43 protein-coding genes (2 of these 43 only partly in view) are annotated in these 57,671 nt (G+C 38.9%); 7 read left to right on the forward strand and 36 right to left on the reverse strand.

The genetic code is table 11. From position 1 onward, the window contains the following. Together FHS59_RS11180 and FHS59_RS11185 are read left to right on the forward strand one after the other, a co-directional pair. Positions 1-1,458: the 3' portion of a glycoside hydrolase family 2 protein gene (locus FHS59_RS11180; RefSeq protein WP_184495227.1), read on the forward strand. It extends 396 nt beyond the left edge of the window; 1,458 of the gene's 1,854 nt are visible here — the last part of the coding sequence; its start codon lies off the left edge, out of view; the stop codon is at positions 1,456-1,458. Between the two features lie 85 nt (positions 1,459-1,543). Further along, positions 1,544-2,665 (forward strand): aldose epimerase family protein, encoded by a 1,122-nt coding sequence (locus FHS59_RS11185; RefSeq protein ID WP_184495228.1) that lies wholly within the window; start codon positions 1,544-1,546, stop codon positions 2,663-2,665. A gap of 210 nt (positions 2,666-2,875) precedes the next feature. Here the strand turns inward: FHS59_RS11185 and FHS59_RS11190 are convergent, their stop codons facing one another. From FHS59_RS11190 to FHS59_RS11240, 11 genes are all read right to left on the reverse strand, one after another. After that, entirely contained in the window at positions 2,876-3,520 is a 645-nt protein-coding gene (locus FHS59_RS11190; RefSeq protein WP_246388411.1) for a YdeI/OmpD-associated family protein, read from the reverse strand. Continuing rightward, complete coding sequence (locus FHS59_RS11195; RefSeq protein WP_184495230.1) at positions 3,501-4,586, reverse strand: serine hydrolase domain-containing protein; 1,086 nt, start codon at positions 4,584-4,586, stop codon at positions 3,501-3,503. Before FHS59_RS11195 ends, FHS59_RS11190 begins: the two co-directional genes overlap by 20 nt. Further along, positions 4,583-5,491 carry a serine hydrolase gene (locus tag FHS59_RS11200; RefSeq protein ID WP_221444489.1) on the reverse strand — a complete coding sequence of 303 codons (909 nt, stop codon included), beginning with the start codon at positions 5,489-5,491 and terminating at the stop codon, positions 4,583-4,585. Before FHS59_RS11200 ends, FHS59_RS11195 begins: the two co-directional genes overlap by 4 nt. Positions 5,492-5,739: 248 nt before the next feature. Continuing rightward, positions 5,740-6,393, reverse strand: coding sequence for a transmembrane-type terpene cyclase (locus tag FHS59_RS11205; RefSeq protein WP_184495231.1), 654 nt, complete (start codon positions 6,391-6,393; stop codon positions 5,740-5,742). Between the two features lie 362 nt (positions 6,394-6,755). Next, on the reverse strand, positions 6,756-7,133 hold the full coding sequence (locus tag FHS59_RS11210) for a DUF3703 domain-containing protein (protein ID WP_184495232.1): 378 nt from the start codon (positions 7,131-7,133) through the stop codon (positions 6,756-6,758). Further along, complete coding sequence (locus FHS59_RS11215; RefSeq protein WP_184495233.1) at positions 7,133-7,816, reverse strand: type 1 glutamine amidotransferase domain-containing protein; 684 nt, start codon at positions 7,814-7,816, stop codon at positions 7,133-7,135. Before FHS59_RS11215 ends, FHS59_RS11210 begins: the two co-directional genes overlap by 1 nt. After that, entirely contained in the window at positions 7,813-8,742 is a 930-nt protein-coding gene (locus FHS59_RS11220; protein ID WP_184495234.1) for an NAD-dependent epimerase/dehydratase family protein, read from the reverse strand. The genes FHS59_RS11215 and FHS59_RS11220 overlap by 4 nt, the downstream gene beginning before the upstream one ends. A gap of 258 nt (positions 8,743-9,000) precedes the next feature. After that, complete coding sequence (locus tag FHS59_RS11225; protein ID WP_184495235.1) at positions 9,001-10,290, reverse strand: APC family permease; 1,290 nt, start codon at positions 10,288-10,290, stop codon at positions 9,001-9,003. Between the two features lie 243 nt (positions 10,291-10,533). Continuing rightward, complete coding sequence (locus FHS59_RS11230; RefSeq protein WP_184495236.1) at positions 10,534-13,044, reverse strand: YbcC family protein; 2,511 nt, start codon at positions 13,042-13,044, stop codon at positions 10,534-10,536. A 29-nt stretch (positions 13,045-13,073) separates the two neighbouring features. Next, a complete protein-coding gene (locus FHS59_RS11235) occupies positions 13,074-14,735 on the reverse strand; it encodes a proton-conducting transporter transmembrane domain-containing protein (RefSeq protein WP_184495237.1) in 1,662 nt (553 codons plus the stop codon). 12 nt (positions 14,736-14,747) lie between these two features. Next, positions 14,748-15,056: a hypothetical protein gene (locus tag FHS59_RS11240; protein ID WP_184495238.1), complete on the reverse strand. Its 309-nt coding sequence runs from the start codon at positions 15,054-15,056 to the stop codon at positions 14,748-14,750. Between the two features lie 89 nt (positions 15,057-15,145). Here FHS59_RS11240 and FHS59_RS11245 point away from each other — a divergent pair, with 89 nt between their 5' ends. Beyond that, positions 15,146-16,039, forward strand: coding sequence for a LysR family transcriptional regulator (locus tag FHS59_RS11245; protein ID WP_184495239.1), 894 nt, complete (start codon positions 15,146-15,148; stop codon positions 16,037-16,039). Between the two features lie 298 nt (positions 16,040-16,337). Continuing rightward, on the forward strand, positions 16,338-16,871 hold the full coding sequence (locus FHS59_RS11250; protein WP_184495240.1) for a PRC-barrel domain-containing protein: 534 nt from the start codon (positions 16,338-16,340) through the stop codon (positions 16,869-16,871). A 100-nt stretch (positions 16,872-16,971) separates the two neighbouring features. Here the strand turns inward: FHS59_RS11250 and FHS59_RS11255 are convergent, their stop codons facing one another. From FHS59_RS11255 to FHS59_RS11295, 10 genes are all read right to left on the reverse strand, one after another. Continuing rightward, entirely contained in the window at positions 16,972-19,155 is a 2,184-nt protein-coding gene (locus FHS59_RS11255) for a xanthine dehydrogenase family protein molybdopterin-binding subunit (protein ID WP_184495241.1), read from the reverse strand. Positions 19,156-19,163: 8 nt separating this feature from the next. After that, on the reverse strand, positions 19,164-19,625 hold the full coding sequence (locus tag FHS59_RS11260; RefSeq protein ID WP_184495242.1) for a (2Fe-2S)-binding protein: 462 nt from the start codon (positions 19,623-19,625) through the stop codon (positions 19,164-19,166). 226 nt (positions 19,626-19,851) lie between these two features. Then, positions 19,852-20,553: an alpha/beta hydrolase gene (locus FHS59_RS11265; protein ID WP_221444490.1), complete on the reverse strand. Its 702-nt coding sequence runs from the start codon at positions 20,551-20,553 to the stop codon at positions 19,852-19,854. 253 nt (positions 20,554-20,806) lie between these two features. Further along, positions 20,807-21,706: a TraB/GumN family protein gene (locus tag FHS59_RS11270; RefSeq protein WP_184495243.1), complete on the reverse strand. Its 900-nt coding sequence runs from the start codon at positions 21,704-21,706 to the stop codon at positions 20,807-20,809. Then, positions 21,691-22,593, reverse strand: coding sequence for a hypothetical protein (locus tag FHS59_RS11275; protein WP_184495244.1), 903 nt, complete (start codon positions 22,591-22,593; stop codon positions 21,691-21,693). The genes FHS59_RS11270 and FHS59_RS11275 overlap by 16 nt, the downstream gene beginning before the upstream one ends. A gap of 149 nt (positions 22,594-22,742) precedes the next feature. After that, positions 22,743-23,255 carry a hypothetical protein gene (locus tag FHS59_RS11280; protein WP_184495245.1) on the reverse strand — a complete coding sequence of 171 codons (513 nt, stop codon included), beginning with the start codon at positions 23,253-23,255 and terminating at the stop codon, positions 22,743-22,745. Between the two features lie 142 nt (positions 23,256-23,397). Next, positions 23,398-23,976: a hypothetical protein gene (locus FHS59_RS11285; protein WP_184495246.1), complete on the reverse strand. Its 579-nt coding sequence runs from the start codon at positions 23,974-23,976 to the stop codon at positions 23,398-23,400. Positions 23,977-24,086: 110 nt separating this feature from the next. Next, positions 24,087-24,347: an abortive infection family protein gene (locus tag FHS59_RS23155; protein WP_221444491.1), complete on the reverse strand. Its 261-nt coding sequence runs from the start codon at positions 24,345-24,347 to the stop codon at positions 24,087-24,089. Positions 24,348-24,356: 9 nt separating this feature from the next. Next, complete coding sequence (locus tag FHS59_RS11290) at positions 24,357-24,995, reverse strand: AbiJ-related protein (protein ID WP_221444492.1); 639 nt, start codon at positions 24,993-24,995, stop codon at positions 24,357-24,359. Beyond that, a complete protein-coding gene (locus FHS59_RS11295; protein WP_184495247.1) occupies positions 24,988-25,458 on the reverse strand; it encodes a hypothetical protein in 471 nt (156 codons plus the stop codon). Before FHS59_RS11295 ends, FHS59_RS11290 begins: the two co-directional genes overlap by 8 nt. A gap of 156 nt (positions 25,459-25,614) precedes the next feature. Between FHS59_RS11295 and FHS59_RS11300 the strand changes: the two genes are divergently transcribed. Beyond that, entirely contained in the window at positions 25,615-25,875 is a 261-nt protein-coding gene (locus FHS59_RS11300; protein WP_184495248.1) for a hypothetical protein, read from the forward strand. 870 nt (positions 25,876-26,745) lie between these two features. On the opposite strand, the gene FHS59_RS11305 is transcribed toward FHS59_RS11300, so the two are convergent. The 10 genes from FHS59_RS11305 to FHS59_RS11350 form a co-directional block, all read right to left on the reverse strand. After that, complete coding sequence (locus tag FHS59_RS11305) at positions 26,746-27,345, reverse strand: hypothetical protein (RefSeq protein ID WP_184495249.1); 600 nt, start codon at positions 27,343-27,345, stop codon at positions 26,746-26,748. Between the two features lie 340 nt (positions 27,346-27,685). Then, a complete protein-coding gene (bamE, locus tag FHS59_RS11310) occupies positions 27,686-28,000 on the reverse strand; it encodes an outer membrane protein assembly factor BamE domain-containing protein (RefSeq protein WP_184495250.1) in 315 nt (104 codons plus the stop codon). A gap of 385 nt (positions 28,001-28,385) precedes the next feature. Further along, positions 28,386-32,015: an amidohydrolase family protein gene (locus FHS59_RS11315; RefSeq protein WP_184495251.1), complete on the reverse strand. Its 3,630-nt coding sequence runs from the start codon at positions 32,013-32,015 to the stop codon at positions 28,386-28,388. A gap of 130 nt (positions 32,016-32,145) precedes the next feature. Next, entirely contained in the window at positions 32,146-33,198 is a 1,053-nt protein-coding gene (locus FHS59_RS11320) for a response regulator (protein WP_184495252.1), read from the reverse strand. Then, on the reverse strand, positions 33,195-33,590 hold the full coding sequence (locus FHS59_RS11325; protein ID WP_184495253.1) for a response regulator: 396 nt from the start codon (positions 33,588-33,590) through the stop codon (positions 33,195-33,197). Before FHS59_RS11325 ends, FHS59_RS11320 begins: the two co-directional genes overlap by 4 nt. A 53-nt stretch (positions 33,591-33,643) precedes the next feature. Further along, entirely contained in the window at positions 33,644-35,023 is a 1,380-nt protein-coding gene (locus FHS59_RS23535; RefSeq protein ID WP_184495254.1) for a sensor histidine kinase, read from the reverse strand. Between the two features lie 60 nt (positions 35,024-35,083). Continuing rightward, positions 35,084-35,212 carry an ATP-binding protein gene (locus FHS59_RS23610; protein WP_394353572.1) on the reverse strand — a complete coding sequence of 43 codons (129 nt, stop codon included), beginning with the start codon at positions 35,210-35,212 and terminating at the stop codon, positions 35,084-35,086. A 128-nt stretch (positions 35,213-35,340) separates the two neighbouring features. Continuing rightward, complete coding sequence (locus FHS59_RS11340) at positions 35,341-36,177, reverse strand: two-component regulator propeller domain-containing protein (RefSeq protein WP_184495256.1); 837 nt, start codon at positions 36,175-36,177, stop codon at positions 35,341-35,343. Positions 36,178-36,582: 405 nt separating this feature from the next. Beyond that, a complete protein-coding gene (locus FHS59_RS11345; RefSeq protein ID WP_184495257.1) occupies positions 36,583-41,868 on the reverse strand; it encodes a protein kinase domain-containing protein in 5,286 nt (1,761 codons plus the stop codon). Between the two features lie 63 nt (positions 41,869-41,931). After that, entirely contained in the window at positions 41,932-44,178 is a 2,247-nt protein-coding gene (locus FHS59_RS11350) for a carotenoid oxygenase family protein (protein ID WP_184495258.1), read from the reverse strand. Between the two features lie 570 nt (positions 44,179-44,748). Here FHS59_RS11350 and FHS59_RS11355 point away from each other — a divergent pair. Together FHS59_RS11355 and FHS59_RS11360 are read left to right on the forward strand one after the other, a co-directional pair. Then, a complete protein-coding gene (locus FHS59_RS11355) occupies positions 44,749-46,695 on the forward strand; it encodes a tetratricopeptide repeat-containing sensor histidine kinase (protein WP_184495259.1) in 1,947 nt (648 codons plus the stop codon). Then, on the forward strand, positions 46,692-47,423 hold the full coding sequence (locus FHS59_RS11360; RefSeq protein ID WP_184495260.1) for a LytR/AlgR family response regulator transcription factor: 732 nt from the start codon (positions 46,692-46,694) through the stop codon (positions 47,421-47,423). Before FHS59_RS11355 ends, FHS59_RS11360 begins: the two co-directional genes overlap by 4 nt. A gap of 184 nt (positions 47,424-47,607) precedes the next feature. On the opposite strand, the gene FHS59_RS23540 is transcribed toward FHS59_RS11360, so the two are convergent. The 5 genes from FHS59_RS23540 to FHS59_RS11385 form a co-directional block, all read right to left on the reverse strand. Next, complete coding sequence (locus FHS59_RS23540; RefSeq protein ID WP_317168185.1) at positions 47,608-48,003, reverse strand: sensor histidine kinase; 396 nt, start codon at positions 48,001-48,003, stop codon at positions 47,608-47,610. Between the two features lie 41 nt (positions 48,004-48,044). Continuing rightward, positions 48,045-48,365 (reverse strand): histidine kinase dimerization/phospho-acceptor domain-containing protein, encoded by a 321-nt coding sequence (locus FHS59_RS23545; protein WP_317168186.1) that lies wholly within the window; start codon positions 48,363-48,365, stop codon positions 48,045-48,047. Positions 48,366-48,454: 89 nt separating this feature from the next. After that, positions 48,455-49,246 (reverse strand): DUF6090 family protein, encoded by a 792-nt coding sequence (locus FHS59_RS11375; protein WP_184495262.1) that lies wholly within the window; start codon positions 49,244-49,246, stop codon positions 48,455-48,457. 4 nt (positions 49,247-49,250) lie between these two features. After that, on the reverse strand, positions 49,251-51,401 hold the full coding sequence (locus FHS59_RS11380) for a tetratricopeptide repeat-containing sensor histidine kinase (RefSeq protein WP_184495263.1): 2,151 nt from the start codon (positions 51,399-51,401) through the stop codon (positions 49,251-49,253). A gap of 209 nt (positions 51,402-51,610) precedes the next feature. Continuing rightward, a protein-coding gene (locus FHS59_RS11385; protein WP_184495264.1) for a S8 family serine peptidase crosses the window boundary here: on the reverse strand, positions 51,611-57,671 show its 3' portion. The gene runs 110 nt beyond the window's last position; 6,061 of the gene's 6,171 nt are visible here — the last part of the coding sequence; its start codon lies beyond the right edge, outside the window; the stop codon is at positions 51,611-51,613.

The following is a 57,671-nucleotide window of genomic DNA, read 5'->3' on the forward strand; positions in this document are numbered from 1 at the left end:
GACTGGGAAACCGAAGTCTTTGTCAATGGTCAGTCTGTGGGAGTTCACAAAGGAGGATATGATCCTTTTGAATTTGATGTCACTTCTGCTTTGAAGTCCGGTAAAAGCCAAACTCTGGAAGTAAGAATCTGGGATCCAAGTGACGAAGGACCTCAGCCAAGAGGAAAGCAAATCAACAATCCTCATGGAATCTGGTACACTCCGGTGACGGGGATTTGGCAAACGGTATGGATGGAAACTGTTCCAGCAAGTTATATTTCCGACATCCGAAATTCTTCAGACATCCAGGCGAAGCAGATCATTGTTAGCCCAGAAGTTAGAGGATCTCAGGAAGGACAGCAGGTAAAAGTTTCAGCTTGGAAAGATGGAACAATGCTGGCTGAGCAAACTATCAGCCCTAGCGGAACAGCGAAATTGACGATTGCCAATGCAGAACTTTGGGAGCCTGGAAATCCTGTTTTGTATGATCTAAAAGTAGAATTGATCAATGGAAAGAAAGTGCTGGATGAAGTAGGAAGCTACGCAGCACTTCGTGAAATTAAGAAGGCTCTGGATGCCAATGGAATCCAGAGAATGATGCTTAATGGAAAGTTTTTATTCCAATATGGTCCTTTGGATCAAGGTTGGTGGCCAGATGGTTTGTACACTGCTCCATCTGAGGAGGCCATGGTTTTTGACATCGCAAAGACTCAGGAAATGGGCTTTAACATGATCAGAAAGCATGTGAAAGTGGAGCCGGCAAGATGGTATTATGCCTGTGATAAAATGGGAATGTTGGTTTGGCAGGATATGCCAAGTGGTGATATGGGCAATGGATGGGAAATGAAGTTGGCAGTGCTGGGAAGCCAAAGTGATCGTGATAGAACGCCAGAGTCGGAGGCGATTTACAGAGAAGAGTGGAAAGAGATTATGGATGATTTTTACAATTTCCCTTCTATCGTAGTTTGGGTTCCATTTAATGAAGCTTGGGGTCAGTTCAAGACCAAGGAAATCACAGAATGGACTGAGAAGCGTGATCCAAGTAGATTGGTCAACTCAGCAAGTGGTGGAAACTTCGAAATGGAAGGCACCAAAATCACTGGAGATATCATCGATTTACACAATTATCCAGATGCAAAAATGCCGGCACCAGGAATTTATGGCAAAGACAATATCTTGGTTTTGGGAGAATTTGGAGGTTTAGGCCTACCGGTTGATGGGCATGTTTGGCAGCAAAAAGACAACTGGGGTTACCAAAGCTTCAAGAACGAAACGGAGCTTTTGGCAAAGTATTCCCAACTGATGAGCAGAATGGAAGAGCTAATCGAAGCTGGACTTTCGGCAGCCGTTTATACCCAAACCACGGACGTGGAGATAGAAACGAATGGATTGATGACCTATGATCGTAAAATCATCAAGATGAAAGCGGCCGAATTAAAACCTTTGCACGATAAACTTTATAAGGTTTCGGTTAAATAAATCAGGTAAATTGAGATCTGTCGGGTAGCAAATGATTTTTCTACCTGGCAGATTTTCTTTGTTTTAGATACTAGCCACCAAATCGATGAAAAATACAATCCAAATATTCTGCCTGAGCTGCTTGATTCTTATGTTTGCATGCGCTCAAAAAAAACAAAACGAAACACCTATAGAAACCATGACCAAGGAAGCAAGCCCTTATCAGATTTTGACTTTGACCAATAGCAATGGCATGAAAATGACCGTAACCAATCTTGGAGCAAGAGTGATGACACTTTTGGTGCCGGATAAGGATGGGAAACTTTTGGATGTCGTTTTAGGATTTGACACTCCTGCGGAATACCTGACTTCACCGGAGCCATTCTTCGGAACTGCCGTAGGTAGATATGGAAATAGAATTGCCAAAGGGAAATTCGAATTGGATGGTCAGTCTTACTCTTTGGCCTTAAACAATGGTGCAAATTCCCTTCATGGTGGGCCAGGTGGGTTTCATAATGTCATCTGGAACGTCGAAGAAGCGGATGATTCTCACATTGTATTTACTTACTTGTCAAAAGACGGAGAGGAAGGTTTCCCGGGAAATCTAAACGTAAAAATGACTTATTTTCTGACTGATGAGAATGAATTTAAGATCACCTATGAAGCAGAAACTGATAAAGCTACTCCGATAAATTTAACGCATCACTCATTCTTCAATCTCAATGGGGAAGGCAGCGGAGATGTTTTAGGTCAGGAGCTTCAGTTGATGGCCGATCAATTCACTCCTGTGGATAGTACTTTAATTCCTTTGGGCGAAAATGTCCCAGTAGCAGGAACGCCATTTGATTTCACCGAATCTAAACCTATCGGAAAAGATATCAATCAGGAAAATGAGCAATTGAAATTCGGTGGTGGTTTTGACCACAACTGGGTTTTGAATAAAAAGGAGCAAGGAGCATTGGAATTAGCAGCTGTTGCCTATTCACCAGCTTCTGGGATCGAGATGGAAGTGTACACCACCGAGCCGGGCATTCAGTTTTATGCAGGTAATTTCCTCGATGGAACAGCGAAAGGAAAAGGTGGAAAAGCGTATGAGTATAGATCTGCATTTTGTCTTGAAACTCAGCATTTCCCAGATTCTCCAAATCAGCCTAATTTCCCATCTACGATTTTAAGACCTGGGGAGAAATATGAACAAACTTGTATTTATAAGTTTGACACGAAGTAATTATTCGCTTAGCTGGAAATTAAAAACCAGTTAAGGTGAAAACTTAATGAAAACAGCCAGCTGAAATTTAAAGATTCGGCTGGCTGTTTTTTTTCTGAAAGCTAAATATCCCGCAGATTCCCGCAGAAAAAGAACGCAGATTCCCGCAGATTGGGTTCAGGGGAAATGTTTCTTTCATCCCTGTTTGTGATGTCCTATTTCATCCCTGTTTTATCGGTCATTCCAACCTTTACCTTCAAAAATCTTTTGCATGGTTTTTTCTATTCTGGAAATCCGGGTGGAGGATTGTTTTGCTTGGGAAAAATAAATGTTATAGCCACGTTGTCGGCCTGGTGTCAAGGCCTCAAAAGCAGCTTTGAAAGACGGATCATCTTCCAGTTTTTGCTGAAGTTCCTCAACCAATTCCAAATCCGTGCTTTTCTTAAACTCCACTTTAAGTCCGGCTTTTTCTACTTCAATGGCCTCGAAAATAGATGCCCTGATATCTTCCTCAAGCTTCAGGATTTCTTTCGCATCAGTAATTTTTATTAATCTGGCAGCTTGCGAATTTTCACCAGGTTTGGTCAGGAATTTTTTTGGGTCTTGAAGCAAAGATCCTTTGAAGAAACTGATGGAACAGTAATTTTTGAAGGCGCTTAAAATCAAAACGTTTGCGCCGTTCAGGGCATAGCAAGGAACTCCCCATTTACATTCCTCTTGCAGTCCTGTTTGAAGGATGATCTTTCTCAATTGAGCAAGTTCATTAGCCCAGGAATGCACTTTACATTCAGTTGTGCCACCCAAAGGACATCTTCCGCAACCTTCCAAAAAGTAATTTTCTACACTGGTATTCATTTTATAATTGCTTGTACTCATTCCAATTCCGCATGATTTCAGGATCAGAAAATACCATATGAATCATTCTATGAACAATGCTAAGGCCATTTTGGCTGTTAGTGAAATAGACGAAACCAGTTTTTTCTGTTGCAGAAAAAATAAAGAATGCTCTAAAAACACCATTGTCTCCCCAATGCCAGAGGTATTTTCCCTGCTCGGTGGTATTTATGCCTAAACCCAAACCCCAGCCTAAACTTGAGTCTTTAGCGTCCATCAAAACTTGTTGTTTTTCCATCTGATCTATCAGGTCTTTTCCAATCAAAGTGGGATTCATCAGCTCGAGAAGGAACTTGGCATAATCTGAAGTTGTGGTATGCATGCTATACGCTGCATTTGCTTGATTAGGTTTTCCTTTGCGGCGAGGTTCAGCTTTGGTGTTATGACCCACAGCATAATTTGCTGAATCAGGGAAAACCAAAAAGCTGTCATTCATTCCCAAAGGCATAAAAACCCGTTCAGAAGCAATAGCACCAAGGTCTTTCCCCTCAATTTTCTCCATCACCTTTTGGAGGTAAACGAATCCCTCTCCTGAATATCCAAATTTCTCATTGGGATCAAAGCTGAATTTGAGCGTATTGCTTTGTCTATCTTTTCTCCAATTCGGTAATCCAGTTTGGTGTGACAAAATCATCCTTGCTGTGATTACTTTGGCTCGCTCATCATCCCCCAAGTCAGGATATTCTAGGTATTCGAATAAAGGCTTATCTAGTTCCAACTTTCCTTCTTCCACCAATTTCATCGCACAATATGCAGCTATGGGTTTGGTCAAGGAAGCTGCTTCAAAAACTGTATGCTCTGAAATTTCATCAGGTTTTCCCTGCTCTTTTACCCCCAGATTTTTCGAATATCCCAAAGTTCCATTTTGGATCACAGTTATACTTATGCCGGGAATAGAAGCACTATCCAATAGTTGGGGAAGCCTCTTATCCAATGTTTCCTGAACCGTTTGAGCTTCAAGATTCAAAGTCATAAAGCTCAGTATCAATAGGAAAAGTCTAAAAAGGGCAGTTTTGGATTGCTGGGATAATCTGAAAAAAGGGTTCATTTTTCCTGGTCTATAAAATGGTCATAAACAGTTTTTGAAATACCTGCTAGTTGTGCGGTTCCTTTGTCAAAATCCTTTAGGTTTTTGGAAAGTAAAACCAAAACATAGGCATTCCCATCGGGTAAATAAACGATCCCTGCATCATGATGAACTCCAGTAATGGAGCCAGTTTTATGCGCTACGGAAACGTCATTTGGCAATTGGGCAGGAATAATTTCATTAAACTGCTGGTCTTTCAAAATAGAAATCATCTGATCACAATCTTCTTTTGTTCCTGCTTTTTCTTCTGCAATTGCCTTCATGATCATCATCAGATCCATCGCTGTAGTAGAGTTGCTCAAACCTAAGTCATAAGCTTTTTGATCTTCAACACCTCTGAGTACTTGAATATCATTTGCTCCCAGATCTCTCATGCTGGCAGTTACATTTTTTGCACCGACCAGTTCGATCAGCACGTTTGTGGCGAGGTTGCTACTGACAGTAATCATGCTGTACATTAGGTCTTTGAGAGCGACGGTAGTTCCTATTTTACTATAAATAACGTCGTCGCTATCATCTCCGACATCCATGCTGTAGAGACTGCTGTCAACGATACTTTTGAATTCATTTTTCAATAAAATCGAGTCATTGAGATTGATTTTTCCTTCTTGCTGCTGCTTAAAAAGTTCGATCATCACTGGGACTTTCATAGTACTTGCAGCGTGAAATTCTTCTTCTGAATTGATCAGCAAAGTGTCAGAGGGATTGGATAAGTTGATGTAAGCGACTGCCACATCACCTTGGATCGAGTCAATTTGGCTCAACACATTTGTTCGGAAATCTTCCTCAACTTTGGTTTTCTCCTGACAGGAAATCAAAAGTACAAAAGCAATAAAAAACGTGATTTTAGAGAAGTGCGAAGTCAAAATGGTCTGGTTTTGAAGTTGTAAATGATAGCAATACTATAGGTCATCTGTATTCTGCTGATTTCATTAGCTTAGATAAAAAGAAAGCGGAAACAGCCTTACGTTTTATATAAGTTCTAATTTATCAATTTACTCTTTTTCTCCGATAGGATAGAATACCTTTTAAGAATGCGTTAAGGAAACAGGATTCACTAGGTGATCACCCGATTTTTTACTGGTGAGGAATTACAAAAAAGGAGAAATCAATTCTAGGCAGAAATCGACTTTTCGGAGTTTGGCTTTTTAGCTTTTGCCAGTAAGTAGATATAAAATAAGTCTACAACAAAAATCATTAGGCCAAGGTAAAGGATGTAATTGTTTACTCCGCCGGCGGTTTTGGAACCGATCATTCCGATTAAAACTGTCGAAGAAAAGGTGCCAAAACATTTAGAAATGGCGATAATCAAGGATTGACCCGTCGGACCTCCTCTTCGGTAAAACATCCGAACGAAGAGAAAGGACATCACAAAATTGATCGAAAAACCTGAATAGAGCGCTCCTTTGACGATTCCGAGCTCTTGAAAAGTAAAATGATGTATGAAAAAACAACTTAGTATAAAGAGCAGAGCCTGACCATAAAAAACCAAATCATTGGCTTTGACTTCCTTCCTACCGTACTTAAAATAAGTATAGAGGATTCCGATGTCTATCAGCACCCAAATAAAATTCACATAGGTTGAAACATGATAGCCAAATTCATGATATCCCTGAATGGTATAATAGATTTCCCAGGTAAAATTCAACGCCAAAGTCAGGAATGGGATGGCGTAGGTTTTATCCTTTAATCCTATTCTCAAAGCCTCTACATAGGCGACTATCCAACCAACTCCGCAAAGAGCAATAAATAAAGAACTCGTAGTCATAAAATATGCAATGTGGGTAGCACTTCTACAACCAATTGGTCTTTTAAAGAATTAAATTCTGTGCTCATTAAATTAAAAACTTGGGTTAATCGGATTTTGGCAAATCTAATCAATTGTATATTTTTTTCTTACCTCAGATAATATGAGGAAAGTTTTACTTTGCTAGGTTCCTCAAAGAATCCCCAAAAATAGGGGCATTTATTAAATTAACGCCCTTGAATTAGGGAGAAATTTGTGAATTTGTTAAGCCAAAGCTATTCCAATTGTAATGAGGTCTTCAATAACAAGTAGAATCTGAGGCTTCAGAGATCATAAATGCTCAAATAGCTGATAGCATTTACGCATGAAACTTATTTTTTGGATCAAGGATTTGTAATCCCTGCTTTTTGAAAAATTTCCTGTAGTTCTGGATGGATGGGAAAAGGTTTTAGAGGTGGAACATTTGCCCCTCCGGGATTTCCAACCGGGATTTTTCCTACAAATGATTTGACCCCGCCAAAAATTAATCTCGGGATTTGACCAAAAACTTCTTTGGTACTTTTGATATGAATGCCAAATTGAAGCATTTTCCAGTGCACGTAACTATGCTCAAAAGGGTATTTCTGCCCGATGATATGGGCTCGCTCCAGGTGATTCCAAGCGAGGGTTAAGTTTCCATTTTTAAATTCTTGACGATACTTTTCCAATTCCAATTCGAAATAGGAATTCAATTTTTGAGGTATTGAAGTATAGAATTTCATTATTTCTTAAGTTCCTCTATTACCACTTTCGCCATTTCAATCGAGCTAAAAGGATTTTGTCCAGTAATAATATTGCCATCCACAACCACATTTGAAGTCATCGGGATGAGGGCTTTAGTATAATCGGCGCCACGTTCTTTCAGCGCAGCTTCTAAATTAAATGGCACTTCTTTTTTTCTTTTGGCTATACTTTCCTCAAACCAATTGAAGCCAGTGATCATTTTGCCTTGTATCAAATAATTCCCATTTGATAATTTCACATTTAGGAGCCCTCCGACCCCATGGCAAATTGCTGCCACTTTTTTGCCATTTTCAAAGTGGTCTCGGATGATATTTTGTAAGGATTCATCATTTGGAAAGTCATACATGGTTCCATGTCCACCTGCTAGATAAACCATGTCAAATTGTTGATCAGAAACTTCCTGAAGGGAAATACTTTTTCCCAATTCTTTTCTAAAGTCAGGGCTCTCCCAAAGGCTTTTGGATAATTTATCCAAAACGAACGATTTTAAACTTTCAGGATCTATTGGAATGTTTCCTCCTTTGATGCTAGCGATGGTCACTTCGAATCCCTCCTTTTTAGCTTCACTGTAAATATGTGTGAGCTCACTTAACCAAAGTCCAGTTTCTAATCCACTGTCATAGTTAGAATTGCTTGTTGAAATGATAAGGATTTTTTTCATCCGTTTTGGTCGTTTTTAATTTGGGTTATTCCTTTTTCGTAGGTTGTCAATTCAAAATCTGGAAACCTATTTTTAAATTTTTCAGAGCTGAAAATATTATCGTATTTGTATCTAGGTAATAATTCCTGAAGTTCTTTCAACTTCTTATTGAAAAGGATTCCCAATTTGAATTGCCACATTTTCACTATTGAATAGGACAATTCCTGCTGATAGATTTTTGATGCTAATTCAATCATTTCTTTGTAGGTCAGACGGGCATCATCACATGGCAAATGCCAAGTTTGGTTGAATGCAACAGGAGTATTTCCGATTAATGCCATGGCTCGACTTGCGTCAGGAGTCCAAATCAATGTTCTTCTGGTATTGTCTGTTAAAGGAACCTTCAGTTTCTTGTTTTGCTGAATGTTTTCAAAGACCATTGTATTGGTAATACTTTGGGTTTTTCGAGGACCATAAAATTCAGGAGCTCTGCAAATTACCGCCTCAATACTTCCCTTTTCCATTTCGGTTAAAAGCATTTTTGCAATTTTTGACCTAACAGTGGATTTCCTCCCAATCGCTTCAAAGGGACTTTCTTCGGTTTGAACAGCACTGGTTTTAGCATACATATAGGTATTATCAAAGAAGACTAATTTTGCCGAATGCTTTTTACAGGCTTCAATGACATTTTGCATCATGGTTGGGAATTGATCTTCCCATAACTTTGAATCCATAGGAAGTCCAACAGTCAAATAGGCAATATCACTTCCTTCAACAGCATTTTCCGTGGCTAAGGGATCCATCAGATTTGCAGGAAATAACTGATCGCTATCATGTATTTTTTTGGGATTCCTGCTGACTAATCGAATGTCTTTAGTAAAGTTTCGATATAGCTCCCGAGTCAATTCTTCTGCAATTTGGCCGTTTGCTCCGAGTATAGTTTGCATATCCGATTATTCAGGTTTTTAATCTATTCATTACGAAAATAATAATGCTAATGATTTTGAGTTTATCATTTTTGCTTAATTCTAAAGCCTTATAAGAATGAATGGTTGGATTTTGAATCGATATTTATTTTTTTTCAAATCGTCTTCTCCAACTCTGGAATTAAAATCCAGGAATAAAATTACTTTGGTTGCGAATCCTAGAATTTTTTCTAAAGTCGATTTCAACTGTAATCCAGTTCGCAAAGAGTCATGATTAAATTACTGTTTTTTAGCTTCTTTCTTTTTATAGTTCCACTCGATAAGGAAGCAGGAAACAATGATGCCGATGGACACTAATATTCCTGTTAGATTTTCATTTAACTGCTGTTTGATAAGAACTACCAGAGCGATAGCACATAAAATGGAACCTATCATCGGAACAATTTGATTGGTGCCCATTTCCTTTGCCAGTTTGAATCCCACAAAATTGACAATCCCAAAAATGAAAATAAATCCGATGCTTCCAGCGGTGGAGATACTCTCGATATTCAGACTATTTACCAAAATGAGAGTCGCGATTGCTGTAATCAATAAACCCACTGGCTGATTCCAAAATTTCGCCAAAAAGTGATGAGGGAGTTCATCGTCCTCTGCAATTTCATAATTCACCCGGCTACCTCCATAAAGGGAAGCGTTTATGGCAGAAAAAGTAGAAATCAATGCTGCTATGGTTATGATCGTAAAACCAATTTGACCTAGCATAGGTCTAGCTGCTTCAGCTAGAACATAATCTTTGGCTTTTTGAATTTGATCAAATGGTAGGGACCCGACAGTAACTATTGCTATGATGATGTATAAAAAAATCACAAAAAGGACCGAGTAGAAATAAGCTCTGGAAATGTTCTTTTCTGGATGAATTATGTCAGGAGCTGCATTGGCTATGAGTTCAAATCCTTCGTAGGCCACAAAAATCACCATTCCTCCAGCGAATAAATTAATGGGGTTTTCCCAATTTGAAAGAGCTAATTGAGGAAGATTCTCATTCCCGATTAATCCATACGCACCAACTCCTACAAACCCAAGAAGGATGATTAATTTGATAATAACAGCAAAGGATTCAATCTTTCCGACGACAGCAATACTGTAGTAATTGATCCCTGTTGCGAATAAAATAATAGCAGTTGCATAAATATGGAAGTCAATGGATTTATCTCCTGTTATTTCCCATAAGTTAGGAGCATAGGATCCGAAAGCAGATGCATAAAGTGATAACATCACGATATAGCTTATCCACAATAAATTATTGACTGCACCGCTAAAAACGGTTTTTCCAAATCCCTGATTTAGAAATTTCACGGTACCACCCCGATCAGGAAAAGCTTTGGAAAGATTTGCGTAGCTGTAAGAGGTAATCAGTGCCACACATCCTGCAAATAAAAATGCCAGAGGTGTTCCGCCTTTGGCCAAAGAGACAGCGAGTCCCAAAACTGCAAAAATACCTCCGCCTACCATCCCGCCGATCCCAATTGAAATCGCATTGATTAGACTGATTTTATTCTCTTCTGCCATTTTACTTCGGTTGGTTCAATTGCTTTTGTGATCTTTCCAAAGTAGAATTTTTAAAGTGCTTACACAATAGGATTATTGTCTGGAATAAATAATTAGGTACTTTTTTAAATATAAGGGTGAGAAAATAGTAGATAAATTAAGCACCCTCACTGTACTTTCATGGTCCTATGAACACAAAAAGACTCCAAAGAAAGAGTCTTTTGTGTTTTGAATTCAATTTTTCCTAGGTAGGAATGACTTTTCTTACGCTGCTTTCTGGATTAGTTTTTCCCAGTTTAAATCTCCAGAATATCGATGGGAAATTAAACCTTCATCGTCCATAGCTAAGAGGTAAATCCAACCATTATCGCATAAATTTTTGACTGATGGGTGTTTTTCCAGTATCGAATTGATGGCATCAATCGGAGCTTCTATGATCACTTGTAGCCTGTTGGGTTCGTGCTGGTAATTTTCTCCATCGTGAATGGATTGGAGGGGTAAACCAACTCTCAAATCTCCAGAGAATCCTTCCAAGACCCCGATTCCCGAAGTGACATTGTGCAGGGTTTTATTGCCTGATCCGAAGTTTTGATTATCGACTGTCGATCCGAAATATTGGAGGTTGATCCAGCTGGTGACTACCATCGGGGCGGTCATGATCAATTCTAAGATGGAGAAGCCTTCGTCCTTTTTCCAGTCATATGAATGGAGAAAGGATTTGCCTTCCAAATTGATGTTTTTGGTTCTTTTTCGATTAGCAACTACAAATGCTGAGCATCCTGCAAGACCCCATTCTGGTCTTATTTCTGACCAGTCTTTACTTTTGAATTTAATCATTGCTTCCGCAGAATCTGTAGAGATTGCCATTCGAATCGAGCGTTCAGTTCTTGCTGCCTTGCCTGCTTTAAGCAAGGATTTTTTTATTCCTTCAAGCTCTTCAGCATGTTCAGCTGGAACCTGCTCTTCGTTGAAAATTGTCACTTCATCTGTGGTGGTGTCATGAAGACACGCCAGGAAAGTAGTATTGATTGGGATATAAATATTTTCCTGAAGAAGGCCCGTTCTAACTTCTCTGCTATTCAGGACAGCAGCCACTACCTTGGCATTCGCCTCTCCCGTGTGGCCTCCGCAAGCTCCGCAGTCGTAGCCTGTTGCATGGGGGTTATTGACTGTCGAAGAACCGTGGCCGACAATCAGAACAAATCTGGCAAAATCGTCTGCAAGTGACATTGATTTTAAGGCGTTTTTTCCCATCTGAATCTGTTGCTCTAGTGGAATTCCTATCGTACCATTCGAATCATAATCAGATGATAGACTGATTGTTCTCTTTTTGAAATTTTGGTCAGATAATCCAGCCTTATCAGGGTGAGGAACAGGTCTGGTCAGTCCAAAGGAATCGGTGAAGATTTTTGGAAGGAAGGAAAGTCCAATCGGGCTCACAAAGCTGAAGCATGATACTGCTCCCGATTTAAAAGACTTCCAAACTTGCTGGATTTGATGGTTCAAAATTCTGGACTTTACGGCCTTCTGAAAAGCTTTCTCCTCTGGTATTTTTTCCAGTATAGTTGGGCCGGTTTTCAAAAGTACAGGACATTGTGCTTCTCCTTTATCATGTCCTATTGGCACATAATTGATTGGAAAGGCAAAGAATCCGGCAAATCCCAGAGTTTCTATTTCATGATCCACCATTTCAAGATTTCGGCGGAAAACTTCCGATCGTACATCTATGCAAAAGACTGCCTGAGCTTTCCCTTGCTGATTTTTGATTGGTTCTGATTTTGGCTCCGTTTTAAATTTATTGATAAGTTGGCGCTGATTAGAAAGATCAAAAGCTTCTTGGAGAACCAGATTCTCAGAGAGATTTTGATTCGCTAATTTCAGTTCGTTTTGAAGGGATCCTAAATCTTTCGCCTCATTCCATTGTCGAAGTATTTCTGGGTCATTTAAGCACTCCAGAAGGGAGGCTTCCCAGCAAAGCAAGACCGACAAAAACTCTAGTAGTCTACCATCTTTGCCCCCATAAAGCTTGCTATCCCAGTCCAACCTTGCTATATGAGCAGACCAGCCTCCGAGTCTCAAGAGAAGTCGATGAAGATAAAATTCAGAAGGCTCTTGGTTTTTGAATCCTAAAATCTCAAGCGCCTTTTGACTGGCAAGGAGAGGATTGTTTGGAAGAGCTTTTACTCTTTTTCGAAAGTCTTTTAAACCTGTAAATTCTGGCGTGGGATCGATTTCAGCTTCTTTTTTCCAAGCTAGAAAGAGGCTTTTTTGCTTATCTGCTGAAGACCAGATAGTTTGTCCCTGATCAAAGTAAACCGAGGCCCATTGAGAAATCCGAGGCGTCATAAACCTGTTCCAATCTTTATTTGTCACATGGGTTGAGATGTCAGAAACAGTTCCAAGGATTGCCGGTTCTTCAGTTTCCCCAGTTGTTGAGTTGAGTTTTTTGAGAAATTCTTGTGCAGAGATTTTATACTGGTTTTTGTTTAATGCGATTTCGATATCCTTCTCCGTTATTATTCCTTCCTCTATTTTCTGTAAGTAGAATACTTTTGGCAAGGTGGACTGAATTCCTCCTGTCAGAGAAAGTTCTTGTGCTGCATCTTCGAAAGTTTTTTCAGTAAACCCAAGGTAAGGATTCACAGCAACGAAGTTTTCCAAAGGCCATAATGGCGCTATCTTTTTGCATGCAGCTCTCATTCGTAGTATAAGAGCCTCTTGTTGCTCGTTTAGGTGTTCGAAGTAGTATTTTTCCGATTCGGTTTTATGGATCATTTTTTTGCTTTTAAATGGTTCAGTGGATATTAAAACTCTCTGATTACTTCGGGTATACTCGTTTCTATTCGTTCTTTCGGTAGGCTGCGATTCTGTGTGTGGGCAGTTATCAATTTTGGTTTTTTCAGATTTGAATACAGTGCTCTTACTAATCTGTCAAAGGCAACATTGACATAGAATCCATTTCTGACATGGATGGATAAAGCCAAGAATTTAGGTTGGGAGGATATCCTCGGAGCAATAATTTGCAGGAAAATCACCCCGGCAAAAAGCAAGAGAATGATTCCCATTAAGATGATTTCCATCAAGTTAGGGTTGATTAAATCGGGAATTTGGGAAGTGAGCAAAAAGCTGGATCCAGCCTCTAAGAGAAAGAATGCAGTCGTGACTAAAATTGATAGGGCCGTAGCGCGAAAAATCAATTTCATTCCTCCGTCAGAATCAATGGCAGAGGTGAAAAGTCGCGAAAGTCCAAGAACGATTACCGCTCCAATAGCAAGAAGTGAAAGTTCGCTTTCAGGGTCGATTCCCCAAATCCAGGCAAAGGCAGTGTATATGCCCATTCCCAGTAATATCCCCAGTGCGATTCTTATTGGACTTCCTAGTCTTTTTGAAGCTTTCACTTTTGAAGCCCGGAGCACTTCTATGACGCTTCCTGAGGATAGAAAAGCATGTGCTTTGTAGAAGGAATGAGAGACTAGGTGAAGTAAGGCTGCCGGATATACCCCAAGTCCGCAAGTCAATAAACTGAAGCCCATATGTGCTACACTTGAATAGCCCAAAGCTGTTTTGATCGATGGTTGAGTCAAGAAAACTAATGAGGCGAAGAGTGCCGTAAATCCACCGATGGCAATGAGAATCAAAGGTGCATATGTACTTGCATCCATAACGAAGGCCATTCTGATGATTAGGAAAGGACCTGCATTGAGTAAGCCCGCATGAAGAAGAGCTGAAACAGGCGTGGGTGTTTCCATTACCTCCACCAACCAACCATGGGTTGGGAATTGAGCCGATTTGAGCAATGCTGCAGCAGCAAGAAGGACCGCAGCGCCTTCAATTGGCAGGTTAGGAAATGGATTGGTTTTAAGTGTTTGGAAAATTATTTCAAGATTGCCGGTGCCATATTGAACATACAAAAGGATCGAAGCGGCTAAAAGACTAAGGTCTCCGAGTCTCGCCACGATGAACTTCTTTCTTGCGGCTATTACTGCTCCAGGTCTTTCATGATAGAATACCAAAAGCCTGTGGAGACAAATACTGGTTAAAACCCATGAGATAAAAAGAATTCCTAGGTTTCCTGACAATACCAGAAGCTGTACCGACGCGATCGTGGCTGTCAATCTTCCTATAAAAGCTCCTTGTCTTGCATCTCCATCCAGATAGTTCATACTAAATCGGATTACTATGAATCCGATTAAGGCAATCATCAAAAACATGATGGTGCTCAGGGCATCTAATCTGAGGCTAAACCCAATCTGTTGGAAACCGATAAGAGATGTTTCGATCAAATCATATTTGATCACAAAAAAACCGCTCAACGCGGCGATCAAAATGCTAATAATTGAAGAGGTGGTTGCCAGCTTTTTAACGAGAAATGGTCGAATCCCAGGCTGAAACCAAGATACAATTGCGGTAGCAATAAAAACCAATGGTGAAATTAAAGCGAATATGGCAATTATCTGTTGATTCATCATTTTTCAGTTTTAGTGGATAATTTCTACAGAAATGGAAGAAGTAATCCGTAATGGTTTTCCAAGCTTTTTGGCTTCTTGAAGTGTTTCATTCAGAGAGGCTTTGCATGCTTTTAACTGTTCGATTCGCTCCTTTGAATTTTTGTCTATCGATCCAAATCGTATCTCACTGCTAAAATTTTTGAGCTCATGAAAATTGATTTTTTTGGAGATCATGTGATTGATTATTTCTGACGCTTCTTCAGGTGAGAATTCGCCCTTAATCAGATCCTTCTGATTGATTTCAGCAACTTTTAATTCATTGTCTTGAGTTTGTAGCATTGAAGTATTGTTTGTTTACAATGCAAAGGTTAAGAATCTGATTTATAAATTTTTATTTATATTTATTATGGAATACATAAACAAAAATTATGAATTACACCATTCACCAATTGCAGATCTTTCTGAAAGTGGTCCAGACGAAAAGCATCACCAAGGCTTCAGAAGAGTTATTCATGACCCAACCTGCGGTCTCTATCCAGCTAAAAAACTTACAAGATCAATTTGAAATACCGCTTACTGAGGTCATCAGCCGCCAATTATACATCACTGATTTTGGGATGGAAATCGCCCAGATTGCTGAGCGGGTAATTCAGGAGCTAGATAACATCACCTATAAAACTCAAGCCTATCAAGGAATTCTGACGGGAAGATTGAGCATCTCTTCTGCCTCTACCGGCAAATATGTGATCCCCTATTTTCTTTCCGGATTTATGGAAATGCATACTGGGATAGATTTGGTTTTGGATGTGACAAATAAGACCCGCGTCATTGAAAGTCTGAAAAATAATGAGATTGATTTTGCAATGGTTTCCGTCGTTCCGGATAAACTAGCTGTGGAAGAAGAAGTGCTAATAGAAAACAAGCTTTATTTGGTAGGAAACCAAGATTTTAGAGACGAGAAAAAGCCATTGATTTACCGGGAGGAAGGCTCCGCTACCCGAATGGCGATGGAAAAATACTTTGAAGAACACCAAGGTAAGCGCAGAAAACGAATGGAATTGACTTCCAATGAAGCAGTAAAACAGGCCGTGATCGCAGGATTAGGTTATTCCATCATGCCGATGATAGGGATTCATAATGAACTGGTTTCTAATCAACTATATGTTCTTGATTCACCGGATTTACCAATCAAAACTGAGTGGCGATTGATTTGGCTGAAAGGCAAAAAACTGTCTCCTATCAGTCAGGCTTATCTGGAATTTATCCGTTCTGAAAAACAACATATTCTTGAAAATAACTTCAATTGGTATTTAAACCATTAATAGATCAATATGCCTTTTTCCGAAATGGCTCACTTTCTATGATTATACTTGATTTTTAAGCAATCTGAGTTTAGGTGCTCTTAATAACTTCCATCACACTCTCAGGAGCAAAGGGAATATGAGTCAGGGGTTTTCATTTTGTTTTGCCTCCTGTTTATCCAATTACTTCCTCGAAAGGGGGAATCTTTACACTAAATTTTTGAGAGATATTTTCTTGATTGTGTTTAAACAAGGAAATTATCGATTGGCATGGATCTGGAACTTTTACATTCAGAAATTTTAACTAACCAACAACAACATGAAAACTATAAGAGAAACCCAAATTAGCGCGACTACTTCGATTGATTGTAAAGTAAAAACCGCTAGAGATGAGACCGTAGGATCCATCAAAGATATTATGATCAACACCATTACCAATGAGATTGATTATGTGGTATTAAAAGTGGACGAAGGTTTTCTTAACCTAGGATCTAAGCTTTTGGCACTACCCATGGAGTCATTTAATTTTCATACGGCACAAGATGACATAATCATCGTCAAAGAAACAAAAGAAACATTGGAGAATGCTCCGGGTTTTGACAATGATTCTTGGCCTACTGGCCCTCAAAATGAATTCATACATTCGGTGCGTACTTATTACAGTCAAGAACCAAGAAGTCTTTATGGACGATATGATCATCAAAATAGGAGGTTCTTTACTGTGGAGGAAGAATTATTGGCTGCCGACACTAACCGAATTAGAGATGCAAAATATGGTGATGGATTTCTTGAAAAAGATCATAGGGGTTCAAGACAGTCAGATCTTAGAAGTGGTGGAGATCCAATTCTTTAATTAAAAATAATTATCTAGAACAGAAGAAGGCTAACCAAAAATGGTTAGCCTTTTTATTTAGGAAATTATGGACTTGTAATTGGAATTTAAATAGTAATTATCAGCTGTTTAATATGGTTAGCACACGCTCTGGGGTAAATGGGATATGAGTCAGCGATTTACCTGTTAGTTTAAGAAATGCATTGGAAATTGCTCCGGCTACCATAGGAGTGGATGTTTCGCCAACACCTTCAGGGTGTTCTTGGGAATCGATTAAAGATATTTCAATGCTATCTGGGCAATCTTCCATGCGTAATAGAGAGTAGTCATTGAAATTGGATTGTTGCACTTCTCCATTCACAATGCTGATTCTTTCTTGAAGTGCACTGCTCATACCCATGATGATTCCTCCTTCCATTTGTGCTTTTACATTGTCTGGCTGTACGATAATTCCGGCATCTAATGCGATCCAAAACCTATGAACTTTAATTTTGCCTGTGGTTCTATCGACAGAAATTTCACAAACTCCTGTTCCAAGTGATCCATGCTCCACGAAAGAAATGCCTTTTGCTCGGCCTTCTGGACTTGGCTCTGTCCAATTAGACATTTCCACGGCTTTTTCGAGAGTAGCTAAAGCTCTTGGAGAATTACTCATTAATTTTCTTCTCAGAGCCACTGGATCAATTTTTTGATCGAAAGCGATTTGATCCAGCATGCTTTCAATGGCAAATTTATTGGCGCCATGACCTACCGATCTCCAATGTTTCAATCGAACACCATGTTTGGTCTCCAGCCAATTGGCAAATTGATTGGGGATGGCATAATGATCATTTCGTATTCCGCTGGCCACTAAATTTCCACCATCTCCGACTACCGTATGGGAAAAGCTGTTGATTTCTCCCTTTGAGTCTAGACTTGCTTTAACTCGCTGAAGAGACATGGGGCGATATGTTCCATATCGAAGATCATCTTCCCGAGTCCAGATAAGTTTTACCGGTTTCGGAGCCATTTCTTTGGCCAAGACGGCACATTCTTCTACAAAGTCACTCAAACTTCTTCTTCCGAACCCACCACCAAGATATTGTAAATGAACATTGACATTTTCGGACGGCACACCTAAAATTCCTGGTACTCCTAATTTGGTATCAGCTCCTTGCTGGCTTCCAACCCACACCTCCGCTTTTTGCAAATCTTCCGAAACTTGAATGACCGTATTTAAAGGTTCAAGTTGAGCGTGATACACATAGTCGTTTTTAAAATCACAGGAATAAGTTTTAGAAGAATTCCGCCAAGCATCATTCACATCTCCGATCTCCGTTATCACATCTCCCTTTTCATTTTGTGCAGCGATTTTTTCGTAATCTGAATAAATTTCATCTGAGTTAAACCCGGAAGAAGTCGATTCACTCCATTCTATTTTCAAGGCTTTTTTGGCTAATAAAGCCTGTTCAAGAGTCTCAGCCACTAAACCAATAGCATAATCAAATGGTACAATTTTGATGATTCCGGGTTGTTCTAAAATTTCTGAATCATTGAGTAAAGTAGGCTTAGCACCATGTCTTTTTCCTCTTTCTAATACGCCATAAACCATGTTGGGAAGGCGCACATCAATGGCAAATTGAGCACTTCCATTCACTTTTGAAGGGATTTCTGTACGCGGCACGTCCTTTCCAATCAAATTAAAATCAGAGACTTTTTTGATTTCCTTTTCTGTGAATTCAGGAAAGCTTTCAGGTGTAGTTAAAAACGGGATTAGCTCTCCATAGCTGATTTTTTTGCCAGAACCTTCATGAGAAATGACACTGTTGGAAGTCTTTAGCTCTGAGATAGGGACATTCCAATGTTTGGCGGCAGAGTCAAGCAAAATATACCTGGCTTGGGCACCTGCTTTTCTCATGGTGGAGAAATAGCTATTGGTAGTTCTACTTCCTACAGTAAACATCAGTTTGCTATCTGGTGACCAACCGGGAGAACCATAGATTTCTGATTCCTGTGGAGAGAATTCTACCTGCACTTTAGACCAGTCAGCATCCATTTCCTCAGCAAATATTAATGGTAAGGAAGTCATGGAGCCTTGACCCATCTCGGCGGCAGGATTATAAATCGTGATGTCTCCATTTTCTGTCAGTTGAACCCAGGCGGAAACGGGATGCTTTTGAAATTGTTCTTTTAGCTTTTTTTCATCCGTGCAGGAAACCAAAACAGGAAATAATCCTGAAGCGCCAATGAAAAGAGCTATTCCTCCGGAGGATTTTAAAAATTCCCTTCGGTTAATCGAACTTGGTTTGGAAAGATCATTCTTCATGGTTCAGATTATTTGTTTTGGGCAGCTAGTTCTACGGCTTTGATTATTCTTAGGTAAGTCCCACAGCGGCATATATTGCCGTTCATGTGTTCTTTGATTTCCTCTCTGCTGGGATTGGGATTTTTCTCTAACAAGTTGACAGCTTGCATGATTTGTCCTGAATGACAATAGCCGCATTGGGGAGCTTGAGCTTCTATCCATGCTTTTTGAACCGGATGGTCGCCATTTTCGGATAGGCCTTCGATGGTTGTTATTTTTTCTCCATTGCTAAAGTTATTGACAGGAAGTACACAGGCTTTCATTGGTTCACCATCGACGTGAATAGTACAAGCTCCGCATTGTGCTATTCCGCAGCCATATTTAGTTCCGGTCAATCCAAGATGCTCTCGGATCACCCAGAGAAGCGAGGTTCCTTCCGCCACTTCCACTTGGTGTTTTTTATTGTTGATATCTAAAGTATAAGAAGCCATAAGCTGGATGATTTATATTTTAAAATACATAAAAAACTGTGATGATCAATTATTTAGGGTTCATTGACCATCCGTAGCACAATCTAAATCTTAATAAAAACCAAGATGATTTACCCATTCCAACTTGATGGATTTTCAACTCGGACTTTTGAAAAGAAGGTTTTCTCTAAAGTTTCTTTTTGGTTGGTTTTGTTGAATAGGTAATCAGGTTTAAAGCTATCAGTTTTTATTCTTTTTCTTTTTCAAATATTTTCTCAAAAGCATGGTAAACAGCCATGTGTAAGGCGTCACCATGGGTTTTGTCTTCTAAAAACTCGTAGAACAATTTTGTGTTCGAACCATTATTCTTTTTCAATAAATCATACAACTCTTTTGCGGTTCGTTCCATTACTTCTCCTTCCTTCCCTCCGGCAATATAAATTGACTTATGAGAGTCGAAAGTAGTTGGGATTTGATCTAACAATCTCTCATCGTCCCACCAAAGACTGGGGCTCACGATGATGTAGTTGTCAAAAAGTGCTGGTTCTTTAAAAAGTATTTCTGTTGCTAATAATCCTCCCAAGGATTGACCTATAATAGTTTTGGTTTGAGTGGTTCTAAATTTGGAATCAATAAATGGCTGTAATTCTTCTTTTAAAAAGTTGATGAAAACTTCTGATTTTCCAGAGGTCGGGAATTCCTTTTGGTCAAGTTCATTTTGGGATGGGTAAGTGAAATCTCTTTTTCGGTCCACGTTTCCGATTCCCACTACAATGGATTCGGGAATCATATTAATCCAGGAAAAAGAACCAAACTGAACGATTCCAGAAATGTGTATAAAATCCTCATCTAGTGAACCATCCAAGAGATAAATTACTGGATATTTTTTGGTGAGGTCTTCTGAATAATTTGCCGGCAAATAGATATTTAATTCCCGGGTTTCATTCAATTGATCTGATTTAATCCGGATGGTTTATCCGATGGATAAATCTGATTCAGAGATGATATCAGGTAGAGTTTGTCCTACCAAGGGGGAACAAGCCAATAGTAATAAGGCAAGGAGTGCGGTATATTTCATATTTCGATATTCTCAAAAATGCAAAAACGGAATTTTCAATAGAAGGAAGCAGGATAAGCAATGAAAAAAATATCAGAAAATGAAATTATTGATGATTCTTGGAAACCCATTTTGGCACTTGATTTTATTTAGGATCTATCGGTGTAATTGAATAGCCAAGTGCTGTCAATTGGTTTATCAGCCCACATTCATACATTAAATGACTTAAACCAACTGCAATAAAGCAATCCTTCTTTTCTATTGAGTCGGTAATTTCTTTCATCCAACTGTTTTTTTTATCCGTCAATACGAGTGCATTTCTACATGGTGTATTCAATTGGTAATCAATCTCCATTTGAGAATACCAATTCGTTTCTTCACAGTTGTTTAGGTTATCGGTTTTGATTTTTTCAATGATATTTGCGAGCCTTCGCTTATGTGTTCTTAGAGGCATTCCCTCCACATCTTGATTGATTAATGTGATTTGTTTTTCCGTCGTTTCAAGCCCGAGAAGGTCGATCTTTTGTTCGATGGCTAACGATCCGATATAATCATCTAATGAAAGAGAAGTGTCATTTTCTCTTTTGTTTAAACATACTTGTTGTTTGAAATGTCGGTTTAGAAAAGCATACATCTCAGGCGCTGTCATTTTATGATAATCAGTGGGGCTTTTAGCAAAGAGGCTGTCGATGAAGGCCAACTCTTCCTTGCTAAAGTACTTCTTCCAAGGTGTAATTTCGGTTCTACTGTTGATGATATCTTCAGCAGTTTCTCCTGGAATAGTTAGGTTTTCCTTTATCAGTAATTCACTGGATGCAAGGGCCTGATTTGCTATAGATAATGAGTCGAAAAACTCTTTTCCAAATGCGTGATGGGTTCCAAATAAATAGGAAACGTGATGATTGTTGGGGGAAGTTATCTTAAAAAATATGGTATTGATTGAATCAGAATGTTTGTTGTCGTTAGTTTGAGCAAAGCCAAATTGAGTCGATAGGAGCGATAAAAAGATCAGGAAATATATACGTCTTTTTACTGTGTAGTCCATATCACTCTTTGGCTATTTTGTTCAGAAACTAGGGTTAGGTGAGGTTTAGGAGTGCTTCCATCAAAAACCAATTTGGATGAAAATAGTAATTTTTCCTTGTTTCTAAAGGCTACCCAATGTGGAGTCAATGGGTCTTTTTGTTGAAGAATGATTTGACGATTCCCATTTGCTTTGATTAAATCAAAGGATCTTCTTCCCCAATAGGAAAGCAGTAATTCTCCCTCGGAATAATCCGCATCAAAAACCTGGTTTCTGTTCATTGGAGCATCCTCCACATTGGGGTCAGTTAGGTCATTCCATTGTTTCAGGAGGCTGCCATTTTGATTAACCAAATAGCAAGAATTCTCGCCCAAAAGTAGGATTTGGTTTTCCTCAACAGCCCTGATTCTATTAATTGGTTGATCAAATTCGAAATAGGTTTTTGGCTGTTCTCCTTTCTTTAAGCGATAGATTTTAGGGTATTTACCAAAAACCATTTCATTATCAGAAAGCATAAAAAATCCACCTTCGCCAATTCTATAATCGTCTTTGAACCAGTCCCAAATCACCTGAGGTTCCTTATCAATGGTAGATTTTAAAACTCTAACTTGAAACTCATCGGAAGCTTGTAAAAACCTTCTTTCAATCAAGAAGATTTCATTTTGCTTGGTATAAAGCATGAAGTCACTTGCGGCATGCTCGGATTGAAAAAACACGTTTGGTTCAGCCCCTTCCGTCCAGATCATCACGCAGGCATGGTGGTCAGGGTCATTGATTGGATTGATATAAGACCAAAGCACACTTTCACCAATAGTAATCATATTTCCTGTTGGGTGTGCAAATGCAAACGGGGTTTGGAAAAGTATAAATATTACTATGATGAAATTTTTGATGCTTAGTGATTTCATTTTTTTATTTAGGCTAACGGTTCGCAGCTACCCGAAGGGCGGGATTTTTACCACAAAACTTGATTTGAAAAACTAATGTTTGATTAACCACAAAACTGTCTTTGGAACACGAAACCCCGCCTTTTGGGTTGGTGCTGTGTGTGCCGTTTTTACTTCTGTCGCCACGTTTCTATTGTGTTTTTATATTCAGATTCAGCTTGCTCTTTTGCGTCTTCAATTTTGTCGTGAAAAGTGTCAGTAATTGTAGACCAGTCGCTGTCACATCCAAACAAATAATAACCTGATTCATTGTCGTATTCGCAAATGGCAAGACAAGAAATATCATTTACTTGTTGACCTCCAATAAAATGTTTGGTCTTGTCTGTCTTTTCATGTCTACTATCAATGTCCGTATAAAATAAAGTCTTTGCACCCCCTATTAAGTCAGGAACTGGATCGAGTTTATAAATTAAGTCATAAACAAAGTCCATGTGATTTTTATGTCTAGAAACACTGACACCGAAAATTCCAGTCTTTCCCGGCTCATGCTCTATTAAGTCAAAAAGGTCAAAGATATCTTTGTCATTTTCATCCTCCGGAAATTCCTCAACGAATTTGTCAAAGGAAATTTGTCTCTTTAGTAAAGCTCTTGTTAGTTGTGATGCTGTTTCTTTATCAGTCATAAAATGGCATATAACAACACGCTATCAGGCGTGGAGATTTATATCTTCTAAAGTTAAATATTACACTGATCTTTCTTTTCACTCTGGTCTTTCCAAACAACTAAAACTCCATGACTGATCAGCGAATGTTGTACTCTGTCTTTTAGTTATTCAAAAAGTAGCTAGCAATCTTGCTGGTCACATAAAATGAAGAGCATATTGAAGTGTTAACTATTATTTGTTCGTTTGCTATTTCGTTCCAATAACTCACCTCTTCCTGACTGCTATCATAGAAAATTGCGGTATTAGAATAAACTGAAGGAGGTGGAGGAGGCATATCATTTAGCGGAATTTCTCCTTTTTTATTTTTCCTCCTTTTAGGAGTTCTTAATTCAAATTTATCAAGCTGATTCCCAACAATTAGATACTGCTCACCAAACTTGAATATTTGGTCACAATTTCCACCGAATTGTCTTACAAAAATGGTTTTTGAATTTAGATTCCCTTTAATGATAGAATCGATTTCAATTAGGACATCATATCCTTGGTTACGTTGATCCCACATTTCGTTCACTTCGGAGTTAAACCCGATATTTTTGATAGCATGACCTATTACCACAAAATCAACCTCATTAATCATTTGTTTTGCTGATAAGCTATCAAGTGGAAAGCAAGTACATGCAATAACACGTTCGCTTACACCTATAAATATTATAAAAAAGAAAATATTTTTAAGTCTCATAAATCAGCTTTCCTGGATGGTGTACAACGTTTGATGTATGAATCTGTAGCTTTGGTTTGTGTGTTTGCCTTGTGCGGCTATAATTTCATACATGGTGTTGTAGCCAGTTTTCATTTCTTGAGTTCATATGTTTCTAATAGATAAACCGCCAGAGTTGATGCTGCTCCAACAGCTAGTTTTGCATGTCTAGGTTGTAACCCTCTAAAATTCCCGTCTTTACCATGACCACTTCCGTACTCGTTTCTTACCTCTGCGATTCCTTGAACCACTGCAGATAGGCTTCCTAGAATTTGCTTAATTGAACTGGCTGCTTTGGTCTCATTGGGTATGTCATTTGGTGTCAATTTCAATAATTTAGTAGTTTCTTTCATTAATCTTCCCTAATCCCAATCCTTATTATATTTTTCTTTGCTTCCTTCAAATATTGATTTGCAGCAGGTTTCTATGAGCTCTTTTGAAAGACCTATAGAGACGTGTGGAGCAGCTTCAATAGAAGATTCCATTAGGTTTATTTGTTGGGTAACATATTCGGCGTCCAGAATTTTCTTTATATCAACTCCTTTTTTCTCAATTGAATCTTTTCCAGTCAATTTCAGATGGCCAACAAAAATAGGTTTATCTGATATTTTAGTTTTTTCAATTATTTCGAAATTATCAGTCTTTAAATTGTCGTTAAAAAGCTGAACCATTTTTATGGCTTCAGAAGTATCAGGTCTCACCAAAGGGTGAACCATTTCGCATAAAAAGTTTAAGAAAGTCGAGTCATCGCATTTTAGCAGATTAAATCTTTCATCATTAAATATCCAGTTATCGGGCCAGTCATAGGGATTGTTTATTCTGTGTTGCCAAATATCTCCTGCGGCATTATCAAATCGACTATCCAATGATGGCATATCGTCCAAGTTGAATACTCTTGATAGAAAATCAGGTTCATCAAGTCTGCCAGACCACCAAAAACCTTCGACTTGAATAAAGTCAAAGATGTTTCTTCTTGTAACTTCTGAAATTTTATTAGACATCTTTTTCTTCAATTAATTCAATCTGAAGTTCGGGTTTCAGGGTGATCTTTATGATATAGTTTTCAGAAGTAATCATTAGCCTTTTTTCTTCTTTTCTATCACTTAAGATAGATAGTGTTGAAACACTATTTAATTGGATATTTGACAATTCTAGAGAATCACTTTTGACAAAAAACTTTAATTCTCCATACGAAGGACAAATTTTGACAGTAAATGATTGATTTTTTGCATTAATATAATGATAGGTAGATTCATTATAGAAAAATGGGACATCATCCGAATCCAAGGACATTGGTTCGCATTCAAAAAATGACATAAAATCTACTTCGTCTGGATATTTCATTCTCTTATTGGCTACAACATTTTGCATATGGCTTGTGGCGGTTTCGAAGCGCTTTCCTGTCGGCAAAAACCAAAACTGGCTACGGAGCGAAAACCTTGCTGGCAGCCGCTCACCCGCCATAAGCTATATGTGTTGTGTGTGCCTTGAATGGTGAATATAGACCAAAAAGATGGTCGTTCCAACGGGTGAAATGCCTGTGCCGATAACTATCGGTATCCCTTAAGCGCGGGAGTTCCCGATAAGAATCGGGACAGGCTGTTACCCGAAGCCAAGCAAATGGCAAGCTGGTTTGCCGTGAGGCATGCAGTGAAGCCCGCCTCCCGGAGGGCAGGTAAGCCAGACTGCGGTGTCTGTACTGAAGAACATGAACCACATACGGAGGCTATGAGGTCGGATGAGGTAACACATGCTGCCGAAGTCCCAACTTTCCGAAAGGGAGGAAGTACCAAAATAGTAGATGTGGCAGCGATAGGCACAAGGATATTCACCTTACCGAGAGGACTGAGCGTCAAGAATTCTTCCTGTGGAAGAATTTAGCGAAGGGCCAGGATGCAGGGAAGGGATAGACGTCTGGAACGTCCAAGAGAAGTCAGCCGAGGTCATAGTAGCTACGAGGAACGAGCCATAAGAACTATGGAGGTCTCACAGAAGTAGTGAAGGACTGAACATCTTGTGAAATGAAAATTCGATAAGGAGCCTTTGTGTAGCCTTATCTTAAAAGTAATGGAAAGGAATAGCTGGTGTAAAGAGCAACTATTCTATGCTTGATGAACCGCCGTATACAGCCTGTCCCGATTTATCGGGAAGACCCGTACGTACGGTGGTGTGAGAGCCTCTCCCTGCTGGTGTTTGATAGCGGGGCTGGCTACTCGATTGGCATCAGTTTTTTTAATCTTTTTCGTCCAAGTTATTGAAACGATAAGGCTTGATATCAGTCCAAAAGCTAAAAAAATCAAGAGTGCCGAAGTTGGCATTTGAGGTTCTCCTTCAATTTGAGTGTCAGTAAGATGGTTGTATAGTAGAAAAAGTGGTCCAGTAATCCAGAGAATTGTCACGAATGTTAAAAAACTAAATGCTAGGGATTTGATAAACCTATATGTTGTGATTTCATCCTTAATGCGATTCAATATTTGCCAGTCGAGAAGTCCTATAATTATAAAATATAATATGAATCTTAGAAGGATAGGAGTCGTTTCAAAGTAGTCACCGAGCAGAATTATACCAAAGAGTAGAATTCCCTTAATCAACGAGATCAAAATATAATTGCCGATTATTTTTTTCATTTCAAATTGATGCCAACGGCCCCGCTAAGAAACGTGCGGCTTTCGAACCGTAAATGTCTTCGCGAGAAGAATTTTCGTTTGAAAGATAAATCTTGAATTTTTACTGTTCACCGAGCATGTTTTCTTAGCGATTGTTGGCAGCAGCTTTTCTATTGAAATATTTTTCAAATTCTTCCCTTATGTCTACCGGGTTAATGACCTTGGGTAAACTATCTGGTTGAAACAGTATTGTTGTCCAGCCTCTTGAAGCAGAAGATTTTGTGTCAATCAGTAATGTCTTTGAGTCAGCCTGTATAAACTTCAAATAACGAGTCTTAGGGTAAACCGATTTAACACCGTTCTGAGTCATAAATTGATCTGCCTCATACTTGTAATAGTTGTTGTCGTCTGCAACGGTGTAAAAGTCATCACCTAATTCTTTAATCATTTCTTGCACTTCAAGGCTGTCAGGACTCACGAACACAATAGCGTCCTGCTCAATGACAGTCGGGGTGTGTCCATTTGATTCGGTTACAACATAGTTGTTGATGTCCATTGATCTGTAGTACGCGTTCCAATTTTCTTCTTCCGTTTTCGAAGATTCTTCTACCTGTCCAGAGTCGTCTTGTTTAACAGAATCTTGAGTAAATGGGTCAGCGTTTTCGGTTTCCCTGTTCGTCTCATTTGGTTGGGTAGAACATCCCATGAGTTGAATCGTGAATATGAAGAGAATCAGTCGTTTCATTTTAAGTTGCTGCCAACGTTTAGTATAACAAGCTTAGCATCCCGAAGGGTGCTATGATTTGTTATACAGTGTTGTAGGGCGTTTTTTTATTTCTTTTATGATTCGATAAATTAAGTATCCAATCGCAATTAGATTGATAATTTGCCAAACATTTAATCCGATATAATTCACTTTTTGCCAAAAGGTCATACTCTCTAAACTCCAATATTCGCCTTTACTCTCGTCATAAAAATCGTCATAATTCATTAGCAAAAGAGCTAGAACGAAATATATAGCCAAGTCGAGAATAATTATTCCCACTGCTATTTGAATGTTCTTTATAGTCAAATATCTATTCATTCTATCCGTCCCAAACCGAAAAGTCGGTTACCTTGTTATTTTCAAATTTAATTGTCAGTCGTCCAGTATTAATTCCACGTTTTGAATAGCCTAGATAATAACCAAATTCATTCTCTGCTTTTGATTCCGGCTCTCCTAATAATTCCAAAATCTGATTCTTTGTCATTCCATTCAGTTCATAGTTATTTCTCAAACTGTTCATCATATCCCATCTTAATGACCATTCAGTTTCAGATTCAGTCCAGTTTTTCCACTTATCAGAGTCAAACTTTTCGTGAGTTATTCTCCCTTTAAGTGTAAATCCGACTAGAATCATTAGTCCAATCGTTAAAATTCCATATTTAACTTTCTTATTCAATGCTTCGTTTTTTCAAATGCCCTACAACACTTGTAGTTACAGCACTCCCACTATCTTATTGCGTCTATATTCGCATTGTCCACAGGGGTAGTAGGTGTGCCGGAAACCAAATTAAGAATTTCGTCGATCCCATCAAGCGGGCTTTTAATATTTTTGTTGGAAATAGATAGTACATGAGGATAGATTTCTGTGGCCTTAAGCTTTTGTGAATCAAAAGTATACATAGCGGAAATCCATTCCTTTTTGTAATAAATGGGGTGGAAGTCTGGCGAAATGTAGTTTTAAACAAAAAAATCCCCCAGAACAACAGCTCTGAGGGATTTCTATTTGATTCAAGTAATTATTACTTCAAACTGGTATTTGGAACCGGCGCAACCTTGGTCCACGGTGTTACATCCATCTTTCTAGGTGTTGGATAAACTTCATCCAAAGTGTTGCCATCGTAGATTCTTCCGTTTTTCACCACATGGGAAATGGTATTGGTGTTTCGGATATTCTCCAAAGGATTGCTGTCCATAATCACCAAATCGGCCAGTTTGCCTACTTCGATGCTTCCCAGTTCTTTATCCAATCCCAAAGCTTCAGCACCGGAAATCGTCGCAACTTTCAAAGCATCATGGGCTTCCATTCCGCCGCTTGCCACAGACCAAAGTTCCCAGTGGTAACCCAATCCCTGAAGCTGTCCATGCGAACCAACTGCTGCCAATCCGCCTTGTTCAAAAATCGACTTGATGCCTTCCGCATGCTTCATAAATACATGGTCTTCCGGAGCAAACCAACCTCCCAATCCTCCAGCTCTTCTTCTCGCTTTGGCATTCAGTTCCTCATAAGGAGTGAAACGATTCAGCTTTGGATCATGAAGAGGGCTTTCGGTAGTATAGTAATAATTCTCTGCCCAAGGACCGCCATAAGCCACCAAGAGGGTAGGAGTTACCGCCATTTTACTTTCTGCAATGGTTTTGGTCACATCCTGATACAATGGATGGATCGGAATAGAATGCTCATGCCCTGGATAGCCATCGATCAACTGGGTCATATTAAGTTTGAAGTCCAATCCACCTTCTGTTGTTGGCATCAACTCCTGTTCCTTGGCAGCCATAATCACCCATTGTCTATGCTGTCTGTTACCGACCAAATACATTTTGATATACTGGGTATTATAATACTTGCTGTATTGCTTCAGTACGTTTTTGGTTTGATCCAGAGATTTCAGATTGTACATCCAATAACCCACACCAGGACCGGTGCTATATACTCTCGGACCTGGCACCATGCCTGCATCTACCATATCTCCATAAGTCAAGACATCAGTGGTAGCAGTTTGAGGATCTCTGGTTGTGGTGACGCCGTAAGCCAAATTGGCTGCGTAGATCCAAACTGAATTTTTATGCAATCCCCAAGTTGGCCACATGTGCGCATGGGTATCGATAAATCCTGGAGTGATGGTTTTGCCGGACATATCCATGACTTTGGCTTTTCCTGAATCCAAGGTGCCGGAAGCTCCAACAGCTATTATCCGGTTGTTTTCAATCAAAATATCTCCTCTTTCGATCACCTCGTCACCTTTCATGGTTACGATTCGGGCGTTAGTCAGAAGGACAGTACCTTGAGGAATGTCTTTTTTGTAGTAAACCGAAACCTGTTTTTCTTCTGGTTTGTAACTTTCTTTTTCCTTTAATTCCGCTTTGTAAATGCTATCCGCTTTCGCTTTTTCTTTGTCATTTTTCAGTAATTCTGCCAAAGCTTCTTTTTTAGCTTTTGCTACCGAATCAGCAGCTTTTACTGCTTCTGGACCCAATGCTTTTAATGCTGCTACCGAATCTGCTTCAGCCAAAGTTTTAGCTTTTTTGGCAGTTTTTACCGAGTCTTCAACAAACTCAGCTCGATCTATGTCATAGACCCAATGTCCATTTCCCAAAGACCAATGCACTTTCTTTCCATTGGCTTCCCAAGCAGGCCATTCTCCACCGATTTCTGTTAGTTGGCGGGAAGGGAAATTACTGGATTCAGGATTTCCCACATTGATACTTGGGGTCTTTCCTACAGTTGGAATAGTAACTACATAAACGTTATTGTTGACTTGTGCCAAAGCTAAATTGCCTTCTGGAGCCATCAAAATAGTGCTTGCACTGCTTGGTCTCATCTGTGGTTCCTGCGCACTTGCTCCTTCCGGAAGCATGCAGTAATTGACCGCATCCGCATTAGACATTGGCATTCCCATCACATAGCGGATATCGGTAGCCTCATCTGGATTGGTGGTATGTCCATGGTCATTATGAGATTCAGCAACTGACCCAAAAGGAGTGATTCCAGTGATTTTTGCATACTCTTTCTCATCTGTTCCATCCCATCTGACACTTAGTAAAGTGCCTCCGGGACCGTTTAGAAATACTCTCGAAGTATCCTTGGTAAAGTGAACATTGCCATGATTTCCAGCTTCCATGATTTTTCTGAATGGACCGCCATTAGCAGGAATCCAAACCAATTCTGCCTCCGAACCATTAATGCCTGGGCCTTCAGCATCTTTCATCACCTGATTAGAAGCCTTGAATACCGCAATTCTATTCGTTGGGCTCCAGGCAGGTTGCATGTAAAGTGCCTTTTCAGTGGTAAGCTGAGTCAAAGAAATTCTACTTCCCAAAGAGGCTTTGTATAATTGACCACCTTCGGTTTCACTCCATCCCACAAAAGCCAATTGAGTTCCGTCTGGACTCCAGGTAGGCATGGCTTCAGTAAAGTCATTGTTGGTTACACGCTTTGGCTCTCCATCAGGATAACCCATCACATAAAGTCTGTTTAGCGCTGTGAAAGCCAGTTTTTTTCCATCTGGAGAAGGAACAGCATCCCGGATTTGGGTTACTCTGGCATCCGTGGTGTCTTTGATTTCATAATTGAAATACAAGCGAGGACCCATTGCCAAATTCACATCTACTTCGAAAGGAATCTCTGCCGGTGATCCACCATCTACCGAGATTTTCCAGATTTTTCCTCCATATGAGGCAATCACATTTTTGCTATCTGGCGTGAAAGCCATAGCTGGCAAAACGCCTTGTGGAGCGATGGATTCCTGCTCATCCCTTTGAACTGGATAGGCAAGCCATTTTTCATCCCCGGTTTCCATATTTCTCAGAACTAGACCGGTCTTTTCTTCCCATCGGCTTCCATAAACCATCCATTTGCCATCATCGCTGAGCGTTGGGGTAAATGCAGATCCATACCGTGAGGTGATTGTATTCAGTTCGCCTTTATCAAAATCGTAAGTTCCAATCTGATATTGTGGAAGAAGGGCGTTGTAATTCCATGCGCCGGATCTTTGTGAGAAGTAAACCTTTTTTCCATCTGGACTTACAAATGGATCGATGGTTTTGATGCTGCTAGGATTTTCGTTGAGTTGAATTCCGCCGCCTCCATCTTTGTGATACATCCAAAGCTTGGAGATTCTTCGACCCTTGCTGACCACAATGTATTCCGAATCCGGAGTCCAGTCCGCACCTGGCACATCGCCGTTTTTATCTTTGGTGATTTGTACTGTGTCTTTTTTTACCAAATCGATGTACCAAAGGTTATCACTCCCAGCTCTGTCAGAGGTAAAGAGAATTTTCTCTCCATCCGGAGAAAATCGGGGATGGGTTTCATAAGCCATTCCTGTGGTTACAGGCGTTGCTTTTCCTCCTTCCATCGGGATGGTATAAATATCTCCCAGTAGATCAAATGCAAGGGTTTTGCCATCCGGGCTGACATCCACACTCATCCAAGTTCCTTGTTTTGTATTGAACTTGATTTCTCTTTCTGCTTTTAGCGGTAAATCCTTGAATTTTGGGGTGATGATCGAATCTTTTTTGGAACTATCAGACTGGATCGTTGACTGCTGTTCCAAGGGAAATAGCATTTTTGGTCTGTCTGGTACCATCGAAGCAAAGCTTACAGTGGCACCCAAAGCAACCAAAATGGCAGGTTGGGTAAATTTTTTCATAAAGTGATTTTTGGGTAAATAATCTACGTTTAATTCTTCGAAATTTTAATAAAATAAGGCCTATTTTTAAAAATAGGCCGTTTTCGGACATTTAAGTCAAATTGAATTTCAGATTTTCACAGTCCCAATATCAATCAGGTTTTAAAGATTGTACCTCATAAACAGTTACAGGTTTCGCCTTGTTCTTGAGGATCATTTCTCCGATTTTTTCGGTTTGGAAATCAGGTTCTATTTGTTCATGGTATTGTTCCAAAATCAGGATCTGTCCAGGGTTTGCTTTAGACTGTAATCGGGAGGCGACATTGACAGTATCCCCGATGACGGTGTAGTCCAATCGTTTCAAAGAAATAGAACCGATATTACCGGATACCATTTCGCCTTTGTTGATACCGATAGAAACTTTAGGTTTGAATCCGGATTTTTCGGAAAAAACCGGCATGGCATTCATTTTATCCCGGATAGCAATGCTGGCCCGAAGCGCTCTTTTCTCATAATCTTCTCCTTTAAAAACAGCCATCACTGCATCACCGATAAACTTATCAATGATGCCTTGCTCTGCGATGATTTCCCTGACCATCATATCGAAATAATCGTTTAGCTGACCCACTACGACATTTGGCTCTTCGTTTTCACTGATGGCAGTAAAGCCACATAAATCGATAAATGCCACCGCAGCTTCCAGGGTTTCGTTTTCTATCAATCCACTTTCGATTTCTCTCCCTCCCATGAAGTTGAGGACGGTTTCATCCACATACATTCTCAGGATGTTATTTTCCTTCATGGCCTGGATGGTCGCTTTTATCTGGTTGATATAGGTAATGGTCTTTTCGATGGTAATCTCCAGATCCTGAAAATCCACAGGCTTGGTGATAAAATCGAATGCTCCCAGATTCATGGCTGTTCGGATATTTTCCATGTCTCCATAGGCTGAAATTATCACTGTTTTCAACAAAGAATTCTGCTCTTTTACTTTAGAGAGAAGTGTCAATCCATCCATTTCAGGCATATTGATATCACTCAGGATCATATCTATGTTTTTAGATTCCTCCATGAGTTCCAAGGCTTTCTTCCCATTCAAGGCAAAATAAAATTCGTATTCTTCAGAACGGATTTTCTTCCTGAATTTCTGCCTGATTAGTACTTCTAGATCAGCCTCATCATCGACCACTAATATTCTGATCATTGCTTAATTGATTTATGTTTTGCCATCAAATCCTGTATTTCATTCTTCAAGAAATCAAAATCTATCGGTTTTGTAAAAAATTCTTTTGCTCCTGAATCAATTGCTTTTTCATAGTTCTCACTATCACCGTATGCTGAGATCATGCTGACATTGATTTGAGGATATCGTTCTTTGATCTTTTTCAAAAGTTCCAGTCCTGTCATTCCAGGCATATTGATATCCGAAAATACATATACCACTAGTGGAGGATTGTCCTGACCTAAAAAATCCAAAGCTTCTTGCCCAGAAAAAGCAAATGAAAGTGTCATCATTCCACTTTTGATCTCTTTCCTAAATTTTTGACGAAAAAGTATTTCTACGTCTGTTTCATCATCTACAATTAAAATATTCATAATTTTTGACTTAAGTTGAAATAATGATGGACTGATATAATTGAGAAAGAAGTTTATTTGGCTTCTTTCAATGGTAATACAATTTTAAACACTGTGCCTTCTCCCTCCTTTGACTCCACTGTAAATTCTCCGCCATGGGCTTTGACAATGTCATAACTCAGGCTCAAACCAAGACCGGTTCCTGCTCCTGTTGGTTTGGTAGTGAAAAAGGGCTGAAATATTTTTTCAATAATTGAATCGGGAATACCTTCACCATTATCCTCTACCTTCATTTGGATTTTGTCCCCCAGATTAGTGGAGGTAATTTTTACCAATGGATGAAAATCAGATTCTCCCTCGACTTCTTTATCTAATTTCAGTTTCTTCTCATGAACAGCATAGAAGGCATTATTCACAAGATTTAATATTAATCTACCAAAGTCTTGAGCAACCACCTCTACTTCAGGCAGTTCAGGATCAAGTTCCAATTTGAAATCGGCATTGAAACTCTTGTCTTTTGCGCGAAGTCCGTGGTAGGAAAGTCTCATAAATTCATCTGCCAGCGCGTTAATGTCCGTCAGAACTTTCTCTCCGGAATTGATCCTACTGTGCTGGAGCATTCCTTTCACTATGGAATCAGCCCTGTTTCCATGGTGGTTAATTTTCTTTAAGTTATCTGAAATGTCCCCTACTATCTCTTTAGCGATGTCGTAATTACCGGCTTCAATTTCTTCCTTCATCTCCTCCAGAAGTTCATTGCTCAGTTCAGAAAAGTTATTGACAAAATTCAGAGGGTTTTGGATTTCATGCGCGATACCGGCTGTAAGCTCCCCAAGAGAGGCCATTTTCTCTGCATGGATCAGTTGCGTTTGAGTAGATTTTAATTCCTTCAGAGTAGTCTCCAACTCATTTTTCTGCGCAAGTAATTCAGCGGTTCTTGCAGCAACTTGCTTTTCCAGTTGCTTTTTAAGTTCCTCCGTAATTTCCAGTTCTTTTTCCTTCTGGAGAGATTTGATTCTCTCTCTTTCCAGATTTTTCTTCTGCTTGGCATTAATTATCCACATGGCAATAGCCCATAGGAAAGCAAATGCTTCTGCAGTCTCGAAATAGGATTCCCAATTATTATAGAAGTCTGGGGTAAGGTTGGAGAAAATATCGGTGATTATAGAAATACCAATAATCGGGAGCCAGGCATAAATTAGCCCTTTTTTATGCTCCAAATCGGGAAAAGTCAGAGTGACAAAAACAATCGCTCCGACCAGTAGGTATTTGGCTAAATACACCAAAATATCCAAGAAACCTGGCAATGGAATCCACTCCAAAATAATCAACCCTACTGCCGCCCAAAGCCCATAATTAAATAGTCGCTTCCATTCCTCAGAGACCGTAATTGATGCAAATGGTCTTTTTAAGAAATAAAGGAGAATAATTGATATAATAGTTACTGAAAGCACGTCTTTAGTTTAGGGTTAATAATTGCTGTTTATAGACTTAAAATTCATAATATCATTTCATTATTCTGGAAGATAAATAGTAAAAGCTGTTCCCTGGTCTTCTTCTGTACTACTTTTTACCCGGAGATCTCCATTATGAGATTTGACGATATCATAGCTTAAAGATAAACCAAATTCTTCCTTTTCGATCTTCTATAATGCTCAGGATGGCATAACCGGCTAGCCCTTGATCAGGTATGTAGCTGGTAAATGTCTCCCTATCAAATCGGCTGATTCCACCTCCATCAGACCTATCCACAAGATGCTTTTGGAGTCCTCTAAAATGCCAAAACATCATTGGCTCTTAGCCCTTGTTCATCTATATAATTGGTGAAACTTTTTCCATCATAAAGACTGATTCCTCCGCCTCCTCCGATCCAGATTTCACAGTCTTTGTTTTCATGAATGCTATAGACCACATCAGAAGCCAAGCCTTTCGAAGTTATGAAATTGGTAAAACTTCTTCCGTCAAATTTGCTGGCTCCACCACCAACAGTACCAAACCAGAGGTTTCCATGTTGGTCTTCAATGATTGATCTTAAATTATTGGCAGCAAGTCCTTGAACTGTGGAGTAATTTGTAAAGCCAGTTCCGTCATAATGACTTACTCCACCTCCAGATGTACCAAACCAAAGATGTCCTCTGCTATCCATCAACGAGGAATTGACAGCGTCCAGCGCCAATCCATCATCAGAAGTATATGTCGTGAACTGGGCCATTCCTCCTTCTCCCAAGATGTAGCTTTCCCCCTTGTCATTCTTTATTTCAGTACCGTTTTCATCTTTTAAAACAAGCAAAGGCATCACCTTTGGTGGTTCTAAAATGACTCTTTCACCATCATTTAGATAGCTTGAGAAATCTCCTGCTTGCTTTGGGATTTGAATGGTTTGTGGAGGAAGTTGATCGGATAGGGTTATTTGATAAGGTTTAACAGAATCTGCTAATTCATTGATTTTGGTTATCAAAGGACTGGCTCTGGAAAAATTGGTATTTGCGATTGGCTTGTCCTTATTTTCAGAACATGCAAAAACAAAAAGTAAGAATAAGGAAATAGAAAAAATAGAAACCTTCATCGTGTTAAAGTTACTTAATAAGCCAAAAATCGATGACTTCATAAAATGCTGTTATGCCGAATTTAGTAAATCTTGCCTTCAGAAATAAAGTGGAACCCTTGTTTAAGTATGGATTTCATACTCATTTACCTAGTTGAAAACCAGGGGAATTATTTATCAAAATCTTTCCCTTTGAATTACTTTATAGAATTGGATTAATTGAGTTTATTAAATGAACATGTACTAAGTAGACTTTATGGGTTTTCGAAGTGCTGATTTTAGCAGTTTCGAATGATAATTTGATAATTCTTCTTTAATTCTATTTGGCATTTTAATCTACGCTTTATTATGCGATTTTCCACAAATAAAGCACATTTGAATTTGAACTAAATCATTTATAATCAAGGAGTACGCATACTAAAATGATGAATTTGAATAGGTTAATTTGAATTTTGTACCTGTTAAGTTTTAGTTGATAGGAAGGGAAACGATAAACTCGCTACCTTTTCCTTCTGTACTATTGACTTTGATTTCCCCTCCGTGAGCCAACACGATATCGTAAGCCAAAGAAAGCCCTAAGCCCGTACCTGAGCCAGTAGGTTTTGTGGTGAAAAATGGCTGAAATATTTTTTCTTTGATGGAATCCGGGATACCAGTTCCATTATCCACAACAGAAATCAATATAAAAGATACACCCTTTTTATCAGTAGTTTGGGAAGTGCTGATCTTCACTATTGGCTGATATTCTTCGGAATCCTGCTCGTATTTCACTTTCCTATCCAAAACCGAATAAAAACCATTGTTCAATAGATTTAGAAGGACTTTACCGATTTCTTGCGGAATAACCTTCACTTTTGGAAGACCTTCATCTACAGAAATATCCATTTCTATTTCGAGGTCTTTAGAAATTACATTTTTGTATTTGGCCAAAAAACTGTGGTAAGACATCCTCAAGAATCCATTTGCAAGCGCATTAATATCAGTCAGTTCATGTTTGCCTTGTCCCTGCTTGCTATGTTCCAGCATATTTTTGACAATGGCATCGGCTTGAATGCCGTGTTTTCTGATTTTCTCTAAGTTGAATCTTACGTCCTCCAAAAGCTCTTGAAGTAACTCCCCATCTCTCTTATCTTCTGGTTTTTCATATTCTTCCAAAATCTCCTGAATCAACTCATCACTGACCTCCGTAAAGTTATTGACAAAGTTTAGCGGGTTCTGGATCTCATGTGCAATTCCAGAAGCCAGCTCACCCATAGAGGCCATTTTCTCAGAATTAACCAATTGCCTTTGTGCTTTTTTCAGATCGTTCACAGTGAGCTCTAAATCCTCTTTTTGATGTTGAAGTTCGGAGGTTCTCAGTAGTACTTTTTTCTCCAAATTTTCATATAGTTGAGCATTTGAAATCGATATGGCAATCTGTGTGGATAGTGTCTGAAGAAGATCTTTATGCGATGGGGTGAAAGCACCCACCGAAAGTGAATTTTCTAAATAAAGTATAGCGATCAACATCCCTTGGTGGATCACAGGAAGACAAAGAATGGATTTGATCTGATGGGATCGAAAATAAGGTGTTACTCCAAATTCTGGATGGTTTTGTGCATCTTCCAGTAAGAGGGACTGCTGACTGTTTTGTACATAATTGATGACTTCCTCAGGCAGATCAATGCCAGGAGATGGATAAGGAATTCCCTGTAATAATTTATAGGAAGAAGGGTTGATCATCCCTTCCGCTTCCACCTTCCAGTTGCTATCAGATTGCATCAAGAAATATCCTTTTTCTGCACCAGCATTTTCCAGAACTATCTCCATCATTTTGCCCAAGACTCCTTTCAAAGTGACCTGTTGGGAAATCGCAGCCGAAGCTTTGATTAAGGTATGGGCATCAAACATTTCAAGGGATTGGAAAGTCCGGGTCGTTTCGCTTATTGTACCTGTCTTTTGAGGCTGGCCTTTCTGGAAAACAGTTGGGAAATTCTTTTGAAGTTCATCGATTTTATGAGTTGCACCATATTCCAAATAAGCCAAATAGGAATCTTTGAGATAGATTTCTCCAATTCTTATTTTGCCGCTATTTAGCATCATTTTCCCCGCCTTTTCAAAAGCAATTGCTTTGAGCGGAAGCATTTCATTTTTGGAAGTTTGGCTGATGACAGCATCATAAAGGTCCAAAGCATCTAAAATATGACCCTGTTTTTCTTTTTGGATGGCATGAATCAGGTCAATACGAAATTGGAAATTTTCAGGAGCGGAGGCATTCCATTTTTCCAATACAGCCAGAGATTCCTCAACCGCCGTTTGAAGTTCAGGGTTTGGCTCTTTCGGATCCATCAACTCCAGGGAAATCATTGGTAAATAGATGTAATAATCTGCTAATACTACAGATCCAGGAACTGCCGACAAGTAATTTTTGGCATTGGAAATATAGTCAAATGCTTCCTGGGGATTGCCCAGTAAATAGCTGGAAAAACCTTTGTAAAGGAAAAAGTAGAACCTTCCGAAATAATTTTGCTCCCGCTCCAAAAGAGCATAAATATGTTCGTCCGTTTCAATGCTTTGTAATTGAGTAGGTGCTCCTAAATCATTAATAAACTGATAGAAAACGAGAACTGTGCTTTTGACAAATAGATTTTTGGTTTTTTCGGCGATTTGTAAGCCATGGTACAAGTTCTCCTCCAATACCGAAAGAGAGTTTCCAGCGGTAGTAATTACCTGCCCAAAACCAGAAATATTATAGCCTGCAAATTGAAGTTCACCAGATTGAAGACCTGCTGTCAAGCCTTCTTTTAGATAGTTGATACTTTCTTTGGCAGGTCTTGCGTAGATGTTTAGGAAAGCTCCTAAAACAAAACAAGTATTACTTTTTTGTCTTTGACTTTTTAACTCATTAGCAAGCTGGTAGGAGAGATCACCAAAGTCAAATCCCTGCTGAAAATCACCGAATGCAAGTCCACAAAGGATTCCATAAGAACTATATGCTGTACAGCTTTCCGCTATATTTCCATCATTGATAGAAATAGCTGTGCTCGTCAAAACCAAATATGTCCACAAATTACTCTGTCCACTCAAAAATGCAGGAGAGAGCATGTTGACGATCAACTTGATTTTAATACTTGGCACTTCCTCTGAAGAAAGGGTCCTATTTTGTAATAAATCGATAGGTTTCTTGTTTGCCATTGAACCCATGATTGCGCCAAAACCTTGGCCGATGGCATCTCCAAAATCTTCTTCTTTTGGAAAAGAGATACCCATCAATTCCAAGCCTTTTATTCCAAAATTCAAAGCATCCTGAAACTGGATTTTCATGGTAGAAAAAATGATGAGCTGGTTATAAATCTGCGCTTTTTCATCATTTGTTTTGGCGAAAACCAATGTTTCATTTGAGAGGTCAAAAGCTTTTTGCTGGTCTCCCGCAATAAATTCTACCTCTATCTGAGCAAAGGAGATTTTCCATTTCAGATCATAAAATTCGTTCCAAGGATCTTTATCTTGAAGAAGTTGGTCAGCGAGGTTTAATAGCTTTAACGCTTCATCAAAGGCAATGGCATCTCTTGCTTTGATGCCTGCTTCGTAATTATAGGAAGCCAATTTCACCTGTTTATCCAGATCCGTAATCAGGGTTTTTGCCCGATTTAATTGGTTGGTTACTTTAAAAATCCAATCCTCTTTTTTCCGGTCCAGTATATTTTCAAAAAACTCTCCGATTTCTAAGTGAATCTGAGTTTTATCTTTCAAATATAAATAGGCTGCTTGCTGGATCCGGTCGTGTACAAAATAGTATTCTGTACCATCAAAAAGCAGATAGGAATCATTTAAAGCAGGGCTTAATTCCTCTTTAAAGTCCAACTCCGACATTAAGAAAATTTCTGAAATTTCTTTGGAAGAAAAACGGTTTCCTATAGCTGCTCCTGTGCCCAGTATTTTCCTCACGTTTTCAGGAAGTTTCTCCATCTGTTTCATCAGGAAATCCACTACGTTCTCAGTGGCACTTTCCTCAACAATTTGAGATTCATCCCATTCCCATTTCCCCTCTTTGGTATTGGGTACGATCAAACCTTTCTCATAAAGGCTATTTATAAATCGATGCACATAAAATGGATTTCCACTAGTTTTGGCATGTACCTGTCTAGCAAAATCTTTTACCTTTTCAGGAGTTGTCATCAAGCTATAAGCTAGAATTTTCTCGATTTCTGAAATCGGTATCAAGTCCAACTCAATGTTTTGAATTGGGAATTTTAATTTCTTTAAATCATACAGAAGAATCGTTAGAGGATGGGAATCATCTACTTCATTATCCCGATAGGCACCGACAATGAAAAAGGTCTGATTTTGATTGTTTTTAAGAAGCTGGGATAGAAGGTTGAGACTTGCTAAATCAATCCATTGGAGATCGTCAAGAAAGAGCGTGATCGGATAGGGCTGAGAGGTAAAGACTTTGATGAATTCTTCAAAAACATATTCAAATCGGTTCTGGGACTCCATCGGAGAAAGGGCTTCCAGGTCCATTTGAGGACCAATTATCTTCTCCAAAGTCGGAAATACTTCCGTTAGCAACTTTCCGTTTTGCCCCAAAGCTACTTTCAATTGATCTCTCCAAAATGCCAAAGCAGTTTTATGCTCTGTCATCAACTGGAGCAACAAACTTTCAAAAGCCTGAATCAATCCGCTGTAAGGAATGGGCTGATTCAAAAGCTCATATTTGCCATGAAGGAAGAATCCATTTTGTTCCAAAACGGGCTTCTTGAGCTCTTGGATAAAACTGGATTTGCCGATTCCTGGACTTCCTTTCACTAAGAGAAATTGGGTTTCTTTTTTATTCAGACAGGTTTCCCAATAACCCATTAATTCTTGCAATTGCTTTTCCCTGCCAAAAAGCTGTCTTGGCATTCTGAAAATCGATGAAAAATCAAATTCCGCCAGTTTGAAATCATGAACTTCTCCTGTCTCTTCTAGGTCTTCGGCACATCGCAATAGGTCATGTTCTAACCCCTTGGCTGATTGATACCGATCGTCGGCGGATTTGGATAAAAGCCTAAGAATGATTTTTTCGAGAACAGGAGGGATGTTTCTGGAATATTCTCTCAAAGTTGGTGGCTGAGAGGCAATATGTTGGTGGATGATCTGGAAAGAATCCTCGCTTTCAAATGGGAAAACTCCTGAAAGTAACCTGTAAAATAAAACACCTAAAGAATAAAAGTCTGTTCTGTAATCTGTCAGCCGATTGATTCTACCTGTTTGTTCAGGAGAGAGATAATGGATTTTTCCACCAGTAATTTTTTCAGAACTGATTTTTTGAAAGGAAGCCGAAACTCCAAAATCTATCAATCTGATAGCAGAAAAATCTTTTGCAACCAGAATGTTGTCTGCACTGATGTCACGATGCACAATTTTCTGTAAATGCATCTCTCCCAAAGCCCGCGTGATTTTTGGCGCAATTTTCAAAAAATCCACTAAGGATAATCGGTGATTTTTCCTGATTAGGTTATCCAAAGATGTTCCTTCGAAATACTCCTGAATAATCCCAAATCCATTTCCGATTCTGATGAGTTCCAGGTAGTTTGCTAAACCTTCGCCGTGCAGTTTTTCTCCTAAACGAAATTCTTCCTTGATCCGCTCTATTTTTTGTGGTGTGGGGAAATCATCTGCATGGATTTTTATGATGACTTTAACTCCTGTCTGATGGTGCGCGGCCTCAAAAACAGAAGTCTCAGAATCTTCATACAGTTTATTGATTACTATGTATTCCCCAATATTCATTTAGAATAGACAGAAGTTATTTTCTCAAAGCAAATTGAAATATAAAGGTTTTGCCAAACTGGTCTAGTCAAAGTGTGGATATATTTCTTTATTGAAGAAATCCTGAATGATGTGTTTGTCAAGCCAGATTTTGTCAATCATATATTGATAATCGTCTTTGACAGAGACGTGGTAAGGATCCGAAGCATTTGACTCAATGGAATTAGTCCATACTGAATGCAAAGTGAAGGCGAAATTTAGGTCAGGATGGGATAAAACAGCCTTTGGGCCATCTTTCAGATTGGCAGCGTCAAAAATCCAGACTTCTCTGAAGAAATTCTTTTCTCCATTGAGTTCATCTTCATTGATCATCAATACGGTAATGTAGCCATCGATTCCAGCTCGAGGATTGGTACTCGTTTTCCTATTTGTAAATTGAAGCGATCGGATTTCATATCCCTTCGGAAATTGGAAATAATCTTCTAACTCGAAGGATTGGGCATTTAATCGCACCAATTGATGAGGGACACCTTCTTCGGATAACTCTTTTACTTTTTCTGCAGGTACTTTACGGTTTGGATAATCTTTATAAAGCTCATAAATGAATTCAGTCAATCTCCTTGGTTCCAAACCATAGCATTGGAAGTAGATATCTGTGATTTCATTACTTGGAATGCTTCCTGAAATGATATCTCGAAATGTATAAATTCCCACTCCCCAGGTATGTGCGCCAAGATCTTCTGGATTGTCTAGATTTCCTGGAGCATCTAAAATCAGTTCGGAAAGTAAATTACCTTTCTCCGCATCAATCTCATATTTGCTGATTCGACCGATATCCATGACTCCGGCAGAAATAATTCCAGCTGTATTTGGTTCGATCTCTGATCCACTGACCAATTTATCAAATGGTCTTACCCATTCTGCCAGGCAAGCAGCACTATTGCTGGCGCCATATAATGTCAATTTGCCTCCCGGGTTTTTATAGTTTAAGTAGCAATGGATAAATTCTGGTTCCAGTCTTATCCTCTTCGCTACAGCCGTTTTGGAGGAAGAATTTAGGTCCTTTCGAGCCACTATATACACATCTGTAAATGGTTCTTGAGGTAGTGTGGTGTGCTTTCTGATGAAATTATCTATCTCTTCATTATGAGGAAATGGATTATTAAACATCACATCCAGGGATAACTTAAATGCCGCATTGATAAACACAAAATAGTCTTCTGAAACAGTCGTCTGATGGCAACATTGTGTGATTTTCAGATTTTCACCTTTTTCATCCACCAATCTCCAAGTCTTTAGAGATTTAGATCCATCAAAGCAGTGTACATAAACTTCGTCTTTGACTGAAAACTCATTTTTCGGTATCCCTAAAACGGTCAGAATGTCTCCAAAAATTTTGACTACTTTGTGTTTTAACTTTCTAAAAAAGCGCTTGAATTTACTCTCATGTGTCGGGAAGTCTTTATGGACGTTTTGAAAATATTCATTGAGTTTTTCTCTAGCCTCTGTCTTGGAATCCAATGTTTTCCAGGCTTTTACTTTTTGCTCCAGATCCTTTTCTATCGCATGGTGATGAAGGTGTAAGGACGGCCACAGGTTGGATTCCTTCAGCTGAAGTTTGGTCGACTTGGTATAATTGACCGAAAAAAGCTCTTTGGTAACTGGGTCAAAAGCAGGGTGTGCCGTCGTCTGTAGCACAGGAAAAGGCCAAGGCACAATTCCAGGAACGCCATTACTATATTCTTTGATATAGCCGATGGCAGTTTTTACTTCCAGTGTATTTGGGTCAATTTCATAGGGTCTGCCTACATCTGTAGTGGCCACCAGTCGATCTTTGGTGTCGTTTCCATACCTAATAGGCGTGATAGCAGTGGAGAGTAGATCACTGCAACCTAGCCAAAAGGACATTCTGGTGATTCCAAGATTCTTAAAAGCACTGAAGCTTTGCTCCCATTTCGGATATTTTTTGTAGCTGCCATACTTTAAGGCCTCGTCTGCATAATATGCAGGTGGTTTTAAAAGGCGAGCTTTCAACATCACTTTTCCTTCTTGGTCAAAATCATATCGCATGACAAAGCCACCTCCAAGAAGAATGGGAGAAGCGAATTCCTTGTTGTCTGTTCCGTCTGGATTTTTCTTTGGATAGGGATAAGCCGAATTGACAGATCCGCTGGAGGAATTGATAAAAACATGCCCAGAAATATCAGCTGGGATTTCACCATAAATCGTCTTCAGCTCGATGTCCAATGGATCCCGGGTAGAAGAAATCAATGGCCGAACAGGAGGATTTAATTCCGCTCTTCCTTTTTGGAGAATTTTGAGTTGAAACATAACTAAAAACGAAAAAGATTGATGTTTATCAAGATAAATAAAACTTTTCTAATTAAAATTTATTTTTGATAAAAGCATGTTTTCAACTTGATGCCTCCTTTTCAAGCTAAATACTAGTAGGTTTTTAGATATAAAAAACCGGTTGGGGATCTTCATTCCCTTTTTGAAGCTCCCCCCGGTCAAAAAAATTGCTGCGTTAAGTTTATATCAAAAAATTTGCTGCTTTGAGTCCATTGCATCTTCCTGATGGCAAATTTTAATTGGGCTCAGTCCCAATGGCTTATTCCTTGAGTGATTTTTCCATTCACAAATAGGGCTGCGATAGGTTGAGGTATTTGGGTTATTGTGGTAATCGTTTCTTTACTAAGACCCCAATAATTGGCCCATACTTCTTCTTTATCTGTCCTTTATGCTTCACTTTCAATAAGTTGTACTGAAATACTCAGATTTAAAACTGCTTTTGTATCAACCTAGGTTTAACCTGTCCGAACAACAGGAATTTTTTCCCGAGGAAACAATTTTTAAATACAATAAATTGTTTTTCAGATTTTGCTTTCGTTAAATTGAGCCATGAAGAAGGTGTTTTTTCTAGCTTATTTTTTCACATCCTTTGGGCTAATTGCTCAAATTCAAAAAGTTGGTGGATCCTTTCAATATGAGGAGGTCTTTATAGACACAGATGATTTTCAGTCGGATTATCTGGAGAAAATGGAAGGTTCTTTGGCTGAACTAAAAAGTCCTAGTGAGCTTCGCCTACAAATCATCAATGATCTTGGGTACTACTACCATACGAGAAACCTTACAAAGGCGCTTCTGATTATTGAAGGAGGTCTTAATGAGGCAAGAGACATGGGCAATTCTTATTGGGAAGGAAGAATGATGGTTTCGCAAGGAGCCATTTTACTTCGCATGGAGGAGTTAGATCATGCACAATCCGTATTAACAGCTGCTATTGAAAATATCCCCGAAAAAGAATCTTGGCTCCTCTACACCAACCTCGGTTATGTATATGAGCGAAAAGGCATGCTTGGAGAAGCATTTTCTTATGCTTCAAAAGTTTTGGAAATAGGAGAGAAGTACAATGATCCAAAATCAATTGCAATGGCTTATTCTGACATGAGCAATTTATTCTGGAAGCAGCGCAAATTTGAAATGGCTTTGACCTTTGGTTTGAAGTCTCTTGATCTTTTTGAAAAAAGAGGTTTGAGGGATTTAGATTATGATTTTACTCTTCATTTGGTTGGTCAGTTTTATGTAGATCTGAATGAGCCTTTGAAGGCATTATCCTATTTTAAAAAATCTGTTGAGTTTGGGGAGCGCTATGGTTTTTATAATAACCTGAGTGATTCCTACATCGCGCTGGTCAATTTACAAACAGATTTAGGAGAATATTCAGAGGCGATAAGTTCTGGAATGGAAGCCTTACGGTATGCAGAGCTACTTGATAATGAATTCATGATCATGCGCTCTTATTTGGCTCTGGGAAAAGTCAGTAACGCTTCAGGGGAATACTCAAAAGCTGTAGGGTATTTAGAAAGTAGCCTGGCCAATATCAAACCTAATTTTGGAGATAAATTCCAGCTAGGGATGGTCTATGAGGAGCTAAGCAAAGCACATGAGAATTTAGGAGAATTTAAACAGGCACTTGCATCGTCCAAAATGTCTGATAAGCTGAGGCAAGAAGTTTTTACAAAAGAGGCGGAAGACAAAATAGCACTCCTTCAAACTGAAATGGAGGTTGCCCAAAAGGAGAATACCATCAAGCTTCAGCAGGTAGAATTATCAAAAACCAGGGAGTTACAGTTGTTTTACTTGGCATTGGCTATCGTGGCGATTGTTTTCCTTGGTCTTCTTTATATAGTTTACCTGAGAAAGGAAAAATACAGTAAGCTTTTAGAGAAGAGAAATCAGGAAAAAGAGTATTTGCTAAAAGAAATTCATCATCGGGTAAAAAATAATCTTGAAACAATTTCCAGCCTCCTTTCCCTTCAGATAGCAACCATTGAAAGCCCAGAGTTTAAACAAATAATGGAGGAGACCTATTCGCGAGTGCAAAGCATGGGAATGATCCATTTAAGTCTTTATAAAAAGGGGAATTTGAAAAAAGTGGAGATGAAGCAATTTTTTGAGGAATTGGGAGGTTTCATTGTAGATACTTTCGATGCTGAAAGCCGAATAGATTTTAAGACAGAAATGGAACCAATTTCTTTGGATATTGATGTAGCTATTCCAATTGGACTGATAGTCAATGAGTTAATTTCTAATTCCTTGAAATATGCTTTTCCTCAAAACAGTGCTGGGAGAATTACTGTTTCTTTAGAAGAAAAAGATGCCAGCTTACTGCTGAATGTTTCTGATGATGGAATCGGAATGATGGCAAATTCTTTTTCAAAGGGAACTGGATTTGGAAGAGAATTGATCGGACTTCTTACTCGTCAACTGGATGGTAAAATGACCTTGGTAAATGAGTCAGGAACTGCATTTTCATTTGAATTTGTCTTAAATAAAGCAGCATGAGTCCGACTCGAATTTTGATTGTTGAAGATGATATGATTATTGCGGCCAATATCAGTCTTCAACTCAGTAATCTAGGTTATGAAGTTACAGGTATCGAAACAAAAGCTGAAGAAGCCATCCACCATGCTTTGGAGTCTAGACCTGATATTATTCTAATGGATATTCAGCTAAAAGGGAGAGCAAGCGGAATTGATGCTGCTCATATGATTCATCAATCTTATGATACTCTTATTATTTTTTTAACTGCGAATGAGGATGATGCCACATTTAACAAAGCAAAGGAAACAAAACCTTTCGCTTTTATTTCAAAACCATTTACCAAGCAAAATCTGGAAAGAACCATTGCTTTAGCAGAGGAAAGACTCATTAAAAGTACATTTCCCAATGAAGAGGAGGATACCTTCGTGGAGGCCCAAGAGGATAGGATTTTCATTCGAAATAAAAATAAATTGATCAAGGTAATGCTGGATGATATTTTGTGGGTGGAGGCTGAAAGGAATTACTCTAAAATTATTACTTCCCAACAACCGTATTTGATCGTAAGCCCATTGAACAAGCTTTGCGAAAAGTTAGATCAAAAAAAAATTATTCGGATTCATCGCTCCTTTATGGTAAACTTTTCAAAGCTGGAGGCTGTCACAGATTCCAATGTGGAGCTAGAAGGAAAAACCCTCCCGATTGGCAAACAATACAAGGAAGATTTATTCAGGTTGATGAATAAATTGTAATTGCTATTTGTGTCCGTTCGTTCTTCAATCAACGATGCCAACCAAAAATTTGGTGATTTTAGCTTTTACTTCCCCGGAATGCTTTTGTGCTAATGTGTGATAGTTTTCAATAACTTCGAAGCCTGCTGGGAGTCAATATTATACAGTTTATTTTTAGAGCAATTAACGGGTACATTGACCAAAATTAGCTCATAGGTAGATAGATCTTGAAGGTAGTCCCTAGCCCCTCAGTACTTTCCATTTTAATTTCACCTTGGTGAGCTTTGATGATATCATAAGAAAGGGATAAACCTAACCCTGTGCCTTGACCAGTTGGTTTGGTTGTAAAGAAGGGCTGAAGGATTTTGTCTTTGATGGATTCGGGGATGCCTTTACCATTGTCTTTTACAGAAATCTCAATTCCATTTTCAGTTTTCTTAGTGCTGACAAGGACTTCTGGTTGATAGCCTTCGTCGCTATGGTTATCAGGACCTGATTTCGCTTTCTCATCGACCGCATAAAATGCATTATTAACCAAGTTCAAAATGACCCGCCCGATACCCGAAGCCACGACATTTACCATTGGCAAGTTTGGGTCCAATTCTAGTTTAAAATCTGCATTGAAGGATTTGTCTTTGGCCCTTAAACCATGATAAGAAAGCCGACATATTCATCGGCCAGCGCATTTAAATCAGTCAGGACTTTTTCGCCTTTTTTGGCCCTGCTATGCTCCAGCATTCCTTTCACGATCGCATCTGCCAACTTGCCGTGATGGTTGATTTTGGCGAGGTTTTCTTTGAGGTCTTTCCCGATAAATTTCGCTTCTTCAATATCCCCTTTCTCTAATTCCTTATTCATCTCATCTACCAGTTCTTCACTTTCTTCAGAAAAATTATTCACAAAATTCAACAGGTTTTGAATCTCATGGGCAATGCCAGCGGTAAGTTCACCAAGCGAAGCCATCTTCTCGGATTGAATGAGTTGGGCTTGGGTGGATTTGAGTTCAGAATAGGCTTTTTCGATTTCTTTAGCTTGAGCAAGTTCCCGGTCTCTTACCTTGTCTCTTTCTTTTTAATCAATTCTTCCTTTATCATTTTTAGAGTTGTGTTTAAAAAGTCTTTTAAGTTCAATTCGTTTATTGAAACATAATCATTGTTGTGTTTGTGATGCCAAATTTGATTCTCAAATTCTAAATATTCCTGCTCAGATAATTTGAACTTAAATGGAGATTTTTCTTGGTAGTTCTTGAGATAATTTTTCCTGTCAAATGGCAGTTTTTTGGTGAGATCTCCATTTGCTAAGGGGAAACGTTTCATCAAAAATGGCATTAAGTTCATTGTATAATTATCTGATCTAAAAAGAATATCCTCCTCTTGATCTACCAAGAGTGTCAGCCAATTTACAATCTGAGTTCGTAAGGCATCATTTTTCAAAAGAGTCAGTTTTCCTGAATTGACGATTTCGCTAGACACTCCTGTTTGGGCATCAAAAGAATTAAAAGTGCCAATCCTTACGAGCAGGTCATCCAACAGTTCAGGATCATTTTCAAGGGCATTTGATCGTATCAGATGGGTGAGTTGCACACTGGCCTCGGTTACTTTTTGATTGATAGTGATGCTAAAGTTTAATTCCTCCAGATTATTTTCGAATTCATTTTTTAGCCCTTCGAGTATTTCCAATTCTTCATTACTTTCAATTCGTTGCTGATTCCAGGAATTGATCTGTAAAGCAATTAAAATCCCAATGGTAACTAATAGGATTTCCCCCAGAGCATATACTAAATACTGGGTCACCCGATTTTGGGAAAGAAGTTTTTGGCGGATTTTGCGGAAGATTGATATCAATCTACTATGGATTAGTAAGTTGAATAATAAATTTTGTTCCTTTTCCTTCTTCACTTTCCACCTTCATCTCGCCTCCATGCGCTTTTATAATATCATAGCTTAAAGACAAGCCCAATCCTGTTCCAGAACCTGTCGGCTTAGTAGTAAAGAAAGGCTGGAAAATTTTTTCTTTGATAGAGTCGGGAATGCCGTTTCCATTGTCTTGGACAGAAAGCTCCACTCCATTTTCAGTTTTTTTGCTGCTGACAATAACTTTTGGTTGGAATCCTTCGATTCCTAATTTGGATTTCTCATTGACGGCATAAAAGGCATTGTTGACTAAATTAAGAATGACCCGGCCGATGTCTTGAGGAACCACTGTCACTTTGGGTAATTGTTCATCTAGACCAATTTCAAAGTCCGCATTAAATGCCTTGTCTTTAGCTCTAATTCCATGATAGGATAGTCGTAAAAATTCATTGGCAAGCAAATTCAAATCAGTAGGAACTTTTTCTCTATCATTGGACCGACTATGTTCCAGCATTCCTTTTACAATGGAGTCAGCACGCTTTCCATGTAATCTTATTCTGGAAAGATTTTGTTTAATTTCATCGCCAATGGATTTTGCTTCTTCAAATTCACCTTTTTCCAATTCCTCCTTCATTTCATCTACCAATTCCTCACTTACTTCGGAGAAGTTGTTCACAAAGTTGAGAGGGTTTTGGATTTCATGGGCAATTCCCGCAGTTAGTTCACCCAAAGAGGCCATTTTTTCAGATTGGATCAATTGAGCCTGGGTAGATTTCAATTTTTCATAAGCAGAGACAACATTTTCTCTTTGAATGCGGATTTCCTCCTTTTGGGTTTGTAAAAGACGGTTGGCCTTTTGCTTGCTTAAATTGTTTCTATACAGGTATAAACTAATAATTACCAGCATGATTAAAGCGACCAAAGAAGCCACTATTATAATTTTCTGGTTAAATACAGCCGCGTTTTTCAGTTCAGTATCTTGTTGTAGGATTTTAATCTCAGCTTCTTTTTTGTCCAATTGAAATTCGAATTGAAGCTGTTGAATCATCTTTTCGGTACTGGTTTTTGCAATGATTTCTTTGACAGATTTAACATTGACTTCATTATCATAAGCCGCTTTATAATTTCCTAACTGGGCCTGTGATTGTGCTAGGTTTTGATAAATTTCTACTAATTCACTCTTGGCGTCAATTTCTATTGCCAAAGGTTTGGCACTTTCTAAGCTAGTGATAGCTTCTTCATAATTTTGTTGCAATTTCTGAGTTTTTGCCAAGCCAATAAGGCTTTGAATCATTTCAAATTTGGCATCAGACTTTTCGGAAATATCCATTGCCCTTTTGTGAAATTCATAAGCTTTAGAGAAATTCCCTAAAATGGAGTTTATCTCGCCAAGTTGAGTTAAGGGAAATGTGGCGTCAAGGGTTCCATCACAAAGTCCCAAAGCCACTTCATGAAAATAGGTGGCAGAATCGTATTTAGATTCCAAAAAGTATACTTCTCCAATATTCATTGCTGCAATTGCCATACCTGACTCGAGGTTGATTTCTTCAAATACCTCAAGGGATTTTTTGAAGGTTGTCAATGCTTCATTGAATGTATCGCTGTTTTTGCTGTAGACTGTCCCGATATTATTGAGGGATGTTCCTATTCTTAATTTATTGTCGAGTTGTTCTGAGATTTTAAGAGATTTGAAATGGAGTTCTAAAGCTTTCGTATTGTTTCCAAGCAAATAATAAATAGAACCTAGATTGCTTAGGATATTTGCTTCGCCGGTTTTATCCTGAATTTCTTCGTAAAACTTCAAAGCCTCCTGAAAATTTAGAATTGCTTCTTTATAGTTTCCCTGTTGGGCATAGGCTCTACCTTTGGCATTGTGACTGTCCGCTAATCCCTTTTTATAGTTTAATTCAGTAGCCAGTTGAATAGCCTCATCAAAGTAATCAAAAGCTCCTTTTAAATCTGAGCCTAAGAGTTCAATTCCCAAGTCGACATACCGATTAACTTTTGAACTGTCATCTTTTGAAGCTTCTATAGAACTCAATAAACTGTCGGGCCTAGAAGTTTGTGCTTTGCTTTTGTTTATATGAAAATAAGAAAGCAGGATTAAAAAGAGGATGTACTTTTTGGTAGTCAAAAATCGATTCATATTACCTTTGTAAATGCAAATTCATTGGCTTTGTTCTGATTGGTAGTCTTCTACTTTTTATCTCTATCGTTTAAAGACTTCATTTTTATTTAGAATACACTACCTCATTTCTTCGCTTTGTCTAGCTGAATTTTATCACTTATAATTTAAGAAAAGAAACGTATGAAATACTATTCCATACGTTTCAAAAAGAGCTATTTCTCAAATAATTAATGGTCTTTGATCACATTGACCGTTTTAATGCCTTTCACGGTATTGACATGAATCACATAAAGACCCATATGCATCTGAGAGAAATCTAATTCCAGTCGACTTTCATTTTCATACCAAGTTTTTGGCATGTGCTGGATTCTTCCCATAGCATCCAAAATAACCAGTGAGTAATCAGTCGGTTCTTCCAAAACAAGACCTTTTAGATCTAGATTTAATTTGTCTTTGACTGGATTTGGATAAGCTATTAAGTGAGATGAAGTTTCTTCTCTTTGTAGATTTGTCATTCCCTCAGATATCACTATTTCAGTGACTGTTTCGCCTAATAATGGATTAATCCTGGCATTTTCAAAATTTGAAGCTTTTGGACGAATAGCTATAGCCTGAGATGCCCAATGCTCACTCTCAGAGGCTGTCGCACTTAAATCTCCTGTTTCTCCAGGCTCACTTTGAATAAAGTAAGACATCATGTTAGAGGTTAAGCCTTGTTGATCATTTGGATCATCGTAAACTTCAATAGTACCGGCTGGTCCTGTCCATGTTGAATTTTTCTTATTGGAATAGAATAACATCACCATGGTATTACAATCAATAGTAGTAAGTGATGGTGCAGTTCCAATTAATCCTTGAGGTCCAGTTGCTCCAGTAAACGTTACAATTGGTCCATCAGGATGTTCCACGTCAGCACCACTAATTCGTGAAATGCCCATCGTCCATTTAGGAGCTTGTTTGATCCTGAATTGATAATTTTCAGGTTCATTGTTAGCCTTGACAATTTTGTAAAAAGTGACTATCGCTAATTGATTCTCTTGGTTAACTCTCTGGATACGGACCCAATCTTTATCTAGTGGAGTCACGGATGGGGCTTCGCCTTTTTCAAACATCAATCCTACAATCAATAAATCACCGACTTTTGTATTTGCAGGCCTTTTAATTGTAGCAGGGTTACTTGTATTACCTGATCCCATTGCCGTTTCAAAATCTCCTATTATCGGAGCTTCATTGATACAGCCAACGATGAGTAATGATTCAGGTTCTGAAGTGACTTGTTCATAATTTTCATTTCCGATAAAGGTTGCTTTAACTTGGTAGGTACCAGGGAAAATAGGAGCAATTGGACTCGGTCCATAACTAGTTTCCCCTACTCCAGAGTATTCTATGATAATTAGATTAGGATCTAAAACATCCTCAATTCCCCCAATTCCATAAGCGAAGGCGGTTGCTTCGATCGGAGCTCCATTGTATTCAAACCTTCCTCCAGTTACTGAAACAGTCGGAGTTGCCTTATCGACCGATAAAAGGCCTTTGTTAATATTTACTAGACTATAATTTGAAGGTTCTACAAAAGTAATCGTTGGGTCAATCTCATAAATTCCAGCATTGATTACCCCATTACTTTCATAGTATGTGCTCTCCTTGAGAAGTTTATAGGAAATAGAGCTGATAACAGACTCTTCGTTATCCTCAATGGTTACTTCATTGCCATCTATATCAAGGAAATTGGTACTAATCGCAAAACCATCAAACTCAGTTTTGTACTCAGGAGCTGCTTCTCCATAATTAATCATATCTGGTATTGCCGATGTGCTTGCATCTAGAGGTGCTGGATTTATGGTAAGATCTGCTGGTAGGTAAGATGAAATGTAGTTTCTGGATTCGTAGGTTCCAGGAATAATTAAATGGTTACCAACATCTGTTCCAGTGACCATATTGACGGAGAAGAATTCAAGATTGAAATCATCATCATTTTCGCCAATTTCTTCACCGAAGTCATAGTACTTACCTATTTCCGAATTTTCTCCCTCTTCGGCCAACTCCAAATCTGCTTCACCAAAAATCACAAGGTTATCTCCTGCTTCTGGTGCTTCTTCGCCACCACTGCTGTTGATGATTGTACGAGAATTAATAATGATTCTTCCATTGATCATCGTACGTGCATTGATGATGATACGGCCATTGATAATGATTCTTCCATTGATCAAGGTTCTAGCGTTGATCATTGTTCTAGCATTGATAATTGGTCGACCATTTATGCTGACAGTTTTGAGTTCCTGATTTAGAGGATCATCAAGGTATTCAAGGAATGATGTAGCCGGCACATCAAATGCAGAATTGATAATCGGTCTACCATTGATGATGATTCGGCCATTAATCATTGTTCTAGCATTTATGATGGTTCGGCTACTTACCATAAAGCTTTTATTGATAAAGCTGTTTTTGTTGATAATTATCCTACCATTAAAAATTCCCAGTGGAAGGCTGTTATCTCCTTCTCTTTTGGCTAATTCTAGATCCTGCATGTACTCAGCCAGAATACTATTCTTCAAATCTTCGATGTTATTTATTTTTACTACACCTTCAGACTCAATAAGTTCCTCAGGAATAATAACTTCAAATTCAATCGCATCGCTGATTGACTCTCCATATTCTAGAGCAAGATCGCCCACCAGATCAACAGGTTTTATGGTGATAGGTAATGCTTCTACAGTAATAATTCCTGGTCCATAATTTCCGAAGGAATTATTAGTCCCGTCGTAGAAGAGAGTTCCATCTTCCTGCAAAACACCTACATAATTATAGAAATCTGAGAAAGTAACACCTGGTACAGCATGAGAAGCTGTGATTATATAAGTTCCAACTTCAGCCAAATCTCCAGTAATCGTACTAGATAGAGAAACGAGTTGTAAGGAAGGGTCAGGATTTTCTGGATCAAGAGTCAGCCCAACATCCTCTAGGGTTAGTTCACTCAACACCCAATTGTTATCCACTCTTTCAAACACACTTGCAGTAAATGGCTCTATAACTTGCGCGTATTTTTTAGTCTGGTCATCTGCTCTGATTGCAATGGTCTTTTTAACGATATCAAAGAAGTATTCCGGACCAGCGGTTCCACCATCTTCATTAGTTTCAGAGATTGCATTATTTACTACTGTGACACCAGGATTACCCTCAAACGTTGGTACTGTTACAGTCAAATATCCAGTTCCAAATTCATCTTCTCCATAAATGGCTTCAAGCTGCTCTTCTCTCAAATAAACGTTCGAACCTTCGTATAGATTGGTTCCTGTAATAATCAATTGAAATTCAGCCTCTCCCGGGTTTATTCCTTCTTCGTATACTAACTCTATATTGTCTGGGTTTGGAGTAGCGAGGGTCAATAATGCTCTATCAGCCCTCACAAGTCCTGATCCTGATTTGAAATCTTCACCGGATTCATGCATGTCTTGAGCAGTAGACTTTAAAACTCTCCGGATGTCTTCTGGTAAGCTGACACCTGCCTCGCCAACCCAATCCGTTGGTTTGGTTTCAGGATAATATTTTATGCGAGCCTGCATCACCAAGGATGCAAGGGCAGCGGCATGAGGAGCAGCAGCAGATGTTCCATAGAAGTTTGGAAAATCATCTCCTTCAAGATTTGGAGCTCCAAAGTTTACAGTAGTATTCACTCCATTGGGCGCTGTAAAATCTGGCTTGGCTCTAACGACACCATTGGTGGTTGTACCTCCTCTTGAGGAGAAAGAAGCCACGGTAAAAGGCTCTGTTCCACTAGGAACTAATGCTGGGTCAAATCCAAAAACAGAAGTGTTTGCATAAAGAACGGCACCCACAGTCATAGCACCCTCTGAATTTGCATGTCCTACAATTGAGGAAGCGTTGATTCCATTTGTATCATTTGGATCCAATTCACCTCTGTAAACAATATATTTAAACTTGATTCCCAAATTGGAATCCATATCAGAACAGCTTTCGCACTCCCTTGCAATTACTAGATCAATAGTAGTTGGTTCTGATATTGTAAAAGAAAGAATTTCTATAGGGTCACCATTTGAATTGTCTCTGTTAAAGCCAAATAATGGAACATCGAAATCTTTTAGGTAAATATCAAGGTCATATAAACTACCTACCTGATCAACTGAATAAAGAGGGTCTTCCCACTGTAGCGCAATCATATAAACTGCAGGGCCATTTTGACCTGGGAAAACGTTAATAGATTGGGTGGTATTTCCATTACTAAATTGATGAACTCGGCCTCCATCCCAAGTTCCACTATTTAATGGTAATTGAATATTTTCATCAATCGTTGGAGTAAATAATCCCTCAAAACTTTTGCTTCCAAAATTTCCTGCCGAAGTGAAATAAGATATTCCATTAGCGGTTACCTCATTCACTGCTCTCGCGACTTTACCATCACTAAAAATAGGCTCAGTCATATAGGATATATCGTCTACTAATATATTACTACCTGCAGCAGCCATATCCCGTATACCTTGTGCAAAATCACCTGCTGTAAGAACCCCTGTTCTGAAACCAAGTTCCGCGCCTGGAGCAACATCATGAATAATCTGCATCATAGCACGACCTTCGTCTGTTCCAGTCCCAAATCGACTTGGCATATCTCTTAAAAAGTAAGTGTTTTCAGGTAAATCACCATTGGAAATATCCGTGGCCAATGTATTGACTCCAGCATCTGTACGAGTGGCGTAACTATCTGATAAAACACCGATTTTTATCCCTGTTCCATCGATAGGTTGATCTCCTTCAAAATGAGAATACCCTGCTCTTACTAAATTGGAGCGCATTACCCGGTCCCCTTGAGTTGTTGTTGCTCCTTTATTGGCAACTGGAGGAATAGCAGGGCGAACGTAATTCAGGGTTTCTGGGAATTGATTTAATTCCAATAATTTTTCTATCGGGAAAAATCCTGCGATGATCAAAGAATTTGGATCTTGTTTTAGTTCTTCTTCCAATGGCGTAACAAATCCCAAGGATTCAAGAATTGCCTTTGCCTCCGAAAATTTATCCTTTATATAGATTGCCTCAATCAGTACCTCATTGCCGTAAATATAAAATACCTCATTAGACACCACTGTTTGACCTTGTTCAAAGATTTCTTGGAGGGCACTTAATTCAGAACCAATCAGGTCATAAACTTTACCTTGGGTACAAATTCCAAAAATCTGACGGTCATTTACTGTCACTTTGAAAGTTTCAGTACTTCCGCAATTTCCGAAAGTAGAAACCACAATTTCATCTCCATCAGTGACTAAAATAGATTCTGGGCTTTCTATGGTTTCGCCATTACGAGTAAAAATCAAGGTCTCAATTTCCACATTGACAAAATCATAAAGATTAGCAATAGCTGTATTTCCCCCATTTTCTGTACTGCAGAGTACAGCATCCACAACCGATAGTACTGGTGGTGTAACCAAGCTTACGTTAAGAGTACATTCAGTTGGAGCACAAGCTCCAAAATTGTCAATTTTAACAGAAACACTTCCGGAACTAGCCCAATTCACTGTAATCGTATTGGAGTTCTCTCCTGAGATTATTTCTCCATCTCCAGATAAGGACCATATGTATGAAAGGGCTCCGGATGGAACGCTGTAAGTAGCTGATGAACCGGCACAAACTTCCATTTCACCCTCGATACTACATTCTGCATCAAAGTCAATTACTTCTGCTGCGGCTTGAACGGAGGCACTTTGACTACCAACAGATTTGCCATTTAAAGAAACAACACGTGTATGGTAAGGCGAGCCGTTAATACTGGAAGCAGAGTTTCCTTGACCCCAATCTAGTGCATTCGCAATGTGACCTCCCCAAGCAATAACAGCAGTGTTATTTGCTCCATTTCCAGTATTTACAGAAAATGTAATACTTAATCTCGTGATTGTACTGTTTGATAAATTTGATTCTTGTAACAGATAGCTGAGATTAGTAATCGTCCCACCATAAATTGCAATGTTCTTTTCCTCTTGGGAAAGTTGATTAAAGCTTGAAAATGGTTGTGGAGTGCCCTTAGGAATTGGGATAGCTGCATAATTTGGGTTACGAGAGCTAGGAACGACTTCTTCACAGATTCTATCGAAACTAGTGATGTAGTCGATCGCATTTTTATTGTCCTTACTTGTGTCCCATTCAATTACCACTGTATGTGAACCGGGTTTTAATTTTGAAATCGTAAGACGATAAGGAATGGATTGCCCTTCAAAGAAATGGCTGTTTCCAGAATTAGAATTTCCAGAGGACCAAGTTACCGGGCTGATGGGGTCTTTTTCA

This window comes from Algoriphagus iocasae (assembly GCF_014206875.1).
Classification (GTDB): Bacteria; Bacteroidota; Bacteroidia; order Cytophagales; family Cyclobacteriaceae; genus Algoriphagus; species Algoriphagus iocasae.

Bases quoted from the DNA above. Each gene is read 5' to 3' on its own strand.
- FHS59_RS11185 (WP_184495228.1), top strand. From the start codon at position 1,544: ATGAAAAATACAATCCAAATATTCTGCCTGAGCTGCTTGATTCTTATG.
- FHS59_RS11190 (WP_246388411.1), bottom strand. From the start codon at position 3,520: ATGAGTACAAGCAATTATAAAATGAATACCAGTGTAGAAAATTACTTT.
- FHS59_RS11195 (WP_184495230.1), bottom strand. From the start codon at position 4,586: ATGAACCCTTTTTTCAGATTATCCCAGCAATCCAAAACTGCCCTTTTT.
- FHS59_RS11205 (WP_184495231.1), bottom strand. From the start codon at position 6,393: ATGACTACGAGTTCTTTATTTATTGCTCTTTGCGGAGTTGGTTGGATA.
- FHS59_RS11210 (WP_184495232.1), bottom strand. From the start codon at position 7,133: ATGAAATTCTATACTTCAATACCTCAAAAATTGAATTCCTATTTCGAA.
- FHS59_RS11215 (WP_184495233.1), bottom strand. From the start codon at position 7,816: ATGAAAAAAATCCTTATCATTTCAACAAGCAATTCTAACTATGACAGT.
- FHS59_RS11220 (WP_184495234.1), bottom strand. From the start codon at position 8,742: ATGCAAACTATACTCGGAGCAAACGGCCAAATTGCAGAAGAATTGACT.
- FHS59_RS11225 (WP_184495235.1), bottom strand. From the start codon at position 10,290: ATGGCAGAAGAGAATAAAATCAGTCTAATCAATGCGATTTCAATTGGG.
- FHS59_RS11230 (WP_184495236.1), bottom strand. From the start codon at position 13,044: ATGATCCATAAAACCGAATCGGAAAAATACTACTTCGAACACCTAAAC.
- FHS59_RS11235 (WP_184495237.1), bottom strand. From the start codon at position 14,735: ATGAATCAACAGATAATTGCCATATTCGCTTTAATTTCACCATTGGTT.
- FHS59_RS11240 (WP_184495238.1), bottom strand. From the start codon at position 15,056: ATGCTACAAACTCAAGACAATGAATTAAAAGTTGCTGAAATCAATCAG.
- FHS59_RS11245 (WP_184495239.1), top strand. From the start codon at position 15,146: ATGAATTACACCATTCACCAATTGCAGATCTTTCTGAAAGTGGTCCAG.
- FHS59_RS11250 (WP_184495240.1), top strand. From the start codon at position 16,338: ATGAAAACTATAAGAGAAACCCAAATTAGCGCGACTACTTCGATTGAT.
- FHS59_RS11255 (WP_184495241.1), bottom strand. From the start codon at position 19,155: ATGAAGAATGATCTTTCCAAACCAAGTTCGATTAACCGAAGGGAATTT.
- FHS59_RS11260 (WP_184495242.1), bottom strand. From the start codon at position 19,625: ATGGCTTCTTATACTTTAGATATCAACAATAAAAAACACCAAGTGGAA.
- FHS59_RS11270 (WP_184495243.1), bottom strand. From the start codon at position 21,706: ATGGACTACACAGTAAAAAGACGTATATATTTCCTGATCTTTTTATCG.
- FHS59_RS11275 (WP_184495244.1), bottom strand. From the start codon at position 22,593: ATGAAATCACTAAGCATCAAAAATTTCATCATAGTAATATTTATACTT.
- FHS59_RS11280 (WP_184495245.1), bottom strand. From the start codon at position 23,255: ATGACTGATAAAGAAACAGCATCACAACTAACAAGAGCTTTACTAAAG.
- FHS59_RS11285 (WP_184495246.1), bottom strand. From the start codon at position 23,976: ATGAGACTTAAAAATATTTTCTTTTTTATAATATTTATAGGTGTAAGC.
- FHS59_RS23155 (WP_221444491.1), bottom strand. From the start codon at position 24,347: ATGAAAGAAACTACTAAATTATTGAAATTGACACCAAATGACATACCC.
- FHS59_RS11290 (WP_221444492.1), bottom strand. From the start codon at position 24,995: ATGTCTAATAAAATTTCAGAAGTTACAAGAAGAAACATCTTTGACTTT.
- FHS59_RS11295 (WP_184495247.1), bottom strand. From the start codon at position 25,458: ATGGCGGGTGAGCGGCTGCCAGCAAGGTTTTCGCTCCGTAGCCAGTTT.
- FHS59_RS11300 (WP_184495248.1), top strand. From the start codon at position 25,615: ATGGCAAGCTGGTTTGCCGTGAGGCATGCAGTGAAGCCCGCCTCCCGG.
- FHS59_RS11305 (WP_184495249.1), bottom strand. From the start codon at position 27,345: ATGAAACGACTGATTCTCTTCATATTCACGATTCAACTCATGGGATGT.
- bamE (WP_184495250.1), bottom strand. From the start codon at position 28,000: ATGATTCTAGTCGGATTTACACTTAAAGGGAGAATAACTCACGAAAAG.
- FHS59_RS11315 (WP_184495251.1), bottom strand. From the start codon at position 32,015: ATGAAAAAATTTACCCAACCTGCCATTTTGGTTGCTTTGGGTGCCACT.
- FHS59_RS11320 (WP_184495252.1), bottom strand. From the start codon at position 33,198: ATGATCAGAATATTAGTGGTCGATGATGAGGCTGATCTAGAAGTACTA.
- FHS59_RS11325 (WP_184495253.1), bottom strand. From the start codon at position 33,590: ATGAATATTTTAATTGTAGATGATGAAACAGACGTAGAAATACTTTTT.
- FHS59_RS11340 (WP_184495256.1), bottom strand. From the start codon at position 36,177: ATGAAGTCATCGATTTTTGGCTTATTAAGTAACTTTAACACGATGAAG.
- FHS59_RS11345 (WP_184495257.1), bottom strand. From the start codon at position 41,868: ATGAATATTGGGGAATACATAGTAATCAATAAACTGTATGAAGATTCT.
- FHS59_RS11350 (WP_184495258.1), bottom strand. From the start codon at position 44,178: ATGTTTCAACTCAAAATTCTCCAAAAAGGAAGAGCGGAATTAAATCCT.
- FHS59_RS11355 (WP_184495259.1), top strand. From the start codon at position 44,749: ATGAAGAAGGTGTTTTTTCTAGCTTATTTTTTCACATCCTTTGGGCTA.
- FHS59_RS11360 (WP_184495260.1), top strand. From the start codon at position 46,692: ATGAGTCCGACTCGAATTTTGATTGTTGAAGATGATATGATTATTGCG.
- FHS59_RS23545 (WP_317168186.1), bottom strand. From the start codon at position 48,365: ATGGCTTCGCTTGGTGAACTTACCGCTGGCATTGCCCATGAGATTCAA.
- FHS59_RS11380 (WP_184495263.1), bottom strand. From the start codon at position 51,401: ATGAATCGATTTTTGACTACCAAAAAGTACATCCTCTTTTTAATCCTG.